The sequence below is a fragment of the Paenibacillus sp. FW507-14B1B genome (genome assembly GCF_058781425.1).
In genome coordinates this window covers 1-57,671 of the sequence record NZ_JBYSWS010000006.1, presented here as the reverse complement: position 1 = coordinate 57,671, position 57,671 = coordinate 1, and the positions used below count along the sequence as shown (strand labels likewise).

The 57,671-nt window shown below is 43.1% G+C and carries 52 protein-coding genes (1 of these 52 running past the window's edge); 44 read left to right on the top strand and 8 right to left on the bottom strand.

The window, feature by feature from the left end; translation table 11 throughout:
• Nucleotides 1–4, top strand: partial view of an SMI1/KNR4 family protein gene (locus AC3WJJ_RS22985; protein ID WP_492544161.1) — the 3' end only. Its footprint begins 737 nt before the window's first position; only the last 4 of its 741 coding nucleotides appear in the window; its start codon lies beyond the left edge, outside the window; its stop codon occupies nt 2–4.
• 132 nt (nt 5–136) lie between these two features.
• On the opposite strand, the gene AC3WJJ_RS22980 is transcribed toward AC3WJJ_RS22985, so the two are convergent.
• The gene (locus tag AC3WJJ_RS22980; RefSeq protein WP_492544159.1) at nt 137–652 is read right to left on the bottom strand and encodes a DUF2812 domain-containing protein; all 516 of its coding nucleotides are present in this window, start codon (nt 650–652) and stop codon (nt 137–139) included.
• 295 nt (nt 653–947) lie between these two features.
• Between AC3WJJ_RS22980 and AC3WJJ_RS22975 the strand changes: the two genes are divergently transcribed.
• From AC3WJJ_RS22975 to AC3WJJ_RS22965, 3 genes are all read left to right on the top strand, one after another.
• Nucleotides 948–1,520 (top strand): RNA polymerase sigma factor, encoded by a 573-nt coding sequence (locus tag AC3WJJ_RS22975; protein WP_492544354.1) that lies wholly within the window; start codon nt 948–950, stop codon nt 1,518–1,520.
• Entirely contained in the window at nt 1,520–2,668 is a 1,149-nt protein-coding gene (locus tag AC3WJJ_RS22970) for a hypothetical protein (protein ID WP_492544157.1), read from the top strand. Before AC3WJJ_RS22975 ends, AC3WJJ_RS22970 begins: the two co-directional genes overlap by 1 nt.
• A gap of 70 nt (nt 2,669–2,738) precedes the next feature.
• Nucleotides 2,739–3,254, top strand: a complete 516-nt coding sequence (locus AC3WJJ_RS22965) for a DUF4241 domain-containing protein (protein ID WP_492544352.1) — start codon at nt 2,739–2,741, stop codon at nt 3,252–3,254.
• A 251-nt stretch (nt 3,255–3,505) separates the two neighbouring features.
• On the opposite strand, the gene AC3WJJ_RS22960 is transcribed toward AC3WJJ_RS22965, so the two are convergent.
• The gene (locus AC3WJJ_RS22960; protein ID WP_492544155.1) at nt 3,506–5,359 is read right to left on the bottom strand and encodes a glycosyl hydrolase family 18 protein; all 1,854 of its coding nucleotides are present in this window, start codon (nt 5,357–5,359) and stop codon (nt 3,506–3,508) included.
• Nucleotides 5,360–5,678: 319 nt separating this feature from the next.
• On the opposite strand from AC3WJJ_RS22960, the gene AC3WJJ_RS22955 reads away from it, so the two are divergent.
• The 11 genes from AC3WJJ_RS22955 to AC3WJJ_RS22905 all read left to right on the top strand — a co-directional run bounded on the left by AC3WJJ_RS22955 (nt 5,679) and on the right by AC3WJJ_RS22905 (nt 19,598).
• Nucleotides 5,679–7,463: a sensor histidine kinase gene (locus AC3WJJ_RS22955; protein ID WP_492544153.1), complete on the top strand. Its 1,785-nt coding sequence runs from the start codon at nt 5,679–5,681 to the stop codon at nt 7,461–7,463.
• Nucleotides 7,464–7,469: 6 nt separating this feature from the next.
• Nucleotides 7,470–9,047 (top strand): response regulator, encoded by a 1,578-nt coding sequence (locus AC3WJJ_RS22950; RefSeq protein ID WP_492544151.1) that lies wholly within the window; start codon nt 7,470–7,472, stop codon nt 9,045–9,047.
• Nucleotides 9,048–9,305: 258 nt separating this feature from the next.
• Nucleotides 9,306–10,235, top strand: coding sequence for an ABC transporter permease (locus AC3WJJ_RS22945; protein ID WP_492544149.1), 930 nt, complete (start codon nt 9,306–9,308; stop codon nt 10,233–10,235).
• An 18-nt stretch (nt 10,236–10,253) separates the two neighbouring features.
• On the top strand, nt 10,254–11,168 hold the full coding sequence (locus tag AC3WJJ_RS22940; RefSeq protein WP_492544147.1) for a carbohydrate ABC transporter permease: 915 nt from the start codon (nt 10,254–10,256) through the stop codon (nt 11,166–11,168).
• A gap of 72 nt (nt 11,169–11,240) precedes the next feature.
• The gene (locus tag AC3WJJ_RS22935; protein ID WP_492544145.1) at nt 11,241–12,767 is read left to right on the top strand and encodes an ABC transporter substrate-binding protein; all 1,527 of its coding nucleotides are present in this window, start codon (nt 11,241–11,243) and stop codon (nt 12,765–12,767) included.
• Nucleotides 12,768–12,833: 66 nt separating this feature from the next.
• Nucleotides 12,834–14,222 carry an alpha-L-fucosidase gene (locus tag AC3WJJ_RS22930; RefSeq protein ID WP_492544143.1) on the top strand — a complete coding sequence of 463 codons (1,389 nt, stop codon included), beginning with the start codon at nt 12,834–12,836 and terminating at the stop codon, nt 14,220–14,222.
• Nucleotides 14,223–14,508: 286 nt separating this feature from the next.
• The gene (locus AC3WJJ_RS22925; RefSeq protein WP_492544141.1) at nt 14,509–15,666 is read left to right on the top strand and encodes a WXG100 family type VII secretion target; all 1,158 of its coding nucleotides are present in this window, start codon (nt 14,509–14,511) and stop codon (nt 15,664–15,666) included.
• A gap of 32 nt (nt 15,667–15,698) precedes the next feature.
• Nucleotides 15,699–16,040, top strand: a complete 342-nt coding sequence (locus tag AC3WJJ_RS22920) for an Imm3 family immunity protein (protein ID WP_492544139.1) — start codon at nt 15,699–15,701, stop codon at nt 16,038–16,040.
• Between the two features lie 207 nt (nt 16,041–16,247).
• Nucleotides 16,248–16,964 carry a pentapeptide repeat-containing protein gene (locus AC3WJJ_RS22915; protein ID WP_492544137.1) on the top strand — a complete coding sequence of 239 codons (717 nt, stop codon included), beginning with the start codon at nt 16,248–16,250 and terminating at the stop codon, nt 16,962–16,964.
• A gap of 231 nt (nt 16,965–17,195) precedes the next feature.
• Nucleotides 17,196–18,365 carry an aminotransferase class I/II-fold pyridoxal phosphate-dependent enzyme gene (locus tag AC3WJJ_RS22910; RefSeq protein WP_492544135.1) on the top strand — a complete coding sequence of 390 codons (1,170 nt, stop codon included), beginning with the start codon at nt 17,196–17,198 and terminating at the stop codon, nt 18,363–18,365.
• 222 nt (nt 18,366–18,587) lie between these two features.
• Nucleotides 18,588–19,598 carry a Gfo/Idh/MocA family protein gene (locus AC3WJJ_RS22905; RefSeq protein WP_492544133.1) on the top strand — a complete coding sequence of 337 codons (1,011 nt, stop codon included), beginning with the start codon at nt 18,588–18,590 and terminating at the stop codon, nt 19,596–19,598.
• A gap of 173 nt (nt 19,599–19,771) precedes the next feature.
• Here the strand turns inward: AC3WJJ_RS22905 and AC3WJJ_RS22900 are convergent, their stop codons facing one another.
• The gene (locus AC3WJJ_RS22900) at nt 19,772–20,338 is read right to left on the bottom strand and encodes a TetR/AcrR family transcriptional regulator (RefSeq protein WP_492544350.1); all 567 of its coding nucleotides are present in this window, start codon (nt 20,336–20,338) and stop codon (nt 19,772–19,774) included.
• Between the two features lie 195 nt (nt 20,339–20,533).
• On the opposite strand from AC3WJJ_RS22900, the gene lpdA reads away from it, so the two are divergent.
• From lpdA to AC3WJJ_RS22885, 3 genes are all read left to right on the top strand, one after another.
• On the top strand, nt 20,534–21,922 hold the full coding sequence (lpdA, locus tag AC3WJJ_RS22895; RefSeq protein ID WP_492544131.1) for a dihydrolipoyl dehydrogenase: 1,389 nt from the start codon (nt 20,534–20,536) through the stop codon (nt 21,920–21,922).
• A gap of 170 nt (nt 21,923–22,092) precedes the next feature.
• Nucleotides 22,093–22,617 (top strand): sigma-70 family RNA polymerase sigma factor, encoded by a 525-nt coding sequence (locus AC3WJJ_RS22890; RefSeq protein WP_492544129.1) that lies wholly within the window; start codon nt 22,093–22,095, stop codon nt 22,615–22,617.
• On the top strand, nt 22,610–23,296 hold the full coding sequence (locus tag AC3WJJ_RS22885; RefSeq protein WP_492544127.1) for a DUF3600 domain-containing protein: 687 nt from the start codon (nt 22,610–22,612) through the stop codon (nt 23,294–23,296). The genes AC3WJJ_RS22890 and AC3WJJ_RS22885 overlap by 8 nt, the downstream gene beginning before the upstream one ends.
• A gap of 75 nt (nt 23,297–23,371) precedes the next feature.
• On the opposite strand, the gene AC3WJJ_RS22880 is transcribed toward AC3WJJ_RS22885, so the two are convergent.
• The 3 genes from AC3WJJ_RS22880 to scfA all read right to left on the bottom strand — a co-directional run bounded on the left by AC3WJJ_RS22880 (nt 23,372) and on the right by scfA (nt 25,570).
• Nucleotides 23,372–23,731: a DUF2750 domain-containing protein gene (locus AC3WJJ_RS22880; RefSeq protein ID WP_492544126.1), complete on the bottom strand. Its 360-nt coding sequence runs from the start codon at nt 23,729–23,731 to the stop codon at nt 23,372–23,374.
• Between the two features lie 195 nt (nt 23,732–23,926).
• Nucleotides 23,927–25,324, bottom strand: coding sequence for a thioether cross-link-forming SCIFF peptide maturase (gene scfB, locus AC3WJJ_RS22875; RefSeq protein ID WP_492544124.1), 1,398 nt, complete (start codon nt 25,322–25,324; stop codon nt 23,927–23,929).
• A gap of 96 nt (nt 25,325–25,420) precedes the next feature.
• Entirely contained in the window at nt 25,421–25,570 is a 150-nt protein-coding gene (gene scfA / locus AC3WJJ_RS22870) for a six-cysteine ranthipeptide SCIFF (protein ID WP_492544122.1), read from the bottom strand.
• Between the two features lie 466 nt (nt 25,571–26,036).
• Here scfA and AC3WJJ_RS22865 point away from each other — a divergent pair, with 466 nt between their 5' ends.
• The 5 genes from AC3WJJ_RS22865 to AC3WJJ_RS22845 all read left to right on the top strand — a co-directional run bounded on the left by AC3WJJ_RS22865 (nt 26,037) and on the right by AC3WJJ_RS22845 (nt 31,209).
• Nucleotides 26,037–26,837 (top strand): SDR family NAD(P)-dependent oxidoreductase, encoded by an 801-nt coding sequence (locus tag AC3WJJ_RS22865; protein WP_422659883.1) that lies wholly within the window; start codon nt 26,037–26,039, stop codon nt 26,835–26,837.
• A gap of 111 nt (nt 26,838–26,948) precedes the next feature.
• On the top strand, nt 26,949–28,148 hold the full coding sequence (locus tag AC3WJJ_RS22860) for a phosphoenolpyruvate hydrolase family protein (RefSeq protein WP_492544120.1): 1,200 nt from the start codon (nt 26,949–26,951) through the stop codon (nt 28,146–28,148).
• A gap of 155 nt (nt 28,149–28,303) precedes the next feature.
• Nucleotides 28,304–29,512: a Tm-1-like ATP-binding domain-containing protein gene (locus AC3WJJ_RS22855; protein ID WP_492544118.1), complete on the top strand. Its 1,209-nt coding sequence runs from the start codon at nt 28,304–28,306 to the stop codon at nt 29,510–29,512.
• 25 nt (nt 29,513–29,537) lie between these two features.
• Nucleotides 29,538–30,368 (top strand): phosphoenolpyruvate hydrolase family protein, encoded by an 831-nt coding sequence (locus AC3WJJ_RS22850; RefSeq protein ID WP_492544116.1) that lies wholly within the window; start codon nt 29,538–29,540, stop codon nt 30,366–30,368.
• Nucleotides 30,369–30,612: 244 nt separating this feature from the next.
• Complete coding sequence (locus AC3WJJ_RS22845) at nt 30,613–31,209, top strand: sugar O-acetyltransferase (RefSeq protein ID WP_492544114.1); 597 nt, start codon at nt 30,613–30,615, stop codon at nt 31,207–31,209.
• A gap of 121 nt (nt 31,210–31,330) precedes the next feature.
• On the opposite strand, the gene AC3WJJ_RS22840 is transcribed toward AC3WJJ_RS22845, so the two are convergent.
• Nucleotides 31,331–32,683 (bottom strand): uracil-xanthine permease family protein, encoded by a 1,353-nt coding sequence (locus AC3WJJ_RS22840; protein WP_492544112.1) that lies wholly within the window; start codon nt 32,681–32,683, stop codon nt 31,331–31,333.
• A gap of 40 nt (nt 32,684–32,723) precedes the next feature.
• Nucleotides 32,724–34,088, bottom strand: coding sequence for a guanine deaminase (guaD, locus tag AC3WJJ_RS22835; RefSeq protein WP_492544110.1), 1,365 nt, complete (start codon nt 34,086–34,088; stop codon nt 32,724–32,726).
• A 634-nt stretch (nt 34,089–34,722) separates the two neighbouring features.
• On the opposite strand from guaD, the gene AC3WJJ_RS22830 reads away from it, so the two are divergent.
• From AC3WJJ_RS22830 to AC3WJJ_RS22730, 21 genes are all read left to right on the top strand, one after another.
• A complete protein-coding gene (locus AC3WJJ_RS22830) occupies nt 34,723–36,336 on the top strand; it encodes a Na/Pi cotransporter family protein (protein WP_492544108.1) in 1,614 nt (537 codons plus the stop codon).
• A 195-nt stretch (nt 36,337–36,531) separates the two neighbouring features.
• On the top strand, nt 36,532–37,407 hold the full coding sequence (locus tag AC3WJJ_RS22825; protein ID WP_492544106.1) for a radical SAM/SPASM domain-containing protein: 876 nt from the start codon (nt 36,532–36,534) through the stop codon (nt 37,405–37,407).
• A 416-nt stretch (nt 37,408–37,823) separates the two neighbouring features.
• Nucleotides 37,824–38,897 carry a diguanylate cyclase domain-containing protein gene (locus tag AC3WJJ_RS22820; RefSeq protein ID WP_492544104.1) on the top strand — a complete coding sequence of 358 codons (1,074 nt, stop codon included), beginning with the start codon at nt 37,824–37,826 and terminating at the stop codon, nt 38,895–38,897.
• Between the two features lie 13 nt (nt 38,898–38,910).
• A complete protein-coding gene (locus AC3WJJ_RS22815) occupies nt 38,911–40,161 on the top strand; it encodes a hypothetical protein (protein WP_492544102.1) in 1,251 nt (416 codons plus the stop codon).
• A gap of 44 nt (nt 40,162–40,205) precedes the next feature.
• Nucleotides 40,206–41,204: an SAF domain-containing protein gene (locus AC3WJJ_RS22810; RefSeq protein ID WP_492544100.1), complete on the top strand. Its 999-nt coding sequence runs from the start codon at nt 40,206–40,208 to the stop codon at nt 41,202–41,204.
• A 13-nt stretch (nt 41,205–41,217) separates the two neighbouring features.
• Entirely contained in the window at nt 41,218–41,898 is a 681-nt protein-coding gene (locus tag AC3WJJ_RS22805; RefSeq protein ID WP_492544098.1) for a hypothetical protein, read from the top strand.
• A gap of 1 nt (nt 41,899) precedes the next feature.
• Complete coding sequence (locus AC3WJJ_RS22800) at nt 41,900–42,739, top strand: hypothetical protein (protein ID WP_492544096.1); 840 nt, start codon at nt 41,900–41,902, stop codon at nt 42,737–42,739.
• Nucleotides 42,690–44,645 (top strand): P-loop NTPase family protein, encoded by a 1,956-nt coding sequence (locus tag AC3WJJ_RS22795; protein ID WP_492544094.1) that lies wholly within the window; start codon nt 42,690–42,692, stop codon nt 44,643–44,645. Before AC3WJJ_RS22800 ends, AC3WJJ_RS22795 begins: the two co-directional genes overlap by 50 nt.
• Complete coding sequence (locus AC3WJJ_RS22790; RefSeq protein WP_492544092.1) at nt 44,642–46,708, top strand: hypothetical protein; 2,067 nt, start codon at nt 44,642–44,644, stop codon at nt 46,706–46,708. The genes AC3WJJ_RS22795 and AC3WJJ_RS22790 overlap by 4 nt, the downstream gene beginning before the upstream one ends.
• A gap of 20 nt (nt 46,709–46,728) precedes the next feature.
• The gene (locus AC3WJJ_RS22785; protein ID WP_492544090.1) at nt 46,729–47,226 is read left to right on the top strand and encodes an ABC transporter permease; all 498 of its coding nucleotides are present in this window, start codon (nt 46,729–46,731) and stop codon (nt 47,224–47,226) included.
• Entirely contained in the window at nt 47,223–47,603 is a 381-nt protein-coding gene (locus AC3WJJ_RS22780; RefSeq protein ID WP_492544088.1) for a hypothetical protein, read from the top strand. The genes AC3WJJ_RS22785 and AC3WJJ_RS22780 overlap by 4 nt, the downstream gene beginning before the upstream one ends.
• A gap of 13 nt (nt 47,604–47,616) precedes the next feature.
• Nucleotides 47,617–48,159 carry a hypothetical protein gene (locus tag AC3WJJ_RS22775; protein WP_492544086.1) on the top strand — a complete coding sequence of 181 codons (543 nt, stop codon included), beginning with the start codon at nt 47,617–47,619 and terminating at the stop codon, nt 48,157–48,159.
• On the top strand, nt 48,146–49,132 hold the full coding sequence (locus AC3WJJ_RS22770; protein WP_492544084.1) for a hypothetical protein: 987 nt from the start codon (nt 48,146–48,148) through the stop codon (nt 49,130–49,132). The genes AC3WJJ_RS22775 and AC3WJJ_RS22770 overlap by 14 nt, the downstream gene beginning before the upstream one ends.
• A 52-nt stretch (nt 49,133–49,184) precedes the next feature.
• Nucleotides 49,185–53,192: a type VII secretion protein EssC gene (essC, locus tag AC3WJJ_RS22765; RefSeq protein WP_492544082.1), complete on the top strand. Its 4,008-nt coding sequence runs from the start codon at nt 49,185–49,187 to the stop codon at nt 53,190–53,192.
• Nucleotides 53,193–53,311: 119 nt separating this feature from the next.
• Entirely contained in the window at nt 53,312–53,581 is a 270-nt protein-coding gene (locus AC3WJJ_RS22760; RefSeq protein WP_492544080.1) for a WXG100 family type VII secretion target, read from the top strand.
• Between the two features lie 76 nt (nt 53,582–53,657).
• The gene (locus tag AC3WJJ_RS22755; protein ID WP_492544078.1) at nt 53,658–54,407 is read left to right on the top strand and encodes a vWA domain-containing protein; all 750 of its coding nucleotides are present in this window, start codon (nt 53,658–53,660) and stop codon (nt 54,405–54,407) included.
• A 15-nt stretch (nt 54,408–54,422) separates the two neighbouring features.
• Nucleotides 54,423–54,701, top strand: a complete 279-nt coding sequence (locus AC3WJJ_RS22750; protein WP_492544076.1) for an EsaB/YukD family protein — start codon at nt 54,423–54,425, stop codon at nt 54,699–54,701.
• 61 nt (nt 54,702–54,762) lie between these two features.
• A complete protein-coding gene (locus tag AC3WJJ_RS22745) occupies nt 54,763–56,127 on the top strand; it encodes a hypothetical protein (protein ID WP_492544074.1) in 1,365 nt (454 codons plus the stop codon).
• Nucleotides 56,128–56,151: 24 nt separating this feature from the next.
• Nucleotides 56,152–56,958 (top strand): hypothetical protein, encoded by an 807-nt coding sequence (locus AC3WJJ_RS22740; RefSeq protein WP_492544072.1) that lies wholly within the window; start codon nt 56,152–56,154, stop codon nt 56,956–56,958.
• Nucleotides 56,959–57,237, top strand: coding sequence for a WXG100 family type VII secretion target (locus AC3WJJ_RS22735; RefSeq protein WP_492544070.1), 279 nt, complete (start codon nt 56,959–56,961; stop codon nt 57,235–57,237). It begins immediately after the preceding gene.
• 4 nt (nt 57,238–57,241) lie between these two features.
• Nucleotides 57,242–57,574 carry a hypothetical protein gene (locus tag AC3WJJ_RS22730; RefSeq protein ID WP_492544068.1) on the top strand — a complete coding sequence of 111 codons (333 nt, stop codon included), beginning with the start codon at nt 57,242–57,244 and terminating at the stop codon, nt 57,572–57,574.
• The last annotated feature ends 97 nt before the right edge of the window (nt 57,575–57,671 follow it).

Below are 57,671 nucleotides of genomic sequence, written 5' to 3'. Positions count from 1 at the left end.
ATAGATTGAGAGTGCATCGTCGTAAACAATTATTTTCAAGTATTCGAAGATTCCCTTTCCACAATCCATTCATAATAATCAGTTCTTCAAAAATAGCCTCCAAGGCTCGCTATCCAAAGCAGCCTGGGGGCTATTTTCACTCAGCTTCTTTTTTCAGCTGATTAATATGTTTTTGATAGAAGAGAGTCGAAAAGATGGTGATAACTGCAGCTAATAAGTAAAGCCAAGTTGATAAAATGTCCCATTCTCCCTTCACGAGCGAATTTCTTATGAACAGAAAGAGGGAAAGTAGCAACAGAATGAAGTGAGCATCTCGTTGTGGCTTATAATATGTAATTTTATCTTCAATCGTAGTATGTGATGCAAATGGTCTATCGTCATGGTGTCTCTCAATAATGAAGAGCTTTTTATTCTTCGTGATGACGCGATATCCAAAGTCCCTTAAAGTCCTCGTATATCGTTCTAACTCGCCATTCGATTTATGCCCCGCAAAATCAATGTAATATTCATATTGGTTAGGTTCACATTCCTCAAATTCAAACCATAGCTTGCCTGTTCCGCTTAAACGATACCCTTTTGCCGACATCGTGTTCAACCATCTTTGCTCCGTTTCTATGAATCCACCAAAATAACGTATGTATTTTTTACTCATGCCCTAGGCCCCTCCGTAATTTAATGAGCAATTGTGATGACTTCGCTCAAATACTATTAGAGTGTATCACTAACGTTAATAGACTAACAATTAGATCATAAGGATTGTTTGCCATCAAGATAAACCAATATATTTACATTGGGGGTTGAGATATTTAAACTCTATGTAAACTTGATATAATAAGCGTCTGGACAGATGAGTAAATGAACTCATACGTTCAGGCGGCTTTTTTATTATCCGGATTTTTTCGCGACAAGGGAACCGGGTACTGCATATTGTAGTCTTATTGTTTGAGGTGAATGAATTGGAAGTGGATTTGAATTATTTACAGTATACAAGTGAGATGGACAATCTCTCATTAGAAGAAGTGATGGATAAGTATGGAACGGACGTATGGAATTATGCTTATTTTTTAACTAAGGATACGGAGATGGCCGATGATATTTCGCAAGAGGTATTCATTAAATGCTACAAGAGTATTGGGAGTTTTAGGGGGAAAAGTACACTCAAGACTTGGCTTCTTACGATCACTAGGAACACAACATTTTCATACCGAAGGTCGCGTTATTTTCGTTCCAGGAACTTTGTGGATTTACTTCGTTTGCAAGATTCACAGACGTTAATGGATCAACGTTCAAGTGCTGCTTCTGCAGAGAGTGAATACATATCACGTGAACATGTTAATGAAATATGGGATGTCATTATGCAGCTGCCTGACAAGTTGCGCGAGGTGCTGGTGCTAGATTTGAAGTTCGAGATGTCAGTTAAAGAGATTAGTGAATTAATGGGAATCGCAGGAGGAACCGTAAAATCGAGACTTTCCAGGGCTAGAAAGAAAGTGCAGACAATGCTGAGGGGGTTGGAGTAATGAATGAAACAAGACCACAGTGGTATGAAAAAGCCAAAGAAGGACCGTTTGAGAAAAAAGGATTTACAGCTAATCATAAGCAAGCAGTCATGATGAAAGTTCATGAGAGTAAATCATCCTCATCTAGGTCTAGATATACAGATGGCAACCGTAAAAGAATGTACTTGGGATTCGCTGCAGTGGCCATATTAGCTTTAGTGGCAGCTGGTTGGTTGTGGAATTCAGAACGATTGAACACGAATCCAATATATCAGGCTCAGAGCATATTGACAGAGGTTCCTCCAACGGGTGTAACAGAAGCGGTATGGAACACAGCCAGATCAGCAATGCATGAAGTGGTAGGTAAAGAAATGAAGTTTGAGCGTAGTGAGAAGCTGGACAATAACGAAATGTTACTGACGTTCCGCGGCGAAGGTGATGAATTTGCTAATTTATGGATAGACACAGCTTCAAACGAATTGGTGAGGACCATTTCCACGGCGGACTTGCCTAAAGAGTCTGTAGCTTCATTTGGTGAAAAAGCAGAAATGGAATTGAAAAAGCTCGGTTATAAAGGACAATTTGATTACTCGTTAAGGCGTCATGTACTGTACAAAATGGATAGTGATACTCAGAATACGGTTCTTACATCCCTTAAAAGTGAGGATGCCAAAGTGGATTTCTCCAATGGTGAACTGGAGTCGGTTTGGTTATCTCAAAGTATGGATGATATTCCATTAGAAGTGGAAGAGGCAGCGAGTGCAGCACTCAAAAAGCTTCGCGGCACAGAAGAGATTCCTCCATTAACGGAATCGTTCCAAATTAAGTATATCAGCCGTGGTCATCATGTTCTTGAACTGCATTATGGTGAAGATGCCGTTGTCTATTACGAACTCAATCAAAAAGAAATCACTCAAGTTAGTGATTGGTCTTTAGGAGGAACTGCCCAGAGCAGCACTTATGTCAAAGATGAAGATACGGCTAAGGAACAAGCGGGTCCTTTAATTAATCATATATTAGGGACAGATGTTACGAGTTACAGAGTGACCGTTGATAAGAAAAATCCAGGCAGTTACCTCTTTGTAAAGGAAGGTGAGCCTTCGATCGAGGTGGCTTATAATGCCAAAAAGTATGTTTACAGTATCATTAAACATATTTCTGAAGATTGAATGGAATGAATATCTCTCAAAAGATTAATGTTAAAATAGAATCAATATAGCAGTTATGGAGGTATTGTCATTGATCATTCAACTAGGTAATTTTGAAGTGAATTCCGGACAATTGGTTGTTGCAGATCCTTGTTATGAACTAGATACGAACATTATTATCATGGGTGTACTGGAATCTGCTGTTAGTGGAATCTGGACTGCGGAAGTGGAGAAGGTGGAGATTCCGGACTGGGGAGAAGCCAACGCTAAGCTGACGGCTTACCATCATTCCGTTGTTGATCAAGGGGCATTCCTGGAGTGGATCAAGTGTCCCTTTGTAGCTGGGGTGGATAGCGGGCAGGCTGGGATTTTTGACAATAACCACTATAGAATTCCTGATGCGGACGGTCCTAATGTTAATGCCGATACGGACAGTGACTGGTATCTCGCCTGCTGCGATATCACCGAGAATGGGGAAGAAGCGGGTGTCCTGACTGGTGGCGTTGTATCTCGTACCGGTATGGGTGACGGCGCTTATGGCGTGTATAAGGCAGTGAATGACCATGGTCAGGTGGTTGGTGTGAAGATCGTGTTTATAAAGAGTTAGCTCTCTGTGCTAATGGAACTGAATAAAAGCAAGCGCAAACGGCCATAGGAGGAAACTCTTTTATGGTCGTTTTTTGTGTGTATTATTGGACGAGATGTATTGATCCATGTACTAGGAACATCGAACGGGTGGGCTAATGAAACAATAAAGACCAAAAGCCCAATTAGCCGAAATATGGCTGAATCAGGCTTTGGTAATTCCTACAGAATGGGCATCGTCATAAAAATCTTATCCCAGGCCATACGTCGAGTTTATTTATTATAGACTTCGAATTCGTAGATTCCAAGATTGTTGAATTGTGAGAAGTTTCCACTCGGAATATTTGGAAGCTCCGCCGAAGTGATAAGCACCCTGATGTTGCCCGTTGTAATGGCAGGGAAGCTGATTACTTTATAGGCTCCCATCTGCTCGCCTGAGTAGATATCCACCCATTGCCCACCGGACCAATTCTGCACCTTGAACGACTTTACATTGTTTCCATGTTCTTTAAGCACCACTGTATTTAAAGTCGTCACTTGCTTGAAATCGAGCTGCAAGTAAGCATCGCTGATTACGCCGGCCGGCGCTTGCCAATACGTCGTTTTGTCGTTGCCGTCGAACACCTTATGCACATCGAATCCTGATCCGTCGCTGACATTGGCGTAATACCACTGATTGGCGGCCAGGTTCGTCATACTCCGATAAGCTTGATGCCCGTCTTTCTCATTTGTAATCGCTTTGAGCAGTGATTTGGAGTCGCTCACCGGCGCATCGGCGAACAGATGCCACATCATGACGCCGCCCACTTCCATATCCTGAGCGAGAAGCATTTTTCTTTTGTTCATATCGATTCCGTTGAAATAGATGTTCTTTAGAATAGGAGTGCCATTGTTTACGCCCACCTGATAGTTATACACAATGTCTGTTTCCGGAGTGATTGAGGTTGTAGCGTTGATCTCGTCGTAGTCGAGCCAGTAGGCGGATCCGTCGAACGGTCTGCCGTACCAGGCGAGGCCGAGGTTAATCTTTTCCTTAGGCACGCCAAGATTCAGGAAGTAGTTGATGCCAGAGCGCGAGTTCTCGAACGGCGCATGATAGTAGCCGGCATCATAGTTCATATAGTTAATATGATCGACGCTAGCGAATGCGTTGGAGCTGAGATTTACACCCCAAGCGGACAGTGCGAGGGATATGCTTTTGCCGTTTTTGCCAAGTGTTTGCTGCATCTGGATAATCGTAGTGCTGAAGTTGTTCCACTGGGTCGCGTTGCTTGGATACTCCCAATCGATATCAACGCCGTCGAAACCGTATTGAGTAAGAAAGCTATCCACCTGTGCTATATAATTGGCTCGGGCTGTCGGATTGCCAACAACTTGGGCCATCGTAGCAGCATCGGCATTTAGCGTAATCCATTTTTTGACCGATCTGCTGCCGACGGCTTGATGCAAGGTGCTCACATATTGAGGCCAATTCGCTAAGTTTGGATCGTCGGTTCTCGTTACAATATTGCCGCTTGTATCCAAGGTGTGAAAGCCAATCATGATGACATCGGTAATGTAATCGAACGCAGCAGCATCGATGTCGTTATTGCTGAAGCTTTTGGGGTGAATATAGCCGGCTACCTTGAACGTCTTCGGAGATATTGAATATTTGTCGATTTCTATGCCGTACGTAAAGGTGGAGCCGCCGTCATTCTGGAGCTTGATGCTGTTTGTCGCCCCAGCGTTCAGCGTCACCTCAACCGTTTTATTGACGAACGTATCCCATCCGCCCGTAGAATTAAACTTTAGGTCTGTGACTTTGGCGCCATTTACATACAGAGCTTTTGTTGCGACAGCATCGCCCGTTGCGAATCGAATCGTTAGCTCGTACTTGCCCCCGGCTTGTCCACCGTTCACATTTTGAATTTGGGTATACGCGTTGTTGTTATGCATGCTCCCAATGGCGCTCCCACCGGACGCATTCGCCTTGCTTACAACTGCGGCTCCGTTACCGATCGTGCCGCTCTCAGCCTCATAGACTTGCTCTTTGGAAGCAGCAAATACCTCGTTCTGCGGCGGAACCAGCACAAAGGAAGTAAGAACAAGCAGCGCGGATAAGCCGGTCATCATCAAACGTTTCAACATGAATAATCACCCTCATTTCTTATTAATGTCAGCGCTTTCATTATTGATTATGGGCAAATTCGAACGGATCCAAAAGGGGAAAAAGTTAAGAAGGACCGTCTTAAGTAAATATAATTCACGATTCGACATTAATATCTTTAAATTATGCATTGAATCGCCGTAGCAGGTTCTTTATGATAAGACTACATTTAAAGTCCGATCTTATTTCATGTGACTTATATATAGGCTGCTGGTTCTATTCAAGAGCGGATTTGTAAGCGCATTCAAAGTAGCTGGACAGAGAGGGGGAAGAAGAGACAGGATGAGAAGGTTGACCCGCATGGTAAGCGAGCTGTACCGTACCCATTTTGCAGAGAAGCTGTTCAATAAAATATTACTGACCTATTCCGTTATTATCATGGTTACTTTGGTTGCACTTGCCTTTTTTATCTATCAATATTTCACGCAATATATGATCAACAAGGAGACTTTGCAGATGCAGGAGGCATCCGCCAATGTCAGCGCCTATGTCGATCAGCGTATGGATGCATCAAAGATGATGCTTGAGAGTATATACTCGAACGAAAGTTTTATGCAATATTTAGAGGTGCTGCTGGAGAAAGGTTACGCAGAGTTTTTATCATATCAGCTTGATAGGTATTTCGACGTCGATACCCCCATTAATAATTCTTTAAAATCGCTGTCCGCCTACTTCAACAACGGATTCGACCTCGACTCCATTCTGTTTCTAGGTAAGGATGGAGAGGTGTACCGGGTGACTTCCCAGCTATCGCTGGAGATCGTCACGACGAATGAACTGCCGGAGCGTGTAGCGGGGGAGCGTGAGCATTATGCCGATTCGCTGCCTATTTTCCCTGTGATGACCAATAAGAGCGCGGATAGTCAGCCACTATACGTCTACGCAGCCGAGCTGAAAAATCCAAATACATTGAAGCCGATCGGCCAGATTTTGATCCAATTCAAGGCCAACGGCATTATGAAGTCGAGTCAGCGCGGACCCTCCGATTTGAAAGGGGAAATTATGGTCCTCACGCGCGATGGTGACGTTATCTATGATTCCTCTATGCAATGGTACGGGAAGCGCTATCCGGTCGAACGCTTGCTTGACAGCGAAGCGCCGAAATCGGAATATATGGTTTCTACTGCGAACAAGGCAGGCGTTATCGTTGCAGGGATCATGTCCGGCGAGCAGCTCCACTCAGGCACGAAAGCGCTGCAGCGTTGGATTATGATATTGACCGGCCTATTCATTGCCGTGGCACTGCTACTGACCTATATTTTGATTCTGAGGTTTTCCAGGCGGACGAAGGTGATCGTGCGGGCCATGGAGAAACTGGACGAGGGTCAATGGAATGTACGTATTCCGCTCACCAAAGGGGACGAGCTGTACCAGATTTCCTCGAATTTTAACAAGATGTGCGAGCGCGTTAACGATTACATCGAGAAGGTGTATGTATCCGAAATTAAGCAAAAAAATGCCGAGATCATCGCCATGCAGATGCAGATGAATCCGCATTTTCTGTACAACACGCTGGAGGCGATTCGGATGAGCGCGTTCGCGCAAGGGGCGCGGGAAGCGGGCCATATGATATTCCTTCTCGCCGCCTTGTTCCGCACTACCATGAAGAGCGCGATGAACGTAGACGTGGCGGCAGAGATGGAGCGCTGCCGCATCTATCTGGAGCTCTTCCAGATTCGTTATCCGAATCAGCTACAGGTGGAGTTTGATATCCCCGAGGAAGTTGGACGCCATGAGATTTTGAAGCTGTCCGTACAGCCTCTGATCGAAAACTATGTGCTGCATGGTTTCAGAGCAGACCAACAGGACAATTTGATTCGCATTGAAGGTTTATTGGAGCAAGACGTTATTATTTTGCGCGTAAGCGACAACGGCAAGGGAATACCGCTTCCGGAATTGATAAAGCTGCGCCAATCCTTGACAGAGAAGAGCGAGCTAGAAGCAAAGTCTGATTCGCTCGGCTTAAGTAACGTTCAAATGAGACTGCAGATGGTGTACGGCAGTGAATTCGGTTTGGCAATTGATAGTATGGATGGATCGGGGACGGAGGTTATTTTGAAAATCCCTGCCGTCATCAAGGAGTGAAACAGCATGTATAAGATCATGATTGTAGATGACGAACCGCTCATCTTGAAAGGCATGTATTCCGTTATAGATTGGGAAGAGCACGGTCTTCGGATCGCATCGCAAGCTTCGAGCGGGGAGCAGGCGCTCGAACAATTTCTGGATCAACCGGTTGACGTCATCATGACCGATATTCGAATGCCCGGCATGGACGGCCTGAAGCTGATCGAGACAATTCGCTCCGTAGATCCACGCGTTAAGTTCATCGTCCTGAGCGGTTATGACGATTTCCAGCATGTGAAGGAAGGGATGCGTTTCGGCATCGAAAATTATCTGCTCAAGCCCGTCGATGTGAACGAGCTGTCCGCGACGGTAGCGACGGCCGTAAGAAAGCTGGAACATGAAGGACAGCGGCGTATTCGATCCATCGAAGAGAAGCAAATCTTGCGCACCAATGTGCTAAATCGGTGGATGAGTCGTTCGATTCCAATGACCGAATTGAAGCAGCGCGCGGAGATGGCGGACATTCCCCTTCATCACCGCGCGTATGCCGTCGTGACCGGAAGCCTGCTAAGAAGCGATCAAGCGGGAGACAGCTTTCCACCCGATGTGCGTAACGAGCTTGTGTCCGAAGTGTGCGAGATGCTCCGCACAGAAGCAACGGAGCTGTTCTCCACGTATACGACGCTCGAATTTGTAGATTTAGAAGGCGACATTGTGATCTTGTTCTCGGAGTATGGCGGTAGTCTGAATCGCGAAATATTGCATAAGGAGCTGGAGAATCTCTATCAGAGTGTTAAGAGTCGGTGGCGGATTGATATTCTGTTCTCCATTGGCGCGACAGTTGGCAGCTACCTCGAAGTGCCCGAGAGCTATCAGCAGGCCAAAGAAATGCAGATTCAGAGGAAGATTAACGGAGACCGTTTTATTGTGGATGGGGAACATGCCGGCAAGCGGTCGTCCAGCATCACATTCCTGCAGGAGCTACAGACGCTGACTTCACTCCTCGCTAAGAAAGATCGCAAGGGGCTCCGGCAATGGATCGACGTATCGTTCGATGGATTGAAAGAGGATATGCGCGCGTCTCTTGCGGATGCGCAGGACGGCGCTCTGGAAATTATGCTTCAAGTCGCCAAGCAGACCGGACGTCTTAACTTTATGGAGAGCTTCGCTCCGTTGTTCCGACTAAGGAGTGTAGACCATATTAAACAATATATACAGCAATTTGCAGACGAGTCGCTCGATGCTGTCTCTGTGGCAGAAGAGAGCCGAAGTCCGGTTATTAGCAAAGTCATTCAGGATATTCATACCCGTTACGAGTCGGAGCTGTCGCTGAAGACGCTCGGTCAGATCTACAAAGTCCATCCCGTGTATTTAGGCCAATTGTTCAAGAAGGAAATCGGCGTCGGATTTACGGACTACGTTAACGGTTATCGCATCCAAGTCGCCAAGGAACTACTTCTTCAGACCGAGCTGAAAGGTAACGAAATCGCGGCGAAGGTGGGTTGCCTCGATCCCAACTATTTCTACAAGCTGTTTACGAAATTTACGGGCGTATCGCCTACCGAATTCCGTTCTGCTCGCAAAGGCGTGCAGAGAGGGTAAGGAAGCGTGTTTCGAGATCGATATTTCATCGGCTGCAACAAGGGCAGCCGGTGATTTTTTTTGTTCTCATACGCCTCCGGTAAAAACGGCCGTCCTTTTCGAAATGTCTTAACCAGTCTATTTCTCATTGAGTTCCGACGGTTCATCTTGGATTTTTCCTCTTTCTGCAGGGTGATGCAGCAGGGATAATATAAGCAAGATGAAAACGCTTTAAGAGAACAGATGAAGACAACTTGGGAAAGAAATGGAGAGTGGAGAATGGCTACAAAGTGGAAACGGCTGAAACGTAATCGAATTTTTCTGTTAATGGTACTTCCTGCGACTTTATGGTTCATCATCATGAAGTATTTGCCTATACTCGGCAACTTAATTGCTTTTCAGAAATTCACTTACCATACCAAAGGCATATTCCACGGCATTTGGAGTGCGGAATGGGTCGGCTTTGATAACTTCAAGTTTCTGTTCCAGACGAACGACGCCTTTATCATCACGCGTAATACGCTGCTGTATAATCTTGCTTTTATTATACTTGGAGTCCTTATTCCTGTGGCGCTGGCCATTGTGGTCAGTGGGCTTACCAATAAGCGAATGTCGAAATTTTATCAGACGGGGATGATGCTACCGCACTTTCTGTCTTGGGTCGTTGTCAGTTATTTTGTATTCGCCTTTCTGAGCATGGACAAGGGATTTCTTAATAACGTCTTGGTAAGCTTGGGAATGGAGTCCAAGATGTGGTACAACGAACCTGCTTACTGGCCATTAATCCTAGTTCTTGCGCAGGTGTGGAAGACGATCGGCTATTCAAGTGTCATTTATATCGCCGCTATAGCAGGCATAGATCGAACTTATTACGAAGCGGCGGTTATTGATGGGGCGAGCAAATGGCAGCAAATCCGCAACGTGACGATCCCGCACTTGAAGCCTTTGATTATCATCCTGACAATATTGGCGGTCGGCCAAATCTTCCACTCTGATTTCGGTCTGTTCTATCAAGTGCCGCGCGAGTCCGGCCTTCTGTTCCCGGTTACGAACGTAATCGATACGTATGTCTATCGCAGCATGAAAGAAATGGGTGTATTTAGCATGAGCGCCGCCGCGGGTCTTTATCAATCGATTATCGGCTGCATTCTAGTTTTGACAGCTAACTATACGGTCCGCAAAATCAGCAAAGATGATGCCCTATTCTAATAGAAGGAGGAAGCTTGCATGAAATCAAAGAACAGCGCGAATATCGAAGGGTTCTCCCGAGGTTGGAACTGGTTTTGGAACATTGTGGCCGCGCTGGTCGCATTCGCTTGTATCATGCCGTTTGTATTTACGATCATTATCTCACTGACGGAAGAGAAGTCGTTGACGCGTAACGGGTACCGGATCTGGCCCGAGCATTGGAGCTTGTCCGCCTATTCATACTTACTGGAGGATTCCGGTCAGATGTTGAACTCCTTCCTTGTCTCCATCCTAATTACAGTGCTTGGAGTGATCATTAGCTTGGTCTTGATTCTACCGTACGCTTACGCGATTTCGAGGCCCGATTTTGCATACCGCAAGCTATTTACGTTTATCGCATTCCTGACGATGCTCTTCAACGCCGGTCTCGTTCCTTTCTATATGATGGTGACGCAAGTGCTGCATATGAAGGATACGATATGGGCGCTGATCCTTCCGCTAAGCGTCAACGCCTTCTATATCATTGTCATGAGAACCTTCTACCGGACGACGATAGAAGAGGGCATGATTGAAGCGGCTAAGATTGACGGGGCTGGAGACTTCTCCATCTTCGTCCGAATGGTACTTCCGATCTCACTGCCGGGTATTGCGACAATCGGCTTGTTCAGTGCATTGGCTTATTGGAATGATTGGTTCAACGCGATGCTCTTCATCGACAAGCCGGAGCTGACGCCGCTTCAATATATGCTCTCAAGAATTCAGAACAACCTGCAGTATTTACTTGAGAATACCGATTCATTGTCCACTTCAGATGCAACGTTAATCGCGAACTTGCCTCAGGAGACGATTCGTATGGCAATGGTTGTTGTGGCAACAGCCCCAATCGTACTCGCTTATCCATTTTTCCAGCGGTTTTTCATTCAAGGGTTGACCGTAGGTTCCATTAAGGGATAGTTGTTTAATGTGACGGGCGCCTCCAAGCGAACGGTGCTTTAAATAAAACAAACAAATACAGGAGGGTATAACATGTTTCTGAGAAATAAAAAAAGAGGGTTGATTTCATTAGCGGCAATCTTGTTATTGACCGTCGTGCTTGGCGCTTGCGGCGCTAAAAATGGCACTGAGAACACGCAATCGGGGGGGAGCAATTCTCCAACGCCTGAGGCGACTAATGAAGCTACGGACAATGCATTAAAACCGTACGAGCTGGTTCTGTATTTCTTCGGCGACCCACAGAAAGATACGGAGCTTATCGAGCAGAAGGTTAACGAGTACATACAGCCGAAGATAAACGCGACAGTCAAAATCAATTTTGTTCCTTGGGCGGAAGCCGAGCAGAAAGTGCCGGTCTTCCTCGCATCCGGTCAGAAGATCGACGTCTTGTTCGCTCAAGCGAAGCATATGGTTCCGCTTGCCTCCAAAGGCGCGCTGAATCCGGTTAATGAACTGCTGGAGAAGCATGGTCAAGATGCATTGAAATCAATGTACAGCAAATTCTTAGATCTATCCAAGGTTAACGGCCAAAACTATGGTGTCCAAAATCCGAAGGAAATTGCTTCGCAGTGGGTATTGCGCTTTAACGAGCCACTTCTGAAGCAGCATGGCATTGACGCATCCGGTGTGAACTCCATTACAAGCGCAGAGCCTATCCTGAAGCAGCTGAAGGAGAAGGATGCGACAATCTATCCGATCGAACCGACGCAGCAATCGCTATGGTATGTGCCGTTTGATTACGTCATGAACGAAAACATTCCTTTCGGTATGGTCTATGAACCGATGACGAAGGACGATAAGATCGTAAGCATGTGGGAGACGCCGGAAGCCAAGCAAGCGCTGGACACGGTGCATGCCTACTATAAGGCCGGCTACATTCGCCCTGACGTTGCAACCTACGCTCGTCCTGAGAATGAGGAACAAGCAGGTAAGTGGCTGACCGGCATATCCGGCGGCATTCCGACAGCAGAGGTTATTTGGACGAACCGTGCCGGCTTCGATGTCAGCTACAATCCGGTTGAGAAGCCGATCGTCACAACGAACTCCGTTATGGGCGCTATGCTGACCATTCCGAAGACGTCCGAAGATCCAGAACGAGCGATGATGTTCATCAACATGCTTCATGGCGATGTATATCTCCATAACTTGTTCGTTTACGGTATAGAAGGCACGCATTACGAGAAAGTATCCGATAACGTGGTCAGAGATTTACCGGCGAGAAAAGAACGCTGGAACACGGGCTGGTTCCAATTCGGTAACGGCTTCTTGAACTACTTGACGGAAGCGGACCCTGCGGATAAGTGGGAGCAATTCAAAAAGTTTAACGACGAAGCTCAAGTATCGCCGCTGGTCGGATTCGTCTTTGATCCGGCACCAGTACAAGCCGAGATTGCTGCAATTCAGAACGTGACGGCAGAAGTGAGATTGCCTCTAATTACGGGTTCCGTCAATCCGGAGCAATTCTTGCCGAAAGTGAACGAGAAGCTGAAAGCTGCAGGCTCAGAGAAGGTCATTGCGGAAATGCAGAAGCAATACGACGCTTGGAAGGCGACTCAATAACATAGATAAACCAGCGAAGCCTCCCAGCATGATCGGAGGCTTCGCTTTACGAGAGGAGAATCGGCAATGGCGGGAACAAAAAAAGATGCTGCGAACAACGGTGTCCATGATTATACGGCCGAGGACATGTACGTGCGTCCCCATAACCCAAAAGTACTGGAGACTCTGGAAAAATTCCGCGACCACAAGCTTGGATTTATGATTCATTGGTCACCTGCGTGCCAACTAGGCATCTACGAATCCTGGTGTATGTCTGACGACAGCGCTGCATGGTCGAAGAAAGATGTCGACTGGACCGATGATATGAACGAGTTTCGCCGGCAATACCGGAACCTGAGAACGACGTTTAATCCGATCCGCTTTCAACCAGAGGTATGGGCGGATCTTGCAAAGGAATGCGGATTTCAGTACTTGCTATTCACGACAAAGCATCATGATGGATTCTGCATGTGGGACACAGAAACGACGGATTACAAAGTGACCAGCCCGAATACACCGTTCAGCTCGCACCAATACGCCGATATATGCCGTCACTTGTTCGATGCATTCCGGGAGCGTGGCATGGATATTCATGCCTACTTCTCTAAGCCGGACTGGAATACACCGTATTACTGGTCGCCGAACTTCACCATGCCAAGAGGTAAGACAGATCGCAATGTCAATTACGATGTAGCGGAGCATCCTGAGTTATGGGAGAAGTTCGTTCAGATGTCTCATCGGCAAATCACAGAGATCATGACGAATTACGGGCGGATCGAAGCACTTTGGCTGGACGGCGGTTGGGTTCGCCCAGACAACAAAGGACAGGATATACGAATTGGAGAGATTGTCGAACGCATTCGCGAGACGACACAGCCGCATCTAATGGCGGTAGATCGCACTGTAGGTGGCCCTTACGAAAACTTTATTACACCGGAGCAAACGGTGCCGGATAATCCGATTCTGGTTCCTTGGGAGAGTTGCGTTACAGTCGGTAAGAGATTCTCGTTCAACTACGACGATGAATTTAAATCAGGGAGACAACTGGTCCATATGCTAGTCAATATTATTGCCAAAGGTGGCAACTTGGCGCTCAACATTGCGCCTCAGCCGGATGGCAGACTTCCCGCTAAAGGGATGACGGCGCTGCGGGAGCTTGGTGCATTCTTGAAGCAGAACGGCGAGGCAGTGTACGGTACCCGTGAATGCGCGCCTTACATGGTAGATGGCATGGCATTTACGAGAAAGGGAAGCAGGGTGTATGCGTTCTATCTCTATCATGAGGATACATCCGAGGTTCGCGATTCATTCATTTTTCCAAATTTCGGGCAGTTGATGTCCGTTTCCTTGCTAAGCGATGACGGAGAAGTGAAGGCCGAAATTATCGATAAAGACAAGATCCGAATCACTGTTCTGTCCCGGAAGACGCCGGGGGCGCTATATGCCGATGTATTCCGAATTGAGCTTCGTGATTAAGGAGAATGATCAGGCTCAGGTAGTTGGCGTGAAGATCGTGTTTACTCAGAGCTATCCCCGTACTTATAAAATGGAATAAAAGCAAGCTCAAACGGCCATGAAAGGAAACTCTTTTATGGTCGTTTTTTTGTATATTAGTGCTTCTGAACTATGAATTAGATAAAAAGCTCGAATCTTTATGCATCTATACTCCAATTCTCTCAATATGCAGGACTCTGGTATCTTACGCATATCCTAAAATATGGATAAAATAAATAACCAATGAAATCGCCTGGAGAGGATGCGAATGTCTAGAATACTTGTTCCGCCGGAGGTGCTGATCCGAGTATCGGATGAGGCAGGAAGGGCTGCGGAAGAACTGGAAAGGACCAAAAATCTTCTAGATCAGCAGATTACGTGGATGATGTCTTCGTGGGAAGGGACGACCCGGTCGCGGTTTTTCGAAGATTTTCAGCGGGCCCATGGAGAAATGAACAAAACGATTGAACATCTTAGAATCACCAGCCAAGAATTGAAGAAGATTGCTTTCCGCTTCATTCAAGCAGATATGCGTATGGATCTATGGAATGCGGCATCTGCTGCCGCCGGAAATGCAGAGCCCAAAAATTTCTGGGATCACGCGGGGGACTTCTGGGAAGGACTTCAGACTGGGGCGATGTCCATAGCGAATTCGGTAAAGGATACCGCCACCTCTCTCGTTGATGACCCGGTTGGCACCGTGGGGGATATGGCCTATAATGCAACCATCGGAACGGTGGAAGAGATCGTCGACACCGCAGTCTGGGGAGGCAAAATGATCTTCGATGCCGATACCCGTGAAAAGTTCGCAGGGGACGTTGAGGACGCAGGAGGTACGTCCAATTTTATTGGACAGCAGGCTGCCATGGTCCTGGGTGGCCTTGCCACGCGCCGAATCGGCGTGAAGGGTGGCCCTCATCTCAAACATGATTCGGGTGGGGATGGGGGAAAGGGTGTTGAAGGTAAGAGTAAAATTGAAGTAACAGCAGTACTTCAACAAAGAGTTGATGAGATAAGAGCTCAATTACCAAGCTCAATCAAAAAGTCTGGCAACCTAGGTGTTGCCAAAATAGAAATTAATGGATTTCCTAATGAAATGAAGGCTCACAGTAGCGTGAACTTTGCTACTGATAAAGGCTCGGACGGTTTTGTTTTATTAAAACCCAAAGAGCAACGGAACTTTGAAACCATTAATGTCGATAAGGACGGTTATGTTGGAACAGATAAAGCATATAGTCGTGAATGGGATACAGAGGTTAAAATATTGGAAGACGTAGCGTCTAAACTTGGAGCAAATAGACAAGCATCTGGAACTATTGACTTATTTACTGAACGGTTGGCTTGTGCTAGCTGTAGTGATGTTATCTTGGAATTTAGAAGAAAGTATCCTAATATACAATTGAATGTTCATACTGGAAAAAAATAAATCTATTAAGATGTTAGAAAAGGGGGTTCTATATGGAGACTTGGAGTTATGAAGAAGCTAATGAAATAGTTCGTGAAAATTTTGAACAATCTTTAGTTCTTGGACTGAATGTCGTTCAATCAGTTGAAAGAGCGCTTTATGAATTTGAAACAGTCATTGAAGAAAGTGAAGTTGAAAAGCTAATGATTTATATGGTTTTGGTCAAATTAGGTATCGAGCATAATAACGTTCGACCCGATGTTTCTGATGAGTTTTTTAGACTTACAGAAGCCCATACATTATTACAAACGTTAAATCAATTTGAAAACAATGAATTAAGTATTGTGAAAAAAGAGATAGAAGATTTACGAAAGCAGCTTTTGAAAGTAACATAAGGTAACCAACATGATAAAGATTTGAATTCCGACGCCAGCTTGTACAGTAGGGGGGGTTCCCTGTTAATAATATATTTTGTGGCTTGCCGATAAATCGGGAAGCCAACTGGTATGGAGTCTGCTATAAACGCAATTTGCATTAAGGAAGTGGGTATTCGTAAAACTGAATTAAAGCAAGAGTAAACAGCCATAGAAGGGAATCCTTTTATGGCTGTTTTAGCTTTGGTATACACGCTACGCTCAAGAATTTGGGTGACAAAATACTGTGGTGGCCGTAGTCATAGGCTGGAGGTGAATAGTGTGAATGGGAACATCCATGTATCATTTCATGAAAAGTTGCTTCTGCATACGCAATGGGTGAAAACATTAGGTAAAGAGGGGCAACAAATTCAAGTTGAAGATATTAATTTATCAAATCACAACTTCTCGGAAATTAATTTATCGCAAGCGATCATGCCAGGAGCAATATTTGATAATTCAATCTTGGAAGATGCGGATTTATATGCGTCTAATCTTGCATCAGCATCATTCAAAAATGCAAAGATGGACAGGGTTACAATAGCAAAAGCAAATTTAGATTATTCAGTGCTAGAAAATGCTTCTCTTGTTCAAGCCAATCTAATAAGAACGACATTTTTCGAGGCGGACTTAGAAAAAGCTAATTTAACACAGGCTAAACTAAAAAAGGCGATGTTTATTGAGGCAAACTTAGAAAATACTATATTTGTTAATTGCGATCTTGAGATGGCTGTATTCAATAAATCCATTTTATCGAAGACTGATTTCAGTGGAGCTAATTTGATTCATGCTGATTTCTCTGATGCAGTTTTTATCGATTGTAAATTTATTCAGGCGAAGTACGATGAGAACACGAAATGGCCTGATGATTTTGAACTTTCTGCTCATGAATTAATTAAAGTGTAATACAGCATAATAGCAGTCTGGTAAATATAATACAGGTCAATTATGGTCACCACCATGATTGACCTATTTTTTGTTATTCTCTTTCCCACACTGAATCATGAAACCATACTCACCTGCTCCATCCACCGCTCCATCCATGTAAGTTGAGACAGCAAGAAGTGCCGCATACTGATACAATAAATATAATTTGAATGGATAGATATAGATTACTAGACAAAAGGAGTTAGGGAGATGCAGTTTGCTAAAAGAATGGATCAATTTGGGGAAGGGATCTTCACTAAATTATTGGAGATTAAACGTTGTCGATTGGAGCAAGGAGAACCGGTGATTGATTTGAGTGTGGGCACACCGAATATCCCTCCGAGCAAACATATCATAGAAGCTTTGTGCTCAGCAGCAGCCGATGAACAGAACTACATATATGCGGTTAATGATCAAAGTGAATTGCTTGAAGCCGTGAGTTATTGGTATAAAGCGAGATATGGGGTGGATCTGGACCCCAAGACGGAAATATGCTCTCTTTTAGGTTCACAGGAAGGGCTTGCGCATATTTCTCTATCCATTGTGGATGAGGGGGATATCGTGCTCGTGCCTGATCCATGTTACCCTGTGTTCGCAGACGGGCCTAAGATTGCCGGAGCTGAACTGCACTATATGCCGCAGAAAAAAGAAAATGGATACGTGATCAACTTACGAGATATTCCCGAACATGTAGCCAAGAAGGCGAAGCTAATCATTGTCTCCTATCCTAATAATCCGACTACTGCCATGGCACCGGACAGCTTCTACGTTGATCTGATCAACTTTGCGAAGAAGTATGAGATTATCGTTCTTCATGACAACGCTTATAGCGAATTAGTGTTTGACGGAAAAAGAGGAGGCAGCTTCCTATCCTTCCCTGGTGCAAGAGAGGTAGGCGTTGAGTTTAACTCCCTATCTAAAACCTATGGTCTGGCGGGTGCTAGAATCGGCTTTTGTGTTGGAAACGCTGAGGTCGTATCACGCTTAAAAGTGCTCAAGTCCAATATGGACTATGGCATGTTCTTACCGATTCAACAAGCTGCGATCGCAGCTATTACGGGGGATCAGGATGGCGTAGAAGGAACCAGAAAAGCTTACGAACATCGCAGAAATGTGCTGTGCGACGGTCTGAATGAGCTCGGTTGGCCTATTGAAAAGCCTGAAGCGACAATGTTCGTCTGGGCCATGATCCCTTCTGATTACGAGAGTTCAGCGGATTTTGCGATGGACATGGTAACCAAAGCAGGTGTGATCGTAACACCAGGCGGCGCCTTTGGTCCTTCGGGTGAGGGCTATGTGAGAATGGCATTAGTTCAGGATGAGGTGGTTCTGAAGCAAGCCATTGAGGCGATTCGCCAAAGTGGGATTTTAAAGGTGTAGGATCGGTTTCGTTTGAAAGGCCAACTATAGAATCTTAGATAATGGAGGCTGTCGAAGCCCACATATCTAATATGGATAAGCGATGTAATACGAGGTTAGAGGCTCTGCTTCATAGCAGCGCCTCTTCTGCATATCTGAGTGACGGGTAGCAACACCTGATCTATAATAAAAGACATGGCATTCATTTGTAATAATCAACCATCAACAGAATAGGAGAACAAGATGAATAAACTAAAAATGGCCGTCGTCGGCTTAGGACATATGGGCCGCCATATGATTCACCGCTTACTGCCCCAATATGCGGACACAATCGAATTAGTCGCACTTTGCGACAGCGATGAAGCGAGTATGAACAAGGAAGTGGAAGCAGCAGGTATTAGCCCTCGGCTGTACACAGATTACCGTCGGTTACTAAATGAGGTCTCGCTTGATCTAGTATATATTGCGGTTCCGCCGTCCCTGCATTATGACGTGGCGAAGATCGCTTTTGAGAAAGGCATTCACGTCTTCTGCGAGAAGCCGCTTGCCAACAGCTTGACCGAAGCACGGAGTCTAGTGGAATTGGCAGAGCAGTCGGATGTGCTCCATGCCGTCCATTTCTCACTACCGCTCGAACCCGCTGTCCTGAAGCTACAGGGAATGCTTGAAGAGCAAGCAATCGGCGAGGTTCTAAGCATGGATCTATTCCTAGAGTTTCCGCAGTGGCCGAGAGCATGGCAGCAGAATCCTTGGATCACCTCCAGACAACAGGGCGGCTATCTGCTGGAAGTCGGTATACACTGGATTCAGATGATTCAACAGCTGTTTGGTCCAATCGCGCATGTGAAGAGTGAGGTGGAGTTCCCATCGGATTCGAATCAGTGTGAGAGTCGAGTTCAGGCTGTTCTAAGATTACATAATGGTATCGAGATTCATTTGTCTGGAACCGATAAGCGGGAAGAGGATGAACGTGTCTCCCTCGTGATCCATGGTGAGGAAGGGACGATAGCACTTGAAAACTGGTGCAACTTGTTCAAGAGCGGTAAGGACGCCGATCTTCAGCCTGTACTTGTGGAAGACAACGATAGCCTACTGCCGATCTTGAGCCAGATTGTTAAGACATTGAACGGAGACCCAGGGATCTTCTTTAACTTCTACGACGGTTACAATGCGCAGGTTGTACTTGAAGCTCTGCGTAATCCAGGTGAGGGCTTTACGGATTTAAGCCCCCAATTGATGGTGGCCAAGCAGTAGAAGCCAGTCTTGGACAATCCTGAATTAGTGGGAACGGGTGGCGAATGTCTTTTTCGTTACTCATTTTTTAAACGAATACCTGAGACACACAAAAAACACGCCAACAACTGGCGTGTTTTTTGTGCTTCCAAGCTACAAATTGTCTGACAAGGATCATAGATCATATCATCTAGTTAGCTCATAACCATTTCTTTGGCAGCTTTCTTGCCTGCCGAGAGAATGTTGTTGCTCAGGTTAGGATCACTAACCGTTCGGGCAAGAACAAGAGAGCCCACCATGGTACTGAATAGTGCACTAGCTTTGGATGTGTCTATCCCTGCCAGATCGGAGATGAAAGAAATCATTCGCTCCAGTTCATCGGTGAATACCTTCTGAACCTCTTCTGATGAACGAGATATTTCGCTAGATAGGGCAGGAATAATGCAGCCCATTTCTTTTTTGTCGCGGTGATACGTACTTAAGTAATAATCGATGACGGTATTGATTTTGGAATTCTGGGTCTCCTGATCAGCAGCATCCTGCAGAAGTTCGATGGTATCGCTAATGGCATAACGGCAAGCTTCGGCGACAAGCTGGTCTTTGTTATCAAAATGCGCATAGAATCCTCCATGAGTTAATCCGGCGCCCTTCATAATGAACGGAACACTTACATCTTGAATACCCTTGGTGCGAAAAGCCTGAGCGGCACTTTCAACGATTTTATTCCGCACTTTTATCTTATGGCCTTTGGGATACGGTATTGTAATCACTCCACAGCTTCGTCAGTCTACTTTTCAAAATATTATATTCGTCATATTAAAGCCTGTCAATTTAGCGATCTGATGGCGACAAGTCCAAGTAAGCTGAATGGGGATATTGACGTTTTTAAAATATGATGACTATAATATATTATGGTCATCATATTTTAAATTGGCTTCAACTGGAGGTATAAGGATATGAGTAAGCTTGAATCCGTAGATACGTTAGTCATTGGATCAGGTCCTGGAGGTTATGTGGCCGCGCTGCGCTCCTCACAGCTTGGCATGAAGACCGCGATTGTTGAACGAAGTCAGCTTGGCGGCGTCTGCACACATGTGGGCTGCATTCCATCCAAAGCATTAATTGCAGAATCGCATCGCTATGAGGTATTTAGATCGTTCAATAATATAGATGCGTTAGCGTCATTTCAGCGTGCACAGGATTTCAAGCAAGGGATTGTGAATAAGCAGGCAGGCGGCGTTCAGTATTTATTAAAAACCGCAGGTGTGAGCATTCTGGAAGGAGAGGCTAGCCTGGTTGATGAACATACCGTTCTGATCCGGCAAGCGGGAGCGGAGCAGACCCTTTCTTTTAAACATGCCATACTTGCAACAGGATCTCGCCCAATTGAGCTTCAAGCTTTTCCAGTTGAAGGACGCATTCTGTCTTCCACAGAAGCACTGTCGCTCCAACAGATTCCGAGTAGCTTGGTCGTTATTGGTGGTGGATATATCGGAATTGAACTAGGGCAGATGTATGCCAAATTTGGAACAAAGGTGACGATTCTGGAGGGAGGAGAACAAGTTCTGCCTGGATTCGAGGCGGAGCTTGTAGCCCCTGTTGTCCGGCAGTTGAAAGCCGATGGGGTCCATATAATTACCGGCGCGACAGCTGGAAGCGCAGTACAAAATGCAGATTCCATTACCCTTCATTATTCACACAATCAGGAGGAGCATCATGTTACAGCGGACTATGTGCTCGTCACGGTCGGCAGAAAACCGAATACAGATGGCAATTTAGGATTAGAGCGCATAGGCTTGAATGTGACGAGCAGAGGATTGATCGAGAGGGATGAACAGTGTAGAACGTCTATCCCGCATATTTTTGCCATTGGGGATATTACAGCGGGTCCGGCCCTCGCTCACAAAGCGTCCTATGAAGCGAAGATTGCGGCAGAAGCGATTGCAGGCCTTACATCTAAGGTTGATTATAAAGCGATGCCGCTTGTTGTTTTTTCGAGTCCTGAGCTGGCTAGCGTTGGCTTAAGTGAAACAGAAGCAAAGGCGAAATCTATTCCAGTTGTGATTGGCAAATCCTCTTTTGGGATCAACGGGAGAGCATTGGCCTTGAGGGAAACGGAAGGGTTCATTAAGATCGTAGCAGACGAGACCTCAGGTATCATCATCGGTGCACAGATTGTAGGTGTAGAGGCATCCACACTTATTTCGGAGCTAGCACTTGCAATCGAGATGGGGGCAACCGTGGAGGACCTGGCCATGACCATTCACCCTCATCCCACATTGGGAGAAGTGATGATGGAAGCTGCCGAGAATGCGGTTAGAAAAATAGCGATGAAGAGGAACTAAACACAGCAGATTGTTGTTATAAGGACAGGATGGTACGAGTAAGTACTGTCGTGTCCTTTTTGTCGTATCTAAGATATTCTAGTATAAAAAAATTAATTGGAAAAATTTAAGCCAAAACATCTCTCCATTTATCTAATAGATATAAACCCCAAACGAAAGGAGGAATGGCAATGACACATGAACGGTTGGTCAAGAAAGCGCAAAAGGGAAATGACAAAGCCTTCTTAACGCTTTTTCAGCAATACGAAGCAGATATTTACCGCATGGCATATGTCTATGTGAAGAATAAAGACGATGCCCTAGATCTTGTTCAAGAAGTGGCGTATCAGTCATTTAAGAACATCAGTACATTGAAACAACCCGAGTATTTTAAGACTTGGATCATGAAGATTACGATGAATTGTGCATTGGGCTTAATAAACAGAAACAAAAAAGTGATCCCGCTGCATTCAGATTTCGATATGCATATGGGGGCGAATGATGAAGATATTGCACTTACGATATCTTTGAATAATGTCATGGATATTTTGAAAGAGGATGAGAAGAGTGTGATTTTGCTGAAATATTATGATGATCGCACGTTAAAGGAGATTTCCGAGATTCTAGATATTCCGCTTGGTACGGCCAAGTCTGTTCTATACCGTGCATTGGATAAGCTTCGTCAAACTATAAAGGAGGTAGGTATTTATGGATAGTCACTTTAAGCGAGAGTTAGCGGGGATCGAAATTCCTGTAGAGCTTCGTGAACGAAGTAAAATGGGGATTGATAGAGCAAAGTCCGAAATGGGTGGCAAACGGAATCGTTCTCTAAGAAAAAGATTGGCCATCGTCATTATTGCTGCTTGCTTAATGATCCCTACCGGAGCATTTGCTTATCAAGCATTACTTGCGGATGATTTATATGGTTCATTCGATAATCTTAAGAAACGTGCGCTAAATATGACAATGGAAAGTTATTTAATATTTAATGCAAAACTGAATCAAGCAAAAGGTGATCTAGGAAAGGAAGAATTTAATCAATTTAAATCCATATTACATGTCATTACAAGTGCAAAACTTGATTATGGCGATACGAATGGAAACATTGATTATTCTCAGGTCCCTGCAGCACCATTAGCGGAGATCAGGGGCGCCATGAGCGATATTCAACCCTATTTTGATCGATTAAACGGACTCCCATCAAGCAAAGAAGTTTTAACAACTGAAGAATACGAACAGTATATTCAAGCCTTAATAACCTATGAAACGATTAAGGCACAACTAGGACTCTCAAGTGTTCGCGACACTTCCTCCATCCCAGCAGAGCTACAAGAGGAATTTGATGAGGCTCGAGATTACTTAGCTTATGTAAATGAAAAACAAGCTGAAAAGTGAGCAAATTCGAATTTGAGAATATGAAAAAGAGGAGCCGTAGCTCCCTCATTTGAATAAATCTATCTATCCGATTCTCTATGCTTGTTCCAAATCTTTCAATAAGTCGTAAGGTTCTATTTCCAACCCAATCAACTTCACATTCCAGTTAACTCCAACCAGTAAACCCTCTTCATTCATTCCGTGTAGCCAGCTATGTCTAAATTCTTCTAGAGTGATAGGTGCTGGTGTGTAATGCGACCATTCTTCAATTGCACACTGTCGTGCATATGCTTCATCTGACCAAAAAAGCATAACTTCTGTATCCTCATAGTCGTTTGATTCGCATACACACCATCCATGTTCACTCTTTAATCCCCAAACCATATTAATTTGGGATACTCTTTTTATAAATTTTTCATATCGTTTTTTAGAATTTATGGTCAAATCAAGTTCCATCACGAATCCCCTTTGTGCAGTATTCCATCTAAAGTCTCTCAGTTTAGCACTAAACCTCTTTTTTAACAAACGAAGCAGGCTAGAGCTTAACCAAGATGCTAATAAACAAACAAAGTACACCACATTTATATGTGATGTACTTTGTCTCATCTATATCTATCATAGCTATGTAGATGTTAATCTCCCACAATGACCCTATTCCTGAGCGTCATGCTCCATCGCTCGAATCGACTCGGCAACCTTCACCATCATGGAGCATTCAACTCGCTTGCGGAACACATCGCAGCTAAAGTCGTAGATGCCGTTGATGTCGCCTGTTGCATGAAGCGCATTAGCAGGACATCCGCCGCTACAATAAAGCTTGGCCCAGCAATCTTTGCATTCCGGCTTCGAATAGCAGTTGCTCTCTTTGAATTGGCATTGCAGTTCAGGTCTTGTGATCCCATCCCAGAGATTTCCCATGCTGTACGCTTCATCCCCAACGAACTGATGGCAAGGGAATAGCTCGCCCCAAGGTGTAACTGCTAGGTATTCTGTGCCTGAACCGCAGCCAGAAATTCTTTTCTGGATACAAGGTCCTTCCGAGAGGTCAAGCATGTAATGATAAAAGGTAAAACCTTCGCCTTGTTCCCCGCGTTCAAGCATTTCCTTGGCGAGAATCTCGTACTGGTTGTAGATCTCCGGCAGGTCCTTCTCGGTTAATGCATAAGGCTCCTTCGGATCGCAGATAACGGGTTCCATCGAGATCTTATCAAAGCCAAGGTCTGCGATATGAAAGATATCGTTCGTGAAATCCACGTTGTTACGCGTGTAGGTTCCCCGTACATAATACTCCTGGTCTCCCCGCTTTTGGATGAATTCCTGAAACTTCGGCACGATATGATCATAGCTACCTTTCCCGTTAACGGTAGTGCGGAGCCGGTCATGAACTTCTTTTCTTCCATCCAGACTGAGTACGACGTTATACATTTCCTGATTTAAAAACTCAGTGACCTCATCGTTCAGCAGCATGCCATTCGTCGTGAAGGTGAAGCGGAACTTCTTCTTATATTCTTGTTCCTTGCTTCTGGCGTAAGCCACAATCTGCTTGACGACTTTCAAGGCCATAAGCGGTTCACCGCCGAAGAAGTCGATGTCGAGGTTCCGGTGATGCCCCGAATTCTCCAGCAGGAAATCGATCGCCTTTTGTCCAACCTCATAGCTCATGATAGCACGGTCACCGTTATATTTTCCTTGACTCGCGAAGCAGTAGTCACATGACAAGTTGCAGGTATGTGCGACATTGAGGCATAGCGCTTTAACATATGTTTTGCGATTTCTTAAATCCCTAGAGAGATTCTCATACGGATCTTCGGTAAAGAGCTGTCCAGTTTCTTTGAGCTCTTCTACAGCTGCTAGGGTATCTCGAATATCCTTTTCGGTAATGTCCGTATCATGCGCATGCTTCTCTAGCATATGTTTCAAGATGTCTTCCTGAGAAGTATGTTCATAAAGCTGAATGATGTGGTAAGCGAGATCATCAACAACATGCACTGAGCCGCTGTAGGTGTCTAGCACAATGTTGTATCCGTTGAGTTGGTATTGATGGATCATTCCTGTTAATCAAGCTCCTTTTGAGGGTAAATAGAATAGGCTATAAAAAACAGACGCCCATCTACGAGAGCAGAGGGCGATGAACATGTAAGAATCCTATTTGTTCATTGGGTTTTCACAACGCTGGTTGGCAACGCCGCAAGAGGTCTTACAAGCGGATTGGCAAGATGTCTGGCAAGCACCGCATCCGCCATGTTTTACAGTGTCCATTAGTTTCCGAGTGCTTAAGGTTACGATTCTTTTCATCATGAATAACTCCTCTGCCATTTTTCATTAGTTCGTAAATCATTAGACTTCTGAAATATGGTAACAACTGCTTGATGGATGCTTCAACCACATAGGTCACATGAAGAAAGAGAATGAATCTTGGTAGAAATCAGTACAGAATTATTACATTTATTGACCAATTTAATCGTGGCTTGTCTATTTATTTTCGCAAAAAAAGCAATCATTAATTTCACTTCTTTTGATGTTATTTATTTACATATAACCCAGTGTGTCTCCCTTTTTCGTAATTGTTATAAACCCTTTGATATTAAAGGATGTTAATATTCAAATCTCATCTGTATTCTATCTTTCAGTTTCCAATTATTTAGAAGAAAAGTTTTTATTATGTACAAATTTACAGTGTATTTCTTGACATATTAAATTCAAATTGATAGGATTCAAAGACTCGTAGAAATCAAGTCAACAATAGAAGGGAATGTATGGTATGAAGAAATTAGCTGGAAAAGTAGCAATTGTCACCGGTGGAGCATCTGGTATTGGTCTGGGATCTGTTAAACGCTTAGTAGAGGATGGCGCTGCTGTTGTTGTAGCTGACTTGAACGAAGCCGGCGCGCAGCAGATTGTTGAAGAGATCAAGCAAAACGGTGGTCAAGCTATCGCTGTAGGCGTGGATGTAGCTGATGAAGAAGCTATGAAAGCCATGATTGCTAAGACAATCGAAGCTTTTGGCAAGATTGATATTCTATTTAACAATGCTGGTTTTGGACATCGTGATGACAAAGACCTCCTATCGATGGATACTGATCTTTGGGACAAAATGATGGCAGTTAACGTACGTGGACCTATGTTTGGCGCTAAATACGCTATTCCTGAAATGTTGAAAAACGGCGGAGGCGTCATAATCAACAACGCTTCAGGTAATGCTAAAGTTGGTGATTATGAACGTACAGCTTACTCTGCTGCAAAAGCAGGTTTGTTATCTTTGACTCGTTCTATCGCAACGCAATACGGTAAAGATGGCATTCGTTGTAACTCTATCCTGCCTGGCTTGATTCTAACACCTGCGACTAGAGGTCGATTCTCCCAAGAACTCATGGACCTAATGGAAGAAGGTCACCTGACTCCTTATGTGGGTGAACCCGAGGATATTGGTGCGCTTGTATCTTTTCTTGCATCGGATGATGCTAAATTTATTACAGGACAAGAGATCCCATGCGATGGCGGTGTGAACGTTCGTTCCGCTGCATCAGGTATTATGAAACACGTGCAAATGTACGGTAAATAATATAGTTATCATTTATATCATTTAAGACATTTAATATAAGTCAAAGCCTCCATTCAGTGTATACTGGTGGGGGCTTTGTGTATTTATGATCAGGGATAAGGGGATGAAGGTATGAACAGACAACAAATCCTACACAACCTTAAATCACAATTAGAAATGGGTAATCATATTATTGGCGTGGGCACAGGTGCAGGAATCACTGCGAAGTCTGTGAAGCAGGGGGGAGCTGATTTTATTCTCACACTGAACTCAGGCAGATTTCGTCAGATGGGGAGAAGTTCGCTCGCTGGATTTTTACCCTTTTGCAATAGTAATGATATGGTTATGGACTTTGCATCTAGAGAGATCATCCCATTGGTCAGAGATATTCCCATCCTGTTTGGTCTGAATGCAACCGATCCTACTAAGGATATGGAAGCTTACATAGATGAAATAAAGGCCAAGGGATTCTCCGGCATTAATAATTACCCTACGGTTGGATTAATAGACGGTCAATATAGAGAAGTTCTCGAAGAAGAAGGAAATGGCTATTTGCTTGAAGTAGAAGCGATAAGACTAGCCCATGAAATGGATCTGTTTACGGTTGCTTTTGTATTTGATGAGATTCAAGCGGCGCAGATGATCGAGGCTGGAGCGGATGTAATCTGTGCGCACTTAGGCTTAACCGAAGGGGGATTGTTGGGCGCGAAGAAGGTATTCTCACTAGAAGCGGCCAAAGTTAGAGCGAATAAGATATTTAGTCGATGCAATGAATTAAAGCCAGATATGATCAAGCTAGTGTATGGTGGACCTGTCAAAACACCAATTGATGTGCAGTATATGTACAGTAACAATCAGAACTTAATGGGGTACATCGGGGGATCGGCTTTTGAGCGCATTCCTTCAGAGAAATCCATTACCAATATAACGAAAGCATTCAAGGGATCAGGGAAGCTGGATGAAGATGACCTCTTGGTCAAAATGTTAGATGGCATTACGAAGCACTACGACTATGTTGAATTTGTAAAAGAGTACGTTGCCCAGAATTACATGAATGAAATTTCATTTATTGATTTAGCTAAGGTGGCCCATGTATCGAGGAGTTACTTAAGCAGCTTGTTTACAAAACAAGTAGGCTGCAGCTTTCAGACGTATATTGTGCAATATCGAATGGATAAAGCGGCTGAGATATTAGACAGAGAAAATGTGCAGTTATCTGAGCTAGCACCATTAGTGGGGTACCAAGATTATGCACAGTTTAGCAAAATGTTTAAAAAGTACAAAGGTTGCACGCCAAAACAATATAAATCTAACATAAACACAAAAACATAGGACATAAAAGCGTTTTCACGAATGGGTCCAAGAAGTATGATTAAGTTGTAATTAATCATACTTTTTTTATTTCAACATTTTGCAGAACGTTCTCGAAATCATGATTTAGCACAGTACAGGCTAGATTATCAGTATTGAAGAGGAGGCTCGAACAAGTGAAAACCATAGCTATAGCAGGAACATTTGACACAAAGGGCGATGAGTATCTCTATATCAAAAGATTACTCGAAGATTTAGAGCTAGGGACGTTTACGATCCATACCGGTGTCTTTGAACCTACATTTACACCAGACGTATCGAACCGTGAAGTAGCCGCGGCCGCAGGTGTTGATATGGATCAGCTCGCTGCCAAGAAAGACCGGGCATTAGCAACGGAAGTTTTATCTAAAGGTATGGAAAAACTAGTACCTGAATTATATAAGCAAGGTAAATTTGATGGCATTATTTCTTTTGGTGGAACCGGAGGCACTTCACTCGTTACACCGGGGATGCGCGCATTGCCGATTGGCGTACCGAAAGTGATGGTCTCGACCGTTGCCTCAGGGAATACGGCTCCCTATGTAGGCACTAGTGATATTGTCATGATGCCTTCCGTTGTGGATGTTGCGGGGCTGAACTCCATTTCAACTCAGATATTTACGAATGCAGCCTTTGCCATCGCTGGGATGGTGAAGTTTGAGAACAAACAAGTCATCGAGAAGAAGCCATTAATCGCTACAACCATGTTCGGGGTAACAACGCCTTGTGTGACGGCAGCTCGTAACTATCTTGAGGCTAGAGGATATGAAGTGCTCGTATTCCATGCAACAGGTGTAGGTGGACAGTCCATGGAAGCGCTGATTGAGGCTGGTTTTATTGAAGGGGTACTTGATCTGACCACAACAGAGTGGGTCGATGAAATCATTGGCGGCGTGCTTGGTGCAGGACCTCATCGTTTAGAGGCAGCGAGCAAAAACCACATTCCACAGGTTGTATCGGTAGGTGCGCTGGATATGTGCAACTTCGGACCATACGACACGGTACCTGAAAAGTTTGCTGGGCACAAGTTCTATAAACACAACCCAACGGTAACGCTTATGAGAACAACGGTCGAGGAGAATGAGGTTGTTGGCAAAAAGCTTGTCGAGAAATTAAATATGGCCAGAGAGAAAACGGTCTTGATGTTACCTCTGAAAGGCATATCCGGTATTGATGTGGAAGGGGAAGCCTTCTACGGAGTAGAGGAAGATCAGATGCTATTCGATACCTTAAGAAATGGAATTAATCGGAATGTTGTCGAAATCATTGAAATGGATTGTGCTATTAATGATGTAGCGTTTGCCGAAGCAGCGGCGCAGAAGCTTATTGACCTCATGAGTAAATAATACGAACATGTTGGAGGAGATACACATGAACAAGCTTACGAGAACAGAGATTATGAATAAGTTCAGAGAAGAAGTGAAGAACGGGAAGATTCTTCTCGGCGTAGGTGCGGGAACGGGAATTACGGCGAAGAGCAGTGAAGCTGGCGGAGCAGATATGCTGATTGTTTATAACTCTGGTAGATATAGAATGGCAGGTCGCGGATCTCTCGCAGGGCTGTTATCTTATGGAGACGCCAATCAGATTGTCGTTGAGATGGGCTCTGAAGTATTGCCCGTTGTCAAAGACACTCCAGTGCTCGCAGGCGTATGCGGAACGGATCCTTTTCGAGTGATGGAGGTATATCTGAAACAGCTTAAGGATCAAGGGTTTAGTGGCGTTCAGAACTTCCCGACCGTGGGTTTGATTGATGGCGTATTCAGACAGAACCTAGAAGAGACGGGTATGGGCTATGGTCTTGAAGTAGACATGATCAGAGCAGCCCATGAATTAGACATGCTGACAACTCCTTATGTATTTGATCCTGAGCAGGCCAAAGCGATGGCGGAAGCAGGAGCCGATATTTTGGTAGCGCATATGGGCTTGACGACGAAAGGGACCATTGGGGCGAAGACTGCTCTGACATTAGATGATTGTATCGAGAAGATTGAAGCGATTATAAAAGCAGGAAAGTCTGTGAATCCCGACATTATGGTCATTTGTCACGGTGGCCCGATTGCGGAGCCTGAAGATGCTGCCTATGTTATTGAAAGAACAGAAGGCATCGATGGATTCTTCGGGGCATCCAGCATTGAGCGATTTGCCGCGGAGAAAGGCATTAGAGAACAGACCGAAGCATTTAAGACCATTGCTAAATAAAAAGGCGAGGCTGTCCCAAAAGCTGTTCTAATGAGGGACAACATCTTTATCAATTTATACCAAAAAGATCAAAGACTAACTCTGATGGAGTGCCTGTCTTTGATCTTTTTGAATATATTCAATTGTTTTCATACACAACAGCGATGGGAGGAATGATTCGTACTCGTAGCGTCTGACAACGAAAAAGGGAATCCTGCGTTAGAAGAAGTCATAGTATACTATCAAAAAGGGAGGGATTGATAGAGTGTCTACATATGATAAATTGCATTCCGGCGAGATTTACAGCTGCACCGATGAAGAGTTGATGAGAGAGCAAGCGAAATGTCTGGAGAAGCTGTATGACTTTAACGCTACTCGTCCATCCGAAGGGGACAAGCGTAACACGCTTTTGAAAGAAATGTTCGCTGAAATCGGAGATGACTGCTATATCGAGCCGCCACTCCGTGCGAATTGGGGCGGGAAGCATGTGCATTTTGGAAGCCATGTCTATGCTAACTTCAATCTGACGATGGTAGATGATACGCATATCTATGTGGGGGATTATACGATGTTTGGCCCGAATGTAACGGTTGCGACAGGTGGTCATCCGATCCTGCCCGAGCTGCGTGAGCCTGTAACCCAGTTCAACATACCGGTACATATCGGCAGAAATGTATGGATCGGTGCGGGGGCCATTATTCTTCCAGGCGTGAAGATCGGTGACAATACGGTCATCGGCGCAGGCAGCGTTGTAACGAAGGATATTCCAGCGAATGTCGTGGCGGTCGGCAATCCATGCCGTGTGCTACGCGAGATTAACGACCATGATCGAGAGTACTATTATAAAGATAGACGCATTTAAGAACACAGATTAAATCGGCGATAATTATATTTCACATAAAAAGAGGCTGACCCCAGCAACTACGATGCATGTAGTCTTTGGGGTCAGCCTTATTAGGTTACTTATTTGCTTAAGTGATAACTTACTTCTCGTTTGGCAACAACTTATTCAACAAGATCGCTGCTAGAGAAGCAGCTAGAATCGGTGATCCTAGTAGATATTGCACGAACGTAGGAAGTGTATATAAGAAATCTTTAGGAATAAGTACGAGTGCTAATGTCAGTATCATAGGTATAGCGATAATGTACATTTCTTTTTCACGGATCGTTACATTTTTCATAACCTGGATTCCGTTAATGGAGATGATACCACAGACGATGGCGAATACGCCGCCGATCACAGCTGTTGGAATCGAAGAGATTAAAGCTGCTAGTTTACCGGAAAAGCCGAACAGGACAAACCATCCACCTACAGCAAGAAAGACTCTGCGGCTTGCGATACCTGTGATAGAAATAATACCTGCATTGGTAGAATAGCCTGTTACCGGAGTGGAACCGAGTCCAGCAGCGATAAGACAACTAATTCCTTCCCCAACAACTCCCTGATTAATATTCTTATCCGTTAGTGGCTTATCAATAACGTTGCTGATCGCAAACCATGTACCTGTTGTTTCAGCGAGGAGTACGAGATAAATAATAACCATCGTGATAATAGCGGAGAAGTCAAAGGAAAATCCGAAATCTTTAAAAGGAATCCGCGGCATGCTAAACCAATTGGCGCTTTGAACCGCTGAGAAATCCAGAACCCCCATAAATTGTGCAGATACACATCCGACAATTAAGGCGACCATGACGGAAGTAATTCGGAATAGTGAACCTTTTTTACCGAACAAAGACCCTAGGATCACGAATAGAATGAGCACAGCCGCTGAGATCAGCGCTAATAATACGTTTTGGTTAATGGTAGCATCCGTTGCACCATAGATATTGTCTTTAATCGCAGTAGGCAAGAGTGAAAGACCTACAATGAAGATAATCGTTCCCCCAACAATAGGAGGGATAAAGGATTTAACAATTTTATTGAAGATTCCTGTGTAGCCCAGAATGATAACGAGTACTGCACCGACTAAGCTGGCACCTAACACGGAGTTCCAACCGAGTGCCCCACCGCCACTAGCGGCATAAATCGTAACGATGGCACCGAGTGGTACATAGGATGGACCTTGCGCCATAGGCAACTTCATACAGAAATACGTTTGGATAATTGTTGCAAGGCCAGCAGCAATAAACGTCGATTGAATTAATGCGCTGGACTGGTTGGACCCGAGTCCAATTAACATGGCAATCAGGAATGGAACGACATAAACGTCCATCGCTAATACGTGCTGCAAGCCTAGGACTGCTGATTTTCCGAATGAAATCTTGTCTTCAGGTAGAACTGTTAATTGCTGCGACTTTACTTGCGCGTGATCTTGCTTGTCTACTTGTGTTTTCACTTCGGTGCACACCTCGAATTATTTTATTTGTTTCTAAATTTTAACGTGAATGAACCTTTTCACCTTGTACCCAGACTTCGCGGATATGCTCAGGTCTAACAAGATACATCATCTTCTGGAAAATATCTTGTAAATCTTCATTATCATCATAGATCGGTAGTTTGGAAGCTTTGCATTTCGTGTCGATCACCTGTACATCCCATGCATAATTTTCTTGAATGCGCCCGATGGGTAAGCTCAGGCTTTCTCCGCCGCCAGCCGTAGCCAGATAGAAAGCTTCATGAACGGTAATGCGTGAGCCTGGTACACCGCGCTCTTCAGCTGGAAGAGAGGGGTTCACACCATCTTCAAGCATTCTGGAAGACATGACAGCTTGTCTGATGTTATCGAAGAGACTTGGTGAGAACCCTCCGGAAATATCAGATCCGAGACCGATCTCAACTCCCTTGGAATGGATATGAGCCACTGGAATAACACTATTGGCAAAATAGGCATTCGATACAGGGCAATGAGCAATTGCTGTTCCGGTCTCAGCGAATAAATCGACATCCGGATCTTCTAGGAAGTTACAATGAGCCATGACCGATTTATCACGCAATAAGCCAAAATCATGTAATGCAAACGCATCGTTCTTATTAAATCGTTCTTTGACATAACCGTGTGCCCAATCACTTTCACTACAGTGGGATTGAACATACGTATCATATTTAGCTGCCAGTTCTCCCAAGCCCTTCAAGCCTTCATCTGTGCAGCTTGGAATGAATCTTGGGGTTACTACAGGATATACACCTTGTTTCGTGGACTTGGCTAATTCTTGTACAGCGACAATAAACTCTTCGGTGTCCACTAGTGCTGCAGATGTGTCAGCATCACGGTAGTATTCAGGATTTTGCTCGGGATCGTCCATAACTACCTTTCCAACGAGTCCGCGTTGTCCTTTTTCTGCGCAGATCTTAGCTAACAACAAGCTTGCTTCTTTGTGAACCGTTGCAAAATAAAGTGCTGTAGTTGTTCCGTTTGCCAGCAAGGTGCTAACGACATCATCATAAACCTTCTTAGCAAAATCTAAATCTGAGAATTTCGACTCCAGTGGGAAAGTATATGTGTTCAACCAATCATACAGTGGAATGTCTAATGCTGTTCCAGATTGGGCCCACTGTGGTGCGTGGACATGCAGATCGACAAAGCCAGGCAAGAAATACTGACCGTCAGCTAAGCGATGAAAGTGGTCTGTATCTTGATATTGCTCTAGTAAAGGTTGATATTCTGCATCTTCTGGAGCAACGATTCTTTCAATCATGCCGTCTTGGTTAATACAGAACAGATAGTCTTTCATTATTTGAATTTCTTTAGGTGATGTACTGGAAAAAGCAGTGCCTTGAAATAATTCCATATATTTACTCATGATTACCGCCTTAATGTTCGTTTTTTAAGTGTATTTGTTATTATAATCTGCCGTAAATGATAAGTCTATACTAGAAAGACGAATATGTATGAGATATTGTTACCATAAAGTATGTCATAAGCGATAATTTATCATTCCTGTAACTGTGACAATACTTTTTCTTCTATTAAAAAGGCTACAGCTGCGGGCATCATTCTAGGAAAGGTATAAGCGGTTCGCACCGAATGACAACCTCTCACATGAGCAGAACTTTTGACTGTGATCTAAAATGTACTGAAGTTTAGATATTATTATTTAAATGTTCTAAATTCTTAACAGAAATGAATAAAGATACGGTCATTCAGGGAATAAATGCAGGAGAATAGAGAAACTTCTCTCTGGCAATTTATTCCTTATTTATATGTGAACTAAGTAAGCAATTTATTGAAAAGTACTTTATAGTACTATATGTTGAAAGTTGTATGTTTGTTGCCCTAAATATAGTGTTCGAAAGGTCGCTTTGCATGGTATTTCACTCTAAAAAAGTCGAATAAAGAGGGCATATGTCTAAACTTAGATAATTCATATTCTGCATATAATATGCTAAATTAGATGGGTCTAAAATAGAACAATCAACCAGAGGAGGCTTTACATATTGGATTGGCAGGAATTGATATTTAAGTTCGTTGGAGGACTTGGGATTTTTCTGTTCGGTATTAAATACATGTCGGACGGGCTTCAAAAATCAGCTGGGGATAAAATGCGTGGCATATTAGAGAAATATACTTCTAACCCAGTTCTTGCTGTCCTTGTAGGGGTTAGCGTAACCGTATTGATTCAGTCCTCGTCAGGGACAACCGTTATGGCGATTGGGCTTGTTAATGCGGGCTTAATGACCTTACGGCAAGCGATTGGTGTAGTTATGGGTGCTAATATCGGTACCACAATGACTGCATTTATTGTAGGAATCAAGATTGAAGAGTACGCTCTTCCTATTATCGCAGTAGGTGCCTTTTTCTTGTTCTTCTTGAGTAAGAAAAAGTATCAGTACATCGGACAAATCATATTTGGTTTTGGTACCTTGTTCCTCGGCTTGTCCACAATGAGTAGCGGAATGAAGCCGCTTCGGGAACTGCCAGTCTTTACAGATTTCATGGTTGAGCTTGCTCACCAGCCTGTTCTTGGGCTGATCGTTGGAACCGTATTTACAATGATTGTACAGAGCTCAAGTGCCACAATCGGTATCCTGCAGACCATTGCGGATGAAGGCATGATTAGTCTGAAAGGGGCCTTACCGATTCTATTCGGAGACAACATTGGTACGACCATTACAGCCGTGCTTGCATCCATCGGTGCTTCGGTTGCTGCGAAACGTACGGCTCTAGTACACGTTATTTTTAATATTGCGGGTGCGATCATCTTCACATTATTACTTCCTATCGTTTATAACGTTGTCATGTGGATTGGTGAAGGTGTGAATATCCGGATGCAGATTGCCTATGCTCACGGTCTGTTCAACTTTGCAAATACTCTAATCTTCCTGCCACTCATTCCGATGTTGGCTTGGATCGTAACCAAAGCCATCCCTGGAAAAATGCAAGAGATCGAGTTCAAAGCTATTTATCTGGATGAGCGTCTTCTCGCAACACCTGCTATGGCTCTTAGCCAAGCGCAACATGAGATTGTACGGATGGGACAATATGCGTATCAATCACTTCAGGATGCGACAGGATTCTTCTTTAGCAAGGATACGAAATCGGCAGAGAAGGCACTTCAGAAGGAAGAGCTAGTGAATGAGCTGAACCGTAAAATTACCGATTATATCGTGAAAATTCATCAAAAGGGACTTTCTCCAGTTCAATCTGAGAATACCACAGGCTGGTTCCAAACGGTAAGTGATCTAGAGCGGATCGGGGACCATGCAGAAAATATTGTGGAGCTTGGAGAATTTAGAATAACGAATAAGCTGGAATTATCGGCTGAAGCGTCGGCTGAGCTGAAGGAAATGATTGAAGTGGCAAATCAGGCTGTGGATAAAGCCTTGATTGCACTTGAACACCATAACGAAGAGGCGGCTGAGGAAGTACTTCGCCTTGAATCCAAGCTGGACGAGCTTGAAGCAGCTTGTCGTAAGAATCATCTTAATCGTCTGAATAAGGATCTATGTTCTGTTGGAACAGGATCTATCTATCTGGATCTTCTAACGAATCTGGAGCGTATTGGCGATCACAGTAAGAATATTGCTCAGTTTGTTATGCATCAGAAGTAAGAGCTTAACACGGAGTTTAAGGATCTGAGGAACCTTGAGAGGCATAATGCCTTTCGAGGTTCTTTTCGATTTTGTAGATAAGGATGTCGTTATCTGTACCTGCAACAGCCGACCTATGATACTATATGAAAAGGATCTAATAATTTCACCCTAGTTATCATAGACATCTGGATACTTGAAATGGAGACGAACGACTTGAAAACATTTAAAAAAGTTTATATAGAAGTAACGAGCATCTGCAACTTAGCCTGTCATTTTTGCCCACCGACGGAGCGAAAGGCTAATTTTATTAAGGTTGAGGATTTTGCTAAACGATTGGATGAAATTAAACCACACACAAGCTATATCTATCTGCACGTTAAAGGAGAGCCGCTTCTTCATCCGAAAATCGATGAACTGCTGGATATTAGTCATGAAAAAGGCTTTAAGGTCAATATCACGACCAACGGAACGTTGATTGCGAAGAACCGGCATAAGCTGCTTGGGAAGCCAGCACTGAGACAGATGAACTTCTCGCTTCACAGCTTTGATGGTCATGAGGGCTCAACGAATCGGGAAGGATATTTGAGAGAAATCCTATCTTTTGTCCGAGAAGCAGAAGAGCATAATGTAATCTTCTCATTCCGCCTATGGAATTTAACGCAGGACAACGCAACCAATCTGGAGAAGAGCAGAAATCGTCAGACACTTGAGATTATTGAGCAGGAGTTTGGATTGGACTACAAGATCGAAGAGATGGTCATTCCAGGTGGTGGCGTGAAAATTGGTAAACAGGTTTACCTAAATCAAGACTATGAGTTCCAGTGGCCTAGTCTCACAGCTCCTGAGGATGATGGGAAAGGTTTCTGTCATGCCCTTCGCAGTCAGGCAGCAATTCTTGTGGATGGGACCGTCGTTCCATGCTGTTTAGATGGGGAAGGCGTAATCAATCTGGGCAATGTGAATAAGTCCTCTTTCTCTGACATTGTAGATGGTGAACGGGCGAATAATCTCGTTGATGGATTCTCTCGTAGGGAAGCTGTCGAGGAATTATGCAGGAAATGTGGTTATCGTCAGAGATTTGGATCGTAATCGATAGTTATAGAAGTATTTATAAAGGATCCATCAAGCAATCTGCTTGGTGGATCCTTTTGTTTATAAGATAAGAGTTTTCATATTCAATATGGTAAAAAAATTGGGAATTATGTATCGTGATAGTTCTTGAGATGCAGTCGCAAAATATCATATTTTGTCCAAATTATAGACAACAAGGAAAAAAGAATCATAAAAATAGTTGTATTATTACCGTTTATTGTATATTATTTGTTTTTATGTAACTAAAATAAATTCGATTGGGGATATTATCCTATATTGAGGGTATAATTTCCTATTTATTATTCCCAGAAATATAAAATTAAAATGGGAATTGCCGATATATATTCATAGGTATAAACGAGAAAATATGGGACTTATATTTAATATTTCAAAAGAATGGAATGTGAGTGTTGATGGACAATATTAAAATGCTCGTTTTTGGGGCTCTTCTGACTGTATGCTCAGTTTTGTTTATTGTATCGGGTCTTATGTATTTTAAATGGCGTAATCAGACGTATTTAAAGCTCTTTAGTGCTTCAATATTGCTGGCTTTATCAACAATTGGTTTGATTTTTTTATCCCCTAAAGTGACACCGTTCTATATGTTTTTTGTTTCAATATTTACATTAGGGTGCGTTATCATGCAGATTGGCATATTCCGTTTATACTACACAAAGCGTGTAGATAAACTATACATACATTTAGCGTGTACAGTATCCACTGTATTGATCACGGCCATGTCATTGTTTTTACCTGTTGAAATGAGTGCATTGCTTCTGTTCATACTTTTTGCAGCTCTTTCTGTATATTCCATACTCAACTTATATCCAGAGGCAGGAGTGAAGTTTAGAAGTCTACTAGTTTTAACAACGTATTTATTAAATATATTAATGCTGCTTATTGGTGCAATTTCAAAATGGGATTCATTGATTATTATCGGGCTTATTTTCTGTGTGGTTTCTAATTTTATTGTATTTGTAATGATTTTCGAGAGATTGATGAGCCTGATGCAAGCGGCTACATATACATCTACTCGAGATGAAGTTACTGGGTTGTATTCTCGTAAACATTTTTTAGTGCAAGCTAATCAAGCGATTTTGAAGAAAAGCGCACTTGGTGTTTTGTACATAGACGTTCGTCAATCCAAAATGAGTGAGCATCTATCATATGAGGAGCTAATGCAGAGAACGGGAAAGGCTGTAGCAAGATTTACAGATGGAATCGGTTTTTCTGGACGTTATGAAGATCAAGCTATCGCAGTCATAATCACTAAATCATCGCTTAAGCTGCAAGAATTGGCCAATTCACTTCGAATGAGAATAGAGGTAGAGATATCGGAGTCCTTACACGTAGGATATACCGATATCAAGCTGGGTGTAGAAGTCGAAGAACTTATAAAAGAAGCAAAAGTGGGAGCGGATAGAACACAGCATAATGGTGTCTTTAAAATCCATGATTTGAGTCAGAGTAAAATACTTAGCGATTGATGGGGGCATATACTTGAACGCCATAATAGTATCTAATAAGTCATTGATGTATGTACAAGAGGCTCTAGGTCATACGGATATCAGTTATCAGAAGGCTGGGCAATTTAATAGCATAGAATTTTTAGAATTCTGTGAGTCTGTAGCTAAAATTAATATTCGAGCATTTATTACGGATGTAAATTGTACAGATCCTGAAACGTTTATGAGAGGGATCATCCAATATCAGAAGTTAAGAAGAAATACCAAGATAATTGTTGTAGCACTAGATCGTTATGAGGATGACGGAATTATTCACCAGTTAGCAGATATGGGGATTGATGTGATTACTACTTCACCGGGAACAAAGCCAGGTTCAATCGTTCCTGCATTACATAATCTACTACCTGATATCGAAAACAAAGGAAAAACGGTTGAATGGGACTCTCCAGAATCTGAAATGGAACGAGTTAAAGATAAGATTTATAGATACACCTCCAAGTTGAAATTGTCTGGTAGCTATGATGGATCAGATGTTACTGAGCTAGAACTTCCAGACGTTCCGATTCAAGAAAAAATCGTCCTCAAGGATCGGATTATCGGAACCATTATTGTTGCAGTGATGGGGGTAGAGTCTAAGGTAGGCTCCACTCATCAAAGTATTCTAATTGCTAATTATTTGAAACGTAAAGGCTATTCAGTTGGGTTGGTTGAGGCAAATAGTTCTGAAGACTTCACGAGGATTGAGAATGCTTATGAAGGAACGCAAGGCCATAAAAGCAGCAACTCGAAGTTTAGCATTGAAGGTGTTGAATACTATAAGAATCGCAAAGATGACATGAGTGCATTTATTAATGCGGGCCATGATTACCTTGTCTTGGACATTGGTAGCTTTGAAGAGAGCGAATGGAGTAAAGAATTCTTTAGAGCAAGCGTACAAATTGTAATTGGTGCCGGAAGTGAGTGGCGTCAGGATAAAATTAAGAGATTTAGAGATTTACAGAAAAAGATAGATCAGTCTAATTGGGTCTACTGCATTCCTTTTGTGGAGAACATCAGCGTTAAGGATATCCGTAAGGATCTTTTAGGTAATCAGGTATTTCGTATTCCGCCTCATCCAGATCCTTATAAGAGCCAAGGTGATACAGATTCAGTGCTCTATAAAATATTAAAAGGCTACATGGGAGATAGCAAAAAAATATCAACAAAAGCTTTATTATATGGAGTCATTGCAGCTTGCATTATAATAATTGCTATTTTAGTTGTGCTTTTGATTAACAAGCTCTAGCGGATGATCAGAAATATTCTTGGAGGATGAAAGGGAGTTCAGGCATGTCTAAAATTCGATTTCGACAAAAGCAGTTAATTCTGGCTGCATCTATAGGTGGAGCAATGGTACTACTATTGAGCTTCATCATTGGATATTTAATTATTGACCATTTACAAGGGAAATATATGGAGCACACTAGGGAAATTGAACAAGAGCTACTAGATACACAGAAGAAGTTAAATGAGAATAAGACAACCGTTGCCGTATTGAATACGAGCGTTAAGTCTGGCGATTTGATATCAGAAAATCAGGTAACAACGATCGAGGCACCAAGCAGTACAGTTCCGGATAACGCTGCATCTAAGGAAGAGATCATAGGGAAGCGAGTGAAAGTTGATCTGAATCAAAACTCCGTTATTACGTTGCCTTTGATTTTCGAAGATGGGGTAACCCCGGACGATCTTAGGAACCAGGAGCTAAGCTTGGTTGAATTACCTATAAAGCTGCAAAAGGGTGATTTTGTAGATGTGAGAATTAAGTTCCCAACGGGTCAAGATTACATTGTTCTCTCCAAGAAAAAGGTTGAGGATCTGAACAATGGAACTGTATGGCACAAAATAAATGAGAAAGAAATATTAGTACTGTCCAGTGCAATTGTAGATGCTTATATAAACGATGCTTCCATATATGCTCTCTCTTATGTTGATCCCTACATGCAGAATGAAGCATTCACTACATATCCTTCTAATGAAGAAATACTGGATCTTATTGAACAGGATCCGAATATTATAGAGGTTGCTAAGGATGAACTGGAGCGCATCACCAGAGCTAAGCTGGAACAAAAGCTAAAGGCAATGAGTGATGAAGATAGACAGAGCTATATTAGTGGACGTAACTCGGAGAAGATGAAGGCTAGTGGTACCTATATTGAGGATGAAGCTGCTGCAGATAGTCTAAAATCACAAAACGACATGTCCCCTAACAATCCCTCTTCATCTAACAATAGTGGTTCGACAGATCACAGCTTCAAAGATAGTAGCGTAAGCGTCCCAATACAGTAACAAGGAGAACATAATGAAACAGATACTGGTTGTTGGAAAATGTGATAAGACAGATTTGATGTTATATCTCAGTAAAGTAATTGCTACCGACTTTAAATTATTACTTGTAGAGGTATCACAAAATAGAAATTATGAATATTGTTTTCCAAAGGTAGATAGCACTCTTGAAATTCATCAGCATGACCAGTTTGATGTCGTTGAGAATATTAAAGATTATTCCGCCTTAGAAAGTTTCCTAGAGGGGAAAGATTATGAGTTTGTATTCGTAGATATCGATGATGAACACGCATTATTGAATTGGCCAATGGCAGATGCTATATATCTTGTGACTTCCTATGAAAACCCGGTGCTTCAGAATAACAAAAAATTAATAGATGCACTACATAGTAATCCATCTTATGCGAACGCGCTTGAAATCACCAAAGTTATATGTGAAGCAGCAGGCACATTTCAAGAAGACTATATTAATGAATTATTTGGGGAACTGTCAGTTATCTGGAAGCCTGCGTTAGTTTATTATCCTGAAGAGCGCAATCAGACGCTTAAAATACTAAATCAAAACAGTTCCTCAATCTCTATCAAAAAATTATCAGGAGAATATAAGAAGGTAATTAAACAAATGGTGAGCGACATCTTGGAAAGCGAATCGTCTTCTGTAAATGCATTATGGAAGCGGGCTGAAAGGAGGAAATAACATGGGGAAGGTCTCCTTTTGGGGAATGCAGCATGGTCTCGGGGTTACCAGCGCCACTGCTGCTATAGCAGCCTATATAGGGCTTGAATATGATATCAGGACATTGGTGAGCCAACCTATGAACAATGATGGGGCAATGGAGCGATATTTTGAAAAAACGATTAATCAATATCATTCACAGTTTAGAAATTTATCTGGGACGGGATTGGATTCTCTCGAACGAACGACAAAGAGCGGTAAGCTTGAACGGGAAGGCATTCGAAATCATGCGTTTATGCTGGAGAGAAATCGACTGGATCTTCTCGAGGGAAGTAAAAGATTAAATAAGTCTCACCCTAACTCGATCGAAGCGATAAACATCATTTTTCAGCAGGCTAATGATTATTATGCCGCTACTTTAATGGATACGAATAGTGGAGTAGTTAATCCGGTAGTGGAGCAGCTTCATGAGAATTCAGATATTGTGGTTGTCTGCTTGGATCAAAATATTGCTGTATTAGAAAAATATTTTGATGAGAAGAGGGGAGAATGGCCGCAAGGCATAAAGAATAAAAAACATGTTCTTTTGATGACACAGTATGACCCATTTTCGAAATATAAAGTTAGAAACATAGCTAATAAGTATAAATTTAAAGGTCATATTTGCACGGTTCCGTATAACACTAGTTATCGAGATCATCTGAATGATGGTGATGTTAAGGGCTTTTTTTCACGTAATCGGAATGTATCTAAGGATCATGAGAATTATTACTTTGTTCAAGAGGTTGGTAAGGCAGCAGAAATAATTTTAAGTGAAATTGCGATTAATACAAAACTTAAAAAGATTGAAAGAGGGGATTGAAGTGACTCCATTCACCATCAATTTCCTAGTGATTGTATTCATTATCGTGGCTTTAATTGTTTTTCTATTTATTAAGTTGACCAGTAAGCAGGGGAGGTCCCCTTCAACAGATACTGAGCGGAATGAGGAGCGATTTCAGTTCGATAACCTGCTCGAGTATGTAAAGAAAATGATAAATGAATATATCAATATCAATCTCTTGGACATGGGAATGTCCAGTGAAGAATACACACGTCGTCAGGAAATTGTCGCAGAACTACGAAATGCTATGAAGAATGCTACGTCAGGAGATATTCAAGAGAAGATTTATCTGAAACAGTTTATAGCTGATCTTCTGGAACGTAATTACGGCTTAGACGAGAAGAATATGAATAGAATTATTCCGTTTGATGACGAAGAGGCTCTGACAGACCAAGATAAATTTGATATCTTACTCTATTTATATAAGAAGAAGTATGGGTTTCATGGGTTAACGAATTTGATCAATAAATATAAATTGGATCGTCCTAAAAAGGTGATTGAAGATGGTACTGTTGACTCTTATGTGATCACTGGTGATGAAATACGAGCAATTTATGCCAAGGAAGCTCGTCTCAATCTAGATTATGAAGACAAGATAAGTATTATCGTGCAGCGCGTATACCAGCATTACAAAGGCTTTGGTGTTATCGACGAGATTAGGGACATGGCCATTGATGGAGTATCTGGTGGCGTATCCGGTGTACCTACGAATATGCAGATTGTGGAGGATGAAGTTGCACTGCTACAGGGAATGAGGAAATTTGCTCATCCCGGATATCAGAGTGTCTGGATATTTTTCAGAGGTAAATCTATACATCTATCGTTCTTAAGCTTTGGATCTGATCTTGAACTTAAGCGGGTGTGTCAAAATATATATAAATATGATAACCCGGGACAGCTTACAGAGACGAATGGTTATAAAGTAAACGAGATGAAGGACGGATCACGTGTCGTTGTAGTACGTCCGCCATTTGCCGAAAGTTGGGCGTTTTTTGTAAGGAAATTTGATCTTCCCAATATGAATCTGGAAAATCTTATTTCATCTAAGAATACGGATAACGCTGAGCTTCCACGAGAAATGATTAAGTATTTAATGAAGGGTGCTCAGGTAACGGCTTTTACAGGACCACAAGGCTCGGGTAAAACATCGCTCGTGATGGCATCGGTTAAGTACATCTATGCCACATTAACTTTACGTATTCAGGAAATGACATTTGAACTTCATCTAAGAAGACTTTATCCACAGCGTAACTCACTGGCCTTGAGAGAAACGGATAATATTTCAGGACAAGCCGGATTGGATCTTCAGAAGAAGACGGACGGTGCAGTAAATATATTAGGTGAGGTAGCTACTGATCCTGTTGCGGCATGGATGATTCAAATGTCTCAGGTAGCAAGTTTGTTTACTATATTTACTCACCACGCAACGTCCGCTAGGGAACTTGTATGGTCGCTCAGAAACTCACTGCTTAAAACAGGAGTGTTTCAAAACGAACGGATTGCTGAGGAACAGGTAGTGAATGCAGTTCAATGGGATATTCACATGCGAAAAGAAATGGATGGAAGACGTTATATTGAACGAATTACGGAGATTGTTCCGGTAAGGTATGAATCTGAATTAATTGAACAAGAGGGAGAACTTAGCAAAGGCAATTCTTTGGAAAGTAAAATCGATGCGTTGGTTGAGTTGCAGAGAGAGGTTCATCGGAGAAATAACGGAAGAGTCTGGACTTCTCGAAATATTATCGAGTACAGAGATGGCGTATATGTAGCGACTAGCCCTATATCTGTTGAGAAAATTGAAAGAATGAAATTCCATATGAATTCGGAAGACAGAGAATCCTTCAGTGAATTCCTAAGTGCTTACTGGGGGAACGCTCAATGAATAAGTGGTTATGGATACTAATTATTTTTGGTGGAGCATTACTTATATCCGGTGGGGTATTGCTCTATCTCATCTTAAAGAGTAGAAAACAGCGGAAAAATACAGGAAAATCGTGGCCATCACGGACCGTAACGGGCCGTACTCCACGACAACTTTTAATTTTCTATCAAAAGTCATATGTACAGCTGCTTAAAATTCCTATATTTAGAGGCCAAATCCTTAAAATTAGGAAAAGGCTTACCGCGATCAACACATATGATGAGTACTCGCTCCGCAAGGAAACGATGAGGATAACATTTCTTTCCTTAGGCACGATTACTGTAGCACTTATATTACTTGCCGTGTTCAGCAGAAGCTGGATGGCCGTGTTTTTTGGTGGATTAATAGCAATTGTAGTAAATGAACTGTTTATTGATATTTTTGTGAATCGGGTGGAGGACAGATTACTGAAGCAATTCTCCAATGTTCTTGAAGATAACCGGCATTACTATCAAGAGGTACGTATGGTGGATGAGGCTATTTATATGGCTGCCCAGAGTGCCCCCCCTGATATCAAGCTTCAAGTTGAGAGGATTCATGAAATCTTAACCTCAAAGGACCCCGCAAAAAGTCTGGAAGGCTATTATGCCGTGGCTCCGAATCGATATTTGAAAGTGTTTTCTGGAGTCTCTCATTTGATCATGGAATATGGTGACAGGAATATACAGAAAGGCTCTATGTACCTGAATGCCATCAATAAATTCGTACAAGAAATTAGATATGACTTGCTTAGAAGACAGAAGCTTCGCTACAAGCTCGGGGGACTAACTCTGCTGGCATTGGTTCCGATATTACTGTCGTTTCCTCTTCAGCGGTGGGCCGAATCGTATTTTCCAATTACATCAGAATTCTATAACAGTAAACTCGGTTTCATTATGAGAATTATTATTTACGCTTCAGCCGTAATCTCCTATTTACTGATTCGGAAGCTTTCAGAGAATGATGAAGCGAAGTACGTTCCGAAGGGGCCGAGAAAAGAATGGGAAAGGAAGCTGTATCTTTGGCTTGGTGTGAAATGGGTTGTAGATCGGCTAGTTCCGAATCGGAATATGAGGAAGAGCTATCGATTAAACATGCTACTAAAAGAAGCGAATTCTCATCTGGTTGTAGAGTGGCTGTATGTTCGTCGAATTGTTCTAAGTATTGCCGGATTTGTGGGCGTCATTCTATTCTCCATGTTTCTACATTATAATGCCGTCCATCACATATTAACAAAGCCTACCGCAGAACAGACGTTTATCCTTGGGAACATGGATGAGCGTGAACTCGAGAGTGCTAATGCAACAACAGCAACAGATAATGCCATCATTGACAAATTGGATAAGGGGGAATTAACAAGGGAATCCATTATTCTATCGATTGAGTCTGAAGTTGACGAGCCTTTATCAGATGTAAAGCTCAATATCATGATTAACCGAATTGCTGACAAAGTAAACTCCATAAATAGTGAATATCTCAAATGGTGGGAGCTGTTAATTGCTATCTCAGTTGGTTTCGGAGGCTACAATCTTCCGATATGGATCCTTCTATTCCAGAGGAAGTTGAGAGCTTTGGAAATGCAAAGCGAGGTTGATCAGTTTCATGTGCTTATCTCCATTCTGTCTGAGTTTGAAAGAATCTCTGTAGAAACCGTACTGGAGTGGATGGAGCGTTACAGTATTATTTTCAGACCTGCTTTGCAGAAATGTCTCCTCAACTACGATAGCGGAGCTGAGGATGCCTTAAGCACATTAAAGACAGAGGCTCCATTTGATCCTTTCGGAAGAATTATTAAAAGGTTAATGCAAGCGGTAGAAAAGCTATCGCTACAGGATGCATTCGATGATCTGGAAATGGAGCAGGAGTATTATGCGGAGCAGAAGAAAGAGCGACTTGAACGACTGATCCGTCAAAAATCATCTTACGGTAAGTTATTTGGCTGGACACCGGGAGCGCTGTTAATCGGTCTGTATCTCGTGTTTCCATTCTTATATATGTCCTTTGGACAATTAAGTGATATATCTTCACAAATACAATTCATTTAAAGGAAAGGGTTTGATGGTTCATGGAAGAGAATACTGGCGTTGGTATACGAGTTGCAGCAGGAATATTTCTTACCATTATGTTGATCACGATTGTCGTAATAATTACAGTATCATCCCAGGATGCGGCGAAGCAGGGACAGACGAAGATGGCTGCCATTACAACACAGCTGTCGGATACAGAGTACAACACATATAACAATACAACGCTGTCGGGGAGTCAGGTATTGAATGCGATTCGTCAGTATATGAATCAAGAGCAGTTTGGGGTTCAGGTGGTAACCGGGAAGCAGAATATTGGTTCCTCGCCTAGAGGCACTTATTATGGAAATGAGTTCACGGTTATAAATGGTGTTGTTACTAAAGTATACGATGATAATGATAAATATAGAAATTTATCAAACGCTGAAAACCAGTCTAGCAACGAATACATCAATCCAAGTGGAAAGTTCAGATCTAGCATTGTAAGAGACAGCAATAATATGATCCGTGGAATTATTTTTAAACAAGAAATGCAATGAGCGATTCCGTTGAAAAGGCGCTCCTAATGATTGCCGAGATATTTCTGTTCATTACAGCCTGTATGTTCGCTATCGGAGGTATTAATTCTCAGGATCGGGCAATCAGAGCTGTACACGACGCATCCATGAATGAAGAGCGCCGACTATATACGAGTCTAGAGTTGAATGGACAGGATCTCTATACAGGGGCAGAAGTGCTTCAAAGTATACGTAATATGGATACTCTCAACGCTAGTATTCGTGTGGAAGGCCGTTATTTCTCGAAAACTCAGGATATAGAGGAGATCGATGTATCGGTCATTGATCTGAATCGCACATATGAGATTTCCTTTGTTCGTGATCGAAACGGGATATTACAGACTATTGTTTTTACATAAAGGGTGAGCGTATTTGGATACCTCTTTTTCAAAGATACTAGGTGTATTTATTGCTGTTATATTATTGTTCGCATATCCCTTATATCAGCAAGCACAAAGACAAGATGATCTGTCGCAGATTGTGGTTCATACAGCAACAACTGCTTTTGTGGATGCTGCGAGGACGAAGGGATATATAACACCTGAGATGTATCTTGACTTCAACAAGAAGTTAGGGGCAACGGGTAATCAATATGACGTTCAATTGGAGCACCTGCATAAGAAATACCATCCCGAGTATAGTGACCCGGCTGACCCTAATAGTTTTAAAAATAGCTTCAGTACGTACTTTGATGGTCGTTATACTGAGGAGATTATGTCGGTGCTGTTTCCGAAAACGGCGGGAAAAGATACGAAGTATTATATGACCGTGGGGGATTTCTTTACCATTAAGGTGAAGAATGTGAATCGAACGATGGCTGCTGTGCTTACGGATTTTTTCACATCTGGTAATACAGGGAGTAAAGTGAAAATCTTCGTCCCTTATGGAGGGATGGTACTCAATGAAGATTACTAGTCTCTCTATTTTCTTCATTTGTATATTTGTTCCGTTCTTCCTTGTTATGGACATGCGGACGGCAGATCAGAAGGAAGCGATGCTTCTAACAGAGCAATATTCAGCTTCACTTCATACTGCTGTCCAGGATGCGTCACAAATGCTTAACGTAAATGTGCTGCAAGAGTATGAGGCGGGGTATCAGTCCAATAAGTTCTTTTATGCGAACAAGGAACTAGCCCTAGATACTTTCTTTCGGACCCTATACTTGAACTTTGGTGTTGTTGATGATCCTATTGGTCAGGGAGCGCTTGCCGGCTATATCCCTGCTCTAGTCGTGGTTGATTATGATGGTTTTGATGCCTATGCAGTGACGGAGTATATCGGACAGGATAACCAGAAGGTATTCAAACATATGTGGAGACCAAGAAAGCCTTATTCATATGCTGACAGCAGGGGCAACAGTATAAACTTCACTTTAGATAGCTATGTATATGCTTATGATGCAAGGAAAAAAGCGTGGGTAGAGGGGTATCGAGAGGATCTGGAAGGGCAGACGAGTATTCCCATCCTGAATGATGTCGAGAACTTTGACAATGTAAGAAGAAGCGTAATTGTAAAAAGTATTCAGAATGATCTTGCTTATTTGATTAACAAACATAACGAATATGCAACACATTACGGTATCCACTATACATTCAAGCTGCCCCAGATCTCTCAGGATGAATGGGTGAACTCGATTCAGGATATTGGTGTCATGGCATTTGTACAGGGCATCCCTGTTGGCGATCAGTATTACAATAACTATGCGCTGGGCGGCGGTCGTCTTGTGAAGAAAACAGAGATCAAAGCAGGAATTGACAGAGCGACGGGCATTAAATATTACCACCGGAGCTCCTGCTCTTTCGGTCTGCAGGAAGAAGAAACCTTTACGAATGAGAAGGCTGCGGCTGCGGCAGGTTACTTTGCCAAGGAATGCAGAAATGGCCAATAAGATTTAAGTGAGCATTTTACAAAATGCTGAATGAGAAGAAGGGGAGCTATATATGTCACATTTTTTCTATCGCCGGTCACCCCGAATTATTAAAGAGACGACAGGCGAAGAAGTAGAAATTTTTCGTCCACCTACAACACCACAGCCACCTCAGCTTAACATTATCTCCATAATTATCCCGATAATCGTTACGGTAGCTGGCGGAACAGCAATGATGGCTTATTATCAGAGCCGGGGGAATAGTCATTTTATTATTGTACAGATGATATCCCTGAGTATGATGATTGTTTCGTATTTTGTTCCGGTTCTCGTGTTCTTCCAGAACAAAGCCAAGCATCGTAAAAAGATAAGAGACCGGGCCAAGCTGTATGATGACCACTTGAATGAAAAGCGGGAAATTCTGCAGAACTGGAAGAATGAGCTGGTTCTGAACTGGCATCAGACTCATCTGGATCCTGAATTTTGCATTAATCTCGTTAAAGAGCGCAGTTCTTCAATCTGGGAGAGAATTCCTCAGGATGCTGACTTTTTGAAGGTGCGGGTAGGGATTGGAACGATTCCGAGTCATTTTGATATCAAAGTACCGCAGCAGGATAGTGTGGAGAAGGACCCGATGATTCAGAAGGCGACCGATATGGTAGAGCCTTTCTTTCACATCAACAATGCGCCTGCGCTGCTTGATTTAAACAAATATCGAGTTGTTGGTCTGGTTGGGGAAGAAGAAGATTTAAATATGTTCTGCCGGACATTAGTGACGCAACTGGCAACACATCATGCACCGGATGAAGTTAAAATGGCTGTGTTTCTGAACAAAATGCAGACGGAACAGTGGGAGTGGATGCGCTGGCTTCCGCACATTTGGAATGACACAAGGTCATTCCGTTATATATTCCAAGAACGCGGCTACAAGCCTCAGGTTCTTGAACAATTGTTCAGTCGGCTGCAGCGGCGTCAATGGCTGGATAAGAAGGAAAAGGCGCTTCCGTTCTATGTATGCATATTCCCTTACATTGAAATGATCGAGCACGAGCCGATTCTTCCTCTATTGATGAAGCAGTCAGAGAAGATCGGAGCCGCAAGTATTGTGATGGCCCCGAGTAAAGAGGAGCTCCCTAAGGAATGTGAATTGGTGATTGAGGTCGGCAAAGGCGAGGCCAGCATGCGCTCCACGAACGTTACTGGCGGCGCCAGTGACGAAACTTATGCCAAGCCGAAGGACGCGAAGCCATTTGTGCAAATCTTCAAGCCTGACCCGATGAGTCTGGAGCAAGCGGACCAGTTTGCACGACAGATGGCACCTTACCGGATCAAGCGCAATTCTGCCGATGAGATTGTGAACGTGCTGACTCTCTTTGAACTGTTTGATATACAGCATATTGAACAGTTCCATGTTGAAGACAATTGGAGTCAGAAGCGTTATCCGAATACATTGCCGTTTCCGGTGGGTGTAAGAGGCGGCAAGAAGCCTGTATATCTTAATCTGCATGACAAGATTGAGCGTAAAGGGCATGGACCTCACGGGCTTATGGCAGGAACCACAGGCTCAGGAAAGAGTGAAGTGATTCAGTCTATTATTGCTTCCTTGGCTGTAAATTACCATCCGCATGATATGGCCTTTATGTTGATTGACTATAAGGGCGGTGGGATGTCGAATACGTTTGAGGCTCTTCCGCATGTCATCGCGACGGTGACTAATCTGGAGGAAGAAGGACTCATTGAACGTTCGAAAATATCTCTGAAATCCGAATTGAAACGTAGACAAAAACTCTTCATCCAGGCGGGTAATGTTCAGCATATTGATGAATATTACTTGACGGAATGGAAGGATAAGGACCCGTTGCCGCATTTATTTATCGTTATTGATGAGTTCGCCCAGCTGAAGAAAGATCAGCCGGAGTTTATGAGTGAGCTGGTTAGTATTGCGGCGATCGGAAGAACATTAGGCGTGCATTTGCTGCTGGCAACACAAAAGCCTGGTGGCGTTGTGGATGACAAAATTTGGAGTAACTCGAGATATCGGGTGTGTCTCCGGGTGCAGGATGAAGGCGACAGCCGGGAGATGATTCGAATTCCGGATGCAGCGCATATCACCAATCCGGGAAGAGGCTTCCTCCAGGTCGGAAGCAACGAAGTGTTTGAATCCGTTCAGTTCGCCTGGAGCGGGGCGCCTTATCGTCCTCATCAATCGGCAGCCCAATCGGACGGAACGATGTACGAATACCTGCTGGACGGAAGCCGGATGAAGCTCCAGGATCAGCTGGAATTGGTTGTTCAAGATGTACCGAAGGATAAAGGATTGGAAGAGAAACAGTTAAATATTCTGATTGAGCATATTGCCCGAAAGGCTGATGAACAGGGGATTTCAAGACTGCCTGGGCCATGGCTGCCGCCTCTGCCAACCCAACTAGCTCTAGAGCAGCTGCCTGAAGAGGAATATGACACTCGCAGGGTTATAAACCCGGCTGTAGGACTTATTGATGATGTAGCAAATCAGAAGCAGTTCACATTCCGGATGGATCTGGAGTCCGGGCACTGGATTATCTATGGTATGCCAGGTACAGGTAAAACAACGTTTATTCAGACATTACTGTACTCCCTGGCCCTAAGCACGACACCAAATGATATACATATCTATGCGCTTGATTTTGGTAGAATGCTCAGGGACTATTCGTTATTACCTCACGTGGCAGATGTTATACAGGATGATGAGGAAGAGAAGATGACACGCTTGATTAGCTATATTGAGGAGACGATTGCTCACCGTAAGCAGCTGTTCTCGGAAACAGGGGTTAAATCAAGGCTTTCATATTGTGAAGAAACGAATAAGGTCTTACCTGCCATACTCGTCATTATTGACAGCTATGTTAGCTTCAAGAGTCAGTTCGAGAAGCTGCATGAAAGACTAGATCCGTTACTTCGCGAAGGGTCTAGCTTGGGTGTTTATTTTATGGTTACCGTGAATAGAGTATCTGACATGCTTGAACGGATTAGGAGCAACTTTTCCAATGCGGTCTCCTTCCTGCTTGCAGATTCAGGGGACTACAACTACACGGTTGGAAGACTTCCTAAAGCACCGAATCACTTACCAGAAGGACGCGGATATATCAAGGGAACTCTTCCACCATACGAGTTTCAAGCTGCTTTATCTATTGATGCGGTGAATGAATCTACAAGAGCAAGAATGCTGCGTGAAAAGTTTACTGCCCTAAATGATGCATGCACGGTTATGAAGCCTGAAGCGATAAAGACGCTACCGGAAGTATTACCGCTTCAAGATGTCTGGGATGATCTCCAAGAAGGTATTGTGCCGGTAGGTTGCCTTCCACTTAGCATCCGTATTGATAATCTGAAATCCTTGGAATGGGATATGGAAGCGGATGGGCCGTACTTTATGATCGGTGGCAGAATGGAATCCGGCAAATCATCCTTGCTGACATCCATCGCCTTGTTGACTTCGCTGAAGTATTCAGCCGATGAGATGGAGTTGTATCTGTGTGACTTTAGACGCAGTATGCCAGGATTAAGTTCTGTAAGAGAGCTTCGTCATACGAAAGGGTATGCCTTTAATGAGCAGTCATTGGAGGAAATGCTGGTAGTTTTACGGGAAGAAGTGGAGAAGCGGGTTGCTGATCCAGCAAGCGTTAATGAGAAGAAGCTGCTCCTACTAATTGATGATGCGGATTTCATGGCGAAGCGAATTTCTAAACCACTGCAAGGTCATCTGGATTATATCAGTAAGAATGGTCGTGATCATGGCGTCATTATCGTTGTTGCTGGACAAGCCAATGCGATGCACCGTATTTTTGACGAGTGGCTCAAGGAGATTAAATCTAGTCAGATTGGCTGGTTATTAGGGACTGCAGAGTCAGCAGATACCGAATTATTTAATATCAAGATACCATTCGGTACAGCCAATAAGACACTCCCAGATGGAGAAGGCTTCTATGTGAAACGCAAGTTTGTAAGTGTTAAGCTTGCTTACGCTTTTGCGGAAGGTTTAGCAAGGATTGATGAACAAGTAGAACAAATTAATAACAGAGCCGTAGTAGTAACAATGTAATCATACTAAATAACTATGATGAGACTTGTTTACCAAAAAATGTTTTGTCGAATTCTAGTGCTTTTGGTACAATAAAAAGGTAAAATCTATTAAAAATGGTATAAAGGGGAAATGAGAAGATGGCACGTATTTTAATTACACCCGAAGATATGGACGATGCTTCAAAAAGATTTTCAAATGCCGCTCAAGATAGCAGAGATTTGGCGGATCAATTAAACTCATTGATGGATTCCTTGAATTCACAATGGGAAGGTATGACCTCCCAAAACTTCTATGAAAGATACGAAACAGACAAGCAGAATATGATTACATATGTTGAAATGCTTGAAGCAGTATCCACTGAATTGTCGACTATTGCCCAACGCTTCAGAGATGCTGACCAGCAGTAACCGTTACTAGAGAAGCCAGGTATAGTTACCTGGCTTTTTCTTTACCATCCAGTAATAGAACGAGAGGGCCTTGCCGATGAGTTATATGATTCATGCAACAGGTACTACACCAGCAACGCTTATTTACTTAATTGATGTTAGCGGTTCTATGACCTTAGAGCTTGAGGGACAGCGCAGAATGGATATTGTGAATGAAGCGTTACAGACCCTTATGAGACAAATAGTTTATCGCTCAACGAAGAATTCAAAGATTTCCCCACGTTATCGTATTTCAATACTTGCATACAGTGATGAGGTATATGATCTGCTTGATGGCGTAAAGCCGATTGACCGTATTGCTAATTATAAGAGTCTTCCAGAGCTATCTCCTAGAAGGTTTACAGATACAGCTAAAGCTTTTAGACAAGCTGAGAAAATATTGCAGTCGGAGATAAAGAGTATGCATGATTGCCCTGCGCCTCTTATCTGTCATATGACAGATGGAATATATACAGGTGAAGACCCTGAGCCGATTGCTAAGCGAATTATGAACTTATCCGTTCCCGATGGAAATGTATTAATTGAGAATATATTTATTACAGAGGATGCAACTAGTCAAAGAATCCGCGATTCAAGGTCGTGGAAAGGCATGATGCCTGATAGCTTTGTTGCAGATCCATACTCCGAGAAGCTGAAACGTATGTCTTCTGTCATCCCAGAATCCTATCGGGAAATGATGAGAGAGTCTGCATATTCTATCCAGAAGGGTGCACTCATGATGCTGCCGGGTACAAGCAGAGACTTAATTTCTCTTGGATTTCAAATGTCAGCTTCTACACCAATGTAATAAGGAGGGAGAATCATGAACAGATCGTTAATCACTTTAATTATTGAAGAAACGGGAAAAAAGTCGGATATTGAGATCCCTGATCATCTTCCTCTTGAGAAGTTATTAGAGCCTATGCTTCGCGGCTTAAATGAAGGGCTGGTACTTACCTTTCATCCGAATAATTATCGCTATGCTCTTAGTGATGATGGAAATGAGTGGAGAGAGGTAACGTTGGATCAAACTCTTCGTGAAATGGAAGCTATGGATGGAAATTATTTACGACTTGAGAGAATTCAATCTTTTTCAACGTAACTGAAATATATAAGTAGGAGATTTTCAAGATAACTCTATTAAGTTAAAGGAGTTCAATGTAGTGTTTCCACCTGAATTAAATACTGAAATAAAGATCCGCAGTATGTCGTTCACTATAGCAGAGCATCCATCCGTTGATGGAATTCCTTTTGGGCAGGAAGGAAGGGAGGGTACGGTTTATAAGCTGATCGGTGATGATGGTCGATTTTCAGCACTCAAGGTTTTTCGTCCGGCCTTTCGATATCCTTCTATTGTTAAGCAGGCAAGTGAGCTTTCTGCACTATCCTCTCTTGGCGGTATGCGTGCATGTGATAGAGCGATTCTGAATCCAAAAGAGGATATGAATATCATCGCGGTTTATCCGGAGCTTCTATATAGTGCACTTATGCCTTGGATTGAAGGTAAGACTTGGACAGAAGTTCTTATTGGTAAGGAAGTGCTATCACGTACCAATTCACTAAAACTGACGTTTGCTTTTGTATCACAAATGGTTGAAATGGAGCAATCCGGAATAGCACACACCGATTTATCGGGATCTAATATGATTTTGGCGGAAACGGATGATCCAGATTGGACGATCGAATTCGTTGATATGGAAGGGCTTTATGCCAAGCATTTGGAGGAGCCGGATAACTTGCCGGAAGGTGAAAGTGGATATACAGCATCATTCTTACGGGATTATCCAGATTGGAGTGCATTGTCTGATCGATTCTCCGGTGGAATTCTGATTGCGGAAATGCTGGGATGGTCCAGTGAGGAAGTGCGTGAGGCCGCTTGGGGAGAGAGTTATTTCGATCCATCCGAGATTCAGCAGGAATGCAGTCGGTATGAAATCTTGACCAAAGTATTGGAGGACCAGTACGGGCCAGAAATAAGCATGATACTAACCAGACTTTGGAATGCGGAGGAGCTTCAGCAGTGCCCAGCCTTTGGAGAGTGGCAAATTGCTCTTACCTCCATTGCGGAGCAAGGCAACGACTCCCCAAAGGAAGAGACGAATCAGGAAGACTTAGCGTTTGCTGCTGAATTCACAGAGTACGATCAGGAGGGTCATCAAGACCCTCAACGCTGGTGTGAGCAGTTATTGAATGAGGAACAGGAGAGGCATCTGAAGCAAGCCCGTCTTATTGAGAAGCAAGGGGATCTTCGAGCTGCGCTATGGAAGTACGGTACGTTAGTTGAGAATTTACCCGTGAGATCTGCTATTCGTATAGAGATCGAAATTGTGATGGATGAAATACAACAGACAATTGACGCCGACAACGATAGCCTGGACACCGTAGAGAAGCCGGTCAAGCAAATACTTAATCGAGTGGCTGCTGACAGCGATCAATCCTTATATCAAAAGCTGTGGTTCTTAGTATTGCTAGGCTCAGGAGCTATTCTTATTCTTGCAGTATTATTCTATATCATTAGTAGATTCTAGCTTGATAGAAAAGGAAGTGAATTAATGGAATCATTAGAAAATGAGTGGGTCTTTCCCCTTACCGCAAAGCAGTTTTTCTTCTTGACCCAAATCATGGGCGCGCATCATATTGCTGGCTTCATAGACCCATTCCAGGGGCATCTCTCGAGTGAATTAGAATCACAGTACAAGATCGTTGAGCAGGAGCTTATCAAAGAAAAATACCTGATTACAAAAGAGGGCGGTATTGGCTTTGATCTACACGAAATGCTTGGAGCATGCATAGCAGCGGCAGGATCAGAGAATGTCATGTTTGTTCGAAAGCATATGGAAGAGGTAGGAGAATACGAAGGTTACTACTATTTCATGCCTAACATTGTAGTTGAACGGACGCAAGAAGATTCACATGAGATCGTTCTAGTGCCTGTTGCGAATGCTTCCATAACTATGGATGCAATGAGAGGATTTTTTCCTCTGACTTTAAGAGGCCGTAGTACACATTCGCCTATTATTTTATCGGAGTGTTCATGGGAGAAGTGGGATGGACTTGAGAGGAAGGAAAAACAAGACCTACTTATTTCATCCGGCTGCGAACCAGATACAGCAGAATCTATGTTAAATGTGATTTATTCAGCTACTCATTCGGGATCCATGGTATTCATGAAGCGAAACGGGTACAAGTGGCATCAGGAAGGTTATCATTATTTTCATCTGGAAGAAGAGTTATACCTAATTCGGGAGCTATCCGAAGACCGTATTCAGATTGAACCATATAAGCCGGAAGTCATTAAAAAAGCGCTTGATCAATTTAAGGGTTATCTTGATATACCTGTTCATAAAGGGGTGGAGTAAGTGGCTGATAAAATAAAGGTTGATCCGCAGCGTTTGAATGAGGTTGGGGATCGTTTTTTGAGAAGTAGCGAAGAAAGCCTTTCTATGGCTAGAGAATTAAAGTCATTAATTGACGGAGTTACAGGTGAATGGGAAGGGAAGTCCAGAGAAAGATTCTACTCTTCATTTAAAGATGCTCATGTACAGCTAGAGAGTATCTCAACAGTTCTGCAAGATGTGGGAGATGAATTGAAGGCTATTTCCGAAAGGTTTAGACAAGCCGATACGGTAGGGAGATGATAAAATGCCGATTCGAGCCGATGTAGCTAGATTGGAGAGAATTGCTTCTAAGTTGCGTAGTTGCAGCAATAAATTGGAAAGTGAACGAGATACAGTTTACAGCAGAGTGAAGTCCACAGATTGGGCGGGAAATGTGTATCAGTATTTTATGGGGGAATTCTCTGGAGTCTTACAGAGTATGAGAGAGACTGCGAATGATATGGAGGATTTCGCTAGAAGACTGGAAAGCTTGGCCGAGCAATTCAGGCAAGAGGATATCGAGGAAGAACGGAGAGAAAGAGAGAGAGAAGAGCGAGAAAGACAGCGAAGGCTCGAAGCACAGAAGAGTAAAAAATAGGGGGCCACAGCGTGAAACTAGAAGTGGAGCTGTCCAGTTTAAAACAAACCTCTAAAAGTTTGCGTAATGCATCCGAAGAAATGGAGGATTTGAAGAG

Bases quoted from the DNA above. Each gene is read 5' to 3' on its own strand.
- AC3WJJ_RS22980 (WP_492544159.1), bottom strand. From the start codon at position 652: ATGAGTAAAAAATACATACGTTATTTTGGTGGATTCATAGAAACGGAG.
- AC3WJJ_RS22970 (WP_492544157.1), top strand. From the start codon at position 1,520: ATGAATGAAACAAGACCACAGTGGTATGAAAAAGCCAAAGAAGGACCG.
- AC3WJJ_RS22960 (WP_492544155.1), bottom strand. From the start codon at position 5,359: ATGTTGAAACGTTTGATGATGACCGGCTTATCCGCGCTGCTTGTTCTT.
- AC3WJJ_RS22955 (WP_492544153.1), top strand. From the start codon at position 5,679: ATGGTAAGCGAGCTGTACCGTACCCATTTTGCAGAGAAGCTGTTCAAT.
- AC3WJJ_RS22950 (WP_492544151.1), top strand. From the start codon at position 7,470: ATGTATAAGATCATGATTGTAGATGACGAACCGCTCATCTTGAAAGGC.
- AC3WJJ_RS22945 (WP_492544149.1), top strand. From the start codon at position 9,306: ATGGCTACAAAGTGGAAACGGCTGAAACGTAATCGAATTTTTCTGTTA.
- AC3WJJ_RS22940 (WP_492544147.1), top strand. From the start codon at position 10,254: ATGAAATCAAAGAACAGCGCGAATATCGAAGGGTTCTCCCGAGGTTGG.
- AC3WJJ_RS22935 (WP_492544145.1), top strand. From the start codon at position 11,241: ATGTTTCTGAGAAATAAAAAAAGAGGGTTGATTTCATTAGCGGCAATC.
- AC3WJJ_RS22930 (WP_492544143.1), top strand. From the start codon at position 12,834: ATGGCGGGAACAAAAAAAGATGCTGCGAACAACGGTGTCCATGATTAT.
- AC3WJJ_RS22925 (WP_492544141.1), top strand. From the start codon at position 14,509: ATGTCTAGAATACTTGTTCCGCCGGAGGTGCTGATCCGAGTATCGGAT.
- AC3WJJ_RS22920 (WP_492544139.1), top strand. From the start codon at position 15,699: ATGGAGACTTGGAGTTATGAAGAAGCTAATGAAATAGTTCGTGAAAAT.
- AC3WJJ_RS22915 (WP_492544137.1), top strand. From the start codon at position 16,248: ATGGCTGTTTTAGCTTTGGTATACACGCTACGCTCAAGAATTTGGGTG.
- AC3WJJ_RS22910 (WP_492544135.1), top strand. From the start codon at position 17,196: ATGCAGTTTGCTAAAAGAATGGATCAATTTGGGGAAGGGATCTTCACT.
- AC3WJJ_RS22905 (WP_492544133.1), top strand. From the start codon at position 18,588: ATGAATAAACTAAAAATGGCCGTCGTCGGCTTAGGACATATGGGCCGC.
- lpdA (WP_492544131.1), top strand. From the start codon at position 20,534: ATGAGTAAGCTTGAATCCGTAGATACGTTAGTCATTGGATCAGGTCCT.
- AC3WJJ_RS22890 (WP_492544129.1), top strand. From the start codon at position 22,093: ATGACACATGAACGGTTGGTCAAGAAAGCGCAAAAGGGAAATGACAAA.
- AC3WJJ_RS22885 (WP_492544127.1), top strand. From the start codon at position 22,610: ATGGATAGTCACTTTAAGCGAGAGTTAGCGGGGATCGAAATTCCTGTA.
- AC3WJJ_RS22880 (WP_492544126.1), bottom strand. From the start codon at position 23,731: ATGGAACTTGATTTGACCATAAATTCTAAAAAACGATATGAAAAATTT.
- scfB (WP_492544124.1), bottom strand. From the start codon at position 25,324: ATGATCCATCAATACCAACTCAACGGATACAACATTGTGCTAGACACC.
- scfA (WP_492544122.1), bottom strand. From the start codon at position 25,570: ATGAAAAGAATCGTAACCTTAAGCACTCGGAAACTAATGGACACTGTA.
- AC3WJJ_RS22865 (WP_422659883.1), top strand. From the start codon at position 26,037: ATGAAGAAATTAGCTGGAAAAGTAGCAATTGTCACCGGTGGAGCATCT.
- AC3WJJ_RS22860 (WP_492544120.1), top strand. From the start codon at position 26,949: ATGAACAGACAACAAATCCTACACAACCTTAAATCACAATTAGAAATG.
- AC3WJJ_RS22850 (WP_492544116.1), top strand. From the start codon at position 29,538: ATGAACAAGCTTACGAGAACAGAGATTATGAATAAGTTCAGAGAAGAA.
- guaD (WP_492544110.1), bottom strand. From the start codon at position 34,088: ATGAGTAAATATATGGAATTATTTCAAGGCACTGCTTTTTCCAGTACA.
- AC3WJJ_RS22820 (WP_492544104.1), top strand. From the start codon at position 37,824: ATGGACAATATTAAAATGCTCGTTTTTGGGGCTCTTCTGACTGTATGC.
- AC3WJJ_RS22810 (WP_492544100.1), top strand. From the start codon at position 40,206: ATGTCTAAAATTCGATTTCGACAAAAGCAGTTAATTCTGGCTGCATCT.
- AC3WJJ_RS22805 (WP_492544098.1), top strand. From the start codon at position 41,218: ATGAAACAGATACTGGTTGTTGGAAAATGTGATAAGACAGATTTGATG.
- AC3WJJ_RS22800 (WP_492544096.1), top strand. From the start codon at position 41,900: ATGGGGAAGGTCTCCTTTTGGGGAATGCAGCATGGTCTCGGGGTTACC.
- AC3WJJ_RS22790 (WP_492544092.1), top strand. From the start codon at position 44,642: ATGAATAAGTGGTTATGGATACTAATTATTTTTGGTGGAGCATTACTT.
- AC3WJJ_RS22785 (WP_492544090.1), top strand. From the start codon at position 46,729: ATGGAAGAGAATACTGGCGTTGGTATACGAGTTGCAGCAGGAATATTT.
- AC3WJJ_RS22780 (WP_492544088.1), top strand. From the start codon at position 47,223: ATGAGCGATTCCGTTGAAAAGGCGCTCCTAATGATTGCCGAGATATTT.
- AC3WJJ_RS22770 (WP_492544084.1), top strand. From the start codon at position 48,146: ATGAAGATTACTAGTCTCTCTATTTTCTTCATTTGTATATTTGTTCCG.
- essC (WP_492544082.1), top strand. From the start codon at position 49,185: ATGTCACATTTTTTCTATCGCCGGTCACCCCGAATTATTAAAGAGACG.
- AC3WJJ_RS22760 (WP_492544080.1), top strand. From the start codon at position 53,312: ATGGCACGTATTTTAATTACACCCGAAGATATGGACGATGCTTCAAAA.
- AC3WJJ_RS22755 (WP_492544078.1), top strand. From the start codon at position 53,658: ATGAGTTATATGATTCATGCAACAGGTACTACACCAGCAACGCTTATT.
- AC3WJJ_RS22750 (WP_492544076.1), top strand. From the start codon at position 54,423: ATGAACAGATCGTTAATCACTTTAATTATTGAAGAAACGGGAAAAAAG.
- AC3WJJ_RS22740 (WP_492544072.1), top strand. From the start codon at position 56,152: ATGGAATCATTAGAAAATGAGTGGGTCTTTCCCCTTACCGCAAAGCAG.
- AC3WJJ_RS22730 (WP_492544068.1), top strand. From the start codon at position 57,242: ATGCCGATTCGAGCCGATGTAGCTAGATTGGAGAGAATTGCTTCTAAG.